The following is a 48,500-nucleotide window of genomic DNA, read 5'->3' on the forward strand; positions in this document are numbered from 1 at the left end:
GATGTGCTGCGGGTCGATCTGCTCGGCTTCGAGCTGGAGCTGCAGCAGGTCGAGCAGCCGGCCGGCGGCGTAGGCGTCGTTGGCCCGCTGCATGAGGGCGGTCTTGCGCTCGCGCTCGGCCGGGTCGCCCTCGCGGTCGGGGTGCAGGGCGCTGGCGAGTTTGCGGTAGACCTCGCGCACCGACCGGCCGGCCTGCTGCGCCGCTTCCTGCTCGCGGCGCTCGCGGGCGCCGGGCTTGTTGCCGCCGCGGCCGCCGCGCGCGGCGTGGTGCGCCGCACGCTGCTCCTCGGCGCGGTCGCGGGCCGCGTGCATCTGTGCTTCCACGCGGCGCAGGACGTCTTCGGGCGAGTCGAGGTCCACGTCGTCGCCCAGGTCGAGGCCGAAGGCGTCGCGCGCCACGGCCTTCACCGCTTCGCGGGCGCCGGCTCTGGCGGCGTCGAAGCCTTCGTCGGCATGGCGGTCGTGGATCTCCTTGAGGGCCTGCCGCTCGGCGTCGTCGCCGGTGGCGTCGATCAGGTCTGCGGCGATGTCCGCGATGAGGTCGTGCAGTGCGGCGCGGTCGGCCTTGGACAGGCCCTTGGCGCCGCTGCCTGCGTCGAGCAGGCGCAGCTGTTCGGCGCGCAGGGTGCGCCAGATGCCCAGCAGGGGCTCCAGTTCGCGGGCATGGCGGGCGCGGTAGGCGGGCACGGCCTCCTGCCAGGCGGCGAGCAGGGCGCGCTGCGATTCGATGCGCTTGACGAGGCTGTTGAACTTCTTCTGCGCGGCGCTCAGCGCCGGCATGCCGCCGTCGCCGCCGCTGTCGCCGATGCGCAGGGTCGGGGTGTGTCGGATGGTCATGGGCGCAACGATAGTGCATGGCGTGCGCCGCAGCAGCCGACAATGGCGGCTTCGTCCGCCCATCCCTCTGCGCCGCATGCTGCTGACCGCCATCTACCTCGTCGCCATCGCCGCCGAAGCCGCGTCGGGCGCGCTCATGGGCATGCGCCGGCGCATGGATCTGTTCGGCATCTGCTTCATCGGCACGGTGACGGCGCTGGGCGGCGGCTCGGTGCGCGACATGCTGCTGGGCCACTATCCGCTGGGCTGGGTGGCGCATCCGGAGTACCTGCTGTTCACCGTGGGCGCGGCCATCGCCGCGGCGCTGCTGGCGCGGCATGCGCACCGGCTGCACGGCATCTTCCTGGCGCTCGATGCGCTCGGGCTCGTGGCCTTCACGGTGATCGGCTGCAACGTGGCGGAGTCGGCGAACGCGCCGCTGGCCATCGTGGTGCTGATGGGGCTGGTGACCGGCATCTTCGGCGGGCTGGCGCGCGACGTGCTGTGCAACCAGGTGCCGCTGGTGCTGCGGCGCGATTTCTACGCCTCGGTGTCGCTGCTGACCGGGCTGCTCTACGTGGGTCTGCAGCGCGGCGGCATCGCGCCGGGCCATGCGACGCTGGTGGCGGTGCCGGCCGGCTGCGTGCTGCGGCTGGTGGCGATCCGCTTCCGGCTCGGGCTGCCGGTGTTCGCCCCGCCCGGCGACGCAAAAAAATAGCCCGGATACTCCGGGCTGGATGCTTCTCCAGCGCGCGTGATACGCCCGCTGGCGGAAGTTGGCCTGGGGAGTATGCGCACTACTCGCCGTCGCCTTCAGGCGCAGCGCCGTCGCCGGCTTCGGCCGCCGCCGCGCCGCCACCCGTCAGCAGCGTGCGCGCGGCCTGGCGCACCTGGGCCTTCTCGCCGGCGCTGGCGAACTTGCTGTACTTGTGCAGGATCGGCACCAGCTGGCCGTAGACGCGCGGGTTGCCGGCCAGGCACTCGCGCTGGTGGAGGAAGTCGGGCTCGCCGGTGAAGTTGCCGATCAGTCCGCCGGCCTCGGTCACCAGCAGCGAGCCGGCGGCCACGTCCCAGGGCCACAGGCCGGTCTCGAAGAAGCCGTCGGTGAAGCCCGCGGCCACGTAGGCCAGGTCCAGCGCAGCGGCGCCGGGGCGGCGCAGGCCGGCGGTGCGGGTCATCACGTCGTTCATGATCTGCAGGTACTGGCGCAGGTTGTCGCCCGGGCGGAACGGAAAGCCGGTGGAGATCAGGCTTTCCTTGAGCTGCGTGCGCTTGGAGACGCGGATGCGGCGCTCGTTCACATAGGCGCCGCGGCCCCTGGTGGCGGTGAACAGGTCGTTGCGCGACGGGTCGTAGACGACGGCCTGCTCGACCTTGCCGCGCACCGCGAGCGCGATGCTCACGCAGTAGACCGGAAAGCCGTGGATGAAGTTGGTCGTGCCGTCCAGCGGGTCGATGATCCAGACGAATTCAGAATCCTTGGCGCCGTGCGCGCTGCCGCTCTCTTCGGCCAGGATGCCGTGGCCGGGATAGGCGGTCAGCAGCGTCTCGATGATGGCCTGCTCGGAGGCCTGGTCCACCTCGGTCACGAAGTCGTTGACCTGCTTCTGCGACACGCGCACCGATTCCACGTCGAGCGCCGCGCGGTTGATGATGGCGCCGGCGGCGCGGGCGGCCTTGATGGCCACGTTGAGCATGGGATGCAGGTTGGACGACATGGACTGTGGGGGAAGGGCAGGGAGCGGCGGGGCGCCGGTGCCCGGCGATGCGGGCGCGAAGGGCACGCATTCTACGCCCCGGCCGCGCCCCGGCGGCCGGTCGCAAAGGCAGGACAACGCAAGGGCCGGCGACCGCGCCGCCGGCATTGTGCATGATAATGGTTTCTATTCAGTTTCAAGGGGCGGCGAGGGGCCGTCCTCCGTGTCCGCACGTCCATGCACGCCGACCTCTATACCGAACACCATGGCTGGATCGAATCCTGGCTGCGCCGCCAGATCGGCTGTGCCTGGGCCGCGCAGGACCTTTCGCACGACACCTTCGTGCAGGTGCTGAAGGCGCCGCGGCTGGAGCCCGGCGAACTGCGCGAGCCGCGGGCCTTCCTCGTCACGGTGGCGCGGCGCGTGCTCTACAACCACCGGCGCCGGCGCGACCTGGAACTGGCCTGGCTGGAGGCGCTCGCCGCGTTCGGCGATGCGCTGGCGCCGTCGGCCGAGGAGCGGGCGGCGGTGCTGGAGGCCCTGGCGCGCCTGGACGCGGTGCTGCAGGCGCTGCCGGCGCACGCGCGGCAGGTCTTCGTGCTCAGCCAGGTCGACGGGCTGAGCTACCCGTGCATCGGCAAGGAGCTGGGGCTGTCGGCCGTCACCGTGCGCCGCGCGATGAAGCAGGCGCTGGCCGCGCTGGTGGCCGCGTTCTGAGCGAGGGCCGCCGCCGATGCCGCCGCCAGCCGCCGATGATCCCGTACTCGATGCCGCCGTCGACTGGATGGTGCTGCTGCAGTCCGGCCAGGCCGGCGCCGAGGACCGGGCCCGGCTCGACGCCTGGTGCCGCGCCGATGCGCGCCATGCCCGGGCCTGGGAGCGGGTGCAGGGCGCGCTGCGGCGCAGCCTCGAACCGGTGCAGGCCGGCGCTGCGGCCCAGGCCGCGCGGGCTGCGCTGCTGCGCCCGCCGCGGCGCCGTCGCGTCGTCGGCGGCGCAGTCGCCTTCGCGGGCCTGGCCCTCGGCGCCGGCTGGATGGTGCGCGGCAGTGGCGCCGCCGCGGCGCTCTGGGCCGACCTGCGCACGGGCACCGGCGAGCGCCGCAACCTGCGGCTGGCCGACGGCAGCACGCTGCTGCTCGACGCCCGCTCGGCCGTCGATGTCGACTTCGGCCCCGTGGTGCGCGCCGTGCGGCTGCGCGCGGGCGCGCTGATCGCCGCCGCCGCGGCGGACGCGGCCCGCTCGTTCGTCGTGCAGACGGCCGAGGGCAGCGTGCGGGCGCTCGGCACCCGCTTCCTCGTGCGGCAGGAGGCCGGGCGCAGCGTGGCCCTGGTGCTCGAACACGCGGTGCAGCTGTTCACGGCGGCCGGCGCCCAGCGCCGGCTCGCGGCCTGGGAGCGCGGTGTGCACATCGCACGCCACCAGCCGCTCGGCGAGGTGGTCGACGCGCTGCGGCCCTACTGCGGGGGCTTCATCCGCGTCTCGCCGGCCGCGGCGCGGCTGCGCGTGCTCGGCGCCTTCCCGCTCGACGAGCCCGACCGCGCCATCGAATCGCTGGCGCAGACCCTGCCGATCCGTGTGAAGCGCTACGGGCGCTGGCTGCTCGTGATCGACGCGGCGCAGGAGGGCTGAGGTGGCCCACGACCTGCGCGACCACGCCGGGGGACGGCTCCGTCCGCATACCCCCACCTTTATGGTGTTGTGGCGATTGAATGAAGGGCGTAGCAGAGACATACCCCTGGCCTGTGAGGACGGCTGCCAGGGTTTGATCGCATTTTCCGTTTCGTTGCACATACGGGGAGAAACCCCTGTGTCCAACCCTTCGGAGCATGCCTTCATGGTTTTCCCCCGCACGCCATACAGCCCTTGCGGCCTCGCGGCGCTGGCCGCCGCCACCACCTTGTTCTCCTGCCTGCCGGCCGCCGCGCAGTCCGGTTCTGCCGCGCCGCAGGCGTCACCGCCGCCGCAGGCGCAGGCCCTGTACGACTAGTCGCTGCCCGCCGGCCCGCTGGACGCGACGCTGCTCCAGATCGCCGCACAGAGCGGCGAGGTCGTCTCGGCGCCGTCCGAACTGGTGCAGGGCCTGCCGGCACCTGCGGTCTCGGGCCGGCTCACGGCGCAGCAGGCCGTGCAGGCGGCGGTCGCGGGTCATCCGCTCGAACTCGTGCGCACGGCCAATGGCACGCTGAGCCTGCGGCTCCGCGCTGCGCAGCCCCAGGCCGCGGCCGGCGCGGGCGCGGGCGGCGCCAGCCTGGCCGAGGTGCGGGTCACCGCCGACGCGCAGGTGCAGGCGCTGCCCGAAGCGTATGCCGGCGGCCAGGTGGCCACCGGCGGGCGCGTGGGCCTGCTGGGCAACCGCGACTTCCTGGAAACGCCCTTCAACACCATCAGCTACACGCAGGAGTACATCCAGAACATCCAGGCGCAGGAGATCAGCCGCGTGATCGCGCTGACCGACCCGAGCGTGTTCAACAACGGCTCCACCGGCATGATCTCCGACAGCTTCACGCTGCGCGGCTTCAGCGTCGCCACGGGCGACGTGGGCTTCGGCGGGCTGTACGGCCTCATTCCCTACTGGCGCGTCACGCCTGAACTGGCAGAGCGCATCGAGGTGCTGAAGGGGCCGTCGGCGCTGCTCAACGGCATGCCACCGGGCGGCTCGGTGGGAGGCAGCATCAACCTCGTGCCCAAGCGCGCGGGCGAGGAGCCGCTCGCGCGCGTGACGGGCACCTATGCGAGCGACGCGCAGTTCGGCACCCACGTCGATCTGGGCCGGCGCTTCGGCGAGAAAAAGCAGTTCGGTCTGCGCTTCAACGGCGTTTACCGCGACGGCGACACGGCGGTGGATCACCAGTCCAGAAAGGCCACGCTCGCCGCGCTCGGGCTCGACTGGCGCACCGAGCGCGTGCGCATCTCCGCCGACCTCTACACCAGCGAGGATCACGTGGACGGGTTGAACCGCGGCGTGAGCCTGGCGTCGGGCCTGTCCGTGCCCCGCGCGCCCAAAGCCACCACGCTGCTGGCACCCGACTGGACTTTCAGCAACACCAAGGACGACGCCGTGGTGCTGCGCGGCGAGGTGGATATCACCCGCGCTGTGACCGCCTACGCCAGCGCGGGCCACGGTAAGACCGATTTCGACGCGCTCGCCAGTTCCACCTACACGGTCATCAACGCGGCAGGCGACTACCGCAACAACTTCTCGCACCAGCGCCTCGCCATCGACAAGGATTCCGCCGAAGCGGGCCTGCGCGCCAAGTTCCGCACGGGCGGAGTCGGCCACGAACTGGCGCTGACCGGCACCTACTACCACCACGACTACCTGTTCGGCTTCAAGACCAGCATCCTTTCGTCGGACTGGGTCACCAACATCTACAGCCCGGCGTGGGGCGCGGCCGTCGACCGCAGCTACAGCAGCGCATCCATTCCCAAGACGGCCGAACTGCGCACCACGAGCTACGGCATCGCCGATACGCTCTCGTTCGCGCAGAACCGCGCGCAACTGACGGTCGGCCTGCGTCGCCAGAACGTGACGAGCGACACCTGGAGCAACGGCGCGCGCACGGCCCGCTACGAGGCCAGCGCCACCACGCCCGCCGTGGCGCTGCTGGTGAAGGCGACTAACGCGGTCTCGGTCTACGGCAATTACATCGAGGGTCTGAGCCAGGGCTCCACCGCGCCGACCAGCGCCGCCAACGCGGGCGAGGTGTTCGCGCCCTACAAGACCAAGCAGAAGGAAATCGGCGTGAAGTACGACCACGGCGACTTCGCGGGCACGCTGGCGCTCTACCAGATCCAACGCCCGAGTTCCTACACCGATCCGACGAGCAACGTCTTTTCCTTCGGCGGCGAGCAGCGCAACCGGGGCGTGGAGTTCGGCTTCTTCGGCGAGCCCGTGCGCGGCACGCGGCTGCTCGGCGGCATCGCGTGGACCGAAGCCAGGCTCACCAAGACGCAAGGCGGCGTGAACCAGGGCCGCTACGCCACGGGTTTCCCCGAATGGCAAGGCAAACTCGGCGTGGAGTGGGACGTGCCCGCGGTGCAAGGTTTCACCCTCACGGCCAACGCCGTGGCGCTCTCCAGGCAATACATCAACGCCGACAACTCGCTGTGGGTACCGGGCCGCACGGTCTATGACCTGGGCGCGCGCTACGCAACCCGCGTGGCGAGCCGCCCGGTCACGTTGCGTGCGGCGGTGCAGAACGTGGCGAACAAGGCGTACTGGGCCAGCACGCTCACCAGCGGCCTGGGCGCGCCGCGCACGGTGATGCTGTCGGCGTCGGTGGATTTTTGAGCACGCCTGTTTTCTTTTCCTTTCATCAACCCAGGAGTCCATCCGTGAAAGCATCCTTCCGTCTCCTTGCCCTCGCCGCCGCGCTCGCCGCGTCGGCCGCCCAGGCCCACCAGATCTGGCTGGAGCAGCCCGCCGCGGGCCAGAACCCGGTGATCCGCTTCGGCGAGTTCGGCGAGAACCTGCGCGAGGCCTCGCCCGGCCTGCTCGACCGCTTCGGCCAGCCCACGGCCACGCTGCTGTCGTCCCGGGGCGAATCGCCGCTGGCCGTGACCAAGACCGCCGACGGCTTCCGGCTGGCCGGCAGGCCGGCGGCCGGCGAGAGCATCGTGGCCGAGGACGCGGCCTTCCCGCTGCGCAAGTTCAAGCAGGGCGACAAGGAGGTGACGAGCTGGTACCGTCCGGCCGCGCGCTTCGCCACGCGCCTGGACGCACAGCAGCCCCGGCTGGACTTCGACATCACGCCCACGGGCAAGCAGGGCGAATTCAGGGTCACATTCAAGGGCCAGCCGCTGCCCAAGGCCAAGGTGCAGGTCCTGGTGCAGTCCGGCTGGGCCAAGGAAGAGCATGCCGACGAGCAGGGCCTGGTGCACTTCGACCTGCCGTGGAAGGGCCAGTACGTGATCGAGGCCAGCCACATCGACCGCACGCCCGGCGAGCGCCAGGGTTCCAACGGTGCCGAGAAGTACGACGGCGTGAACTACGTGACCACGCTGACCTTCGTGAAGACCGGCGGCGCCGCGGCCATCGCCGCCGGCCCGGCGGCCAAGCCCAACCAATGACGGCCGCGCTGGCCCGGGCGCTGGGCGCGGCGCCCCTGGTCTCGCGCATCGTGGCCGCCGTGCTCGGCGGCTATGCGCTGGCCGCGCTCGCCAGCGTGGCCGCGGTGGCGCTGCCGATCGACCGCGCGCAGGCGGTGCTCGCCGGCATGCTCGCGAGCTTCGCCGTGTACGCGGGCGCGGTGGTCTGGGTGTTCGCCGTGCGCAGCGCGCGGCGCGCCTGGGCCGGCCTGCTGGTGGCCGCGCTGGTGCTGCTGGCGCCGGCGTGGTGGGTCTGGAGCGGAGGTGTGGCATGACGACGACGGACGAGACGGCCCCGAAGCAGAAAGCCCCGGCCAAGGCGCCGGGCATCCGGCAGACCATGTCGGACCTGCACACCTGGGCCGGCCTGCTGCTCGGCTGGCTGCTCTATGCGATGTTCCTCACCGGCACGGTGAGCTACTTCAAGGACGAGATCACGCAGTGGATGCGGCCGGAGCTGCCGCACCAGAGCGAGCGGCCCGACCCGGCGCAGGTGGCCGCGCGGGTGGCGGCCACGCTCGCGCGCATCGCGCCCGACAGCCCGCAGTGGAGCATCGGCCTGCCGTCGCAGCGCAGCACGGCGGCCTCGGCGTTCTGGCGCAGCCCCAAGGTGCCGGGGCGCCGCGGCTTCGAGACCGGCTACTTCAACCCCGCCACCGGCGAGCGGCTGGAGCAGGGCGCACGCGAGACGGTGGGCGGGGAGTTCTTCTACCGCTTCCACTTCAACTTCTACTACATGCCCGTGCTGTGGGGGCGCTGGCTGGCGGGCCTGTGCGCCATGTTCATGCTGGTGGCCATCGTCAGCGGCGTGATCACGCACAAGAAGATCTTCGCGGACTTCTTCACCTTCCGCTGGGGCAAGGGCCAGCGCTCGTGGCTCGACGCCCACAACGCGCTGTCGGTGTTCGGGCTGCCGTTCCATCTGATGATCACCTACAGCGGGCTGGTGACGCTGATGCTGATGTACATGCCCTGGGGCGGCGACGCGGCTTACAAGTCGCCGCAGGAGCGGCAGGCGCTCAATGCGCAGATGAGCGCCTTCGTGCCGCCCGGCAAGCCGCGCGGCGAGCGTGCCGCGCTGGTGCCGCTCGACGGCCTGGTGCGCCAGGCGCAGGCGCGCTGGGCCGGCGGCAGCGCGGGCCGTGTGCTGGTCAACAACCCGGGCGACGCGGCCGCGCGCGTGATGGTGGTGCGCGGCGAGGAGGCGCGGGTGACGACGAGCCCGCAGTTCCTGGTGTTCGAGGGCGCCACCGGCCGGCTGCTGCAGGCGCAGGACGCGGTGGGCGCGGCGGCCGAAACGCGCGGCGTGCTCTACGCGCTGCACCTGGGCCGCTTCGGCGATCTGCCCACGCGCTGGCTCTACTTCCTCACCAGCCTCGCGGGCACCGCGATGGTGGGCACCGGGCTGGTGATGTGGACGGTCAAACGCCGCAGCAGGCTGCCCGATCCGGCGCGGCCGTACTTCGGCTTCTGGCTGGTGGAGCGGCTCAACATCGCGGCGATCGCGGGCCTGTCGATCGGCATGGCGGCGATGCTCTGGGCCAACCGGCTGCTGCCGCTGGGCTTGGCGCAGCGCGCGGAGTGGGAGATCCACGCCATGTTCATCGCCTGGGGCGCGGCGCTGGTCTGGGCGCTGGCGCGGCCGGCCAGACGCGCCTGGGTGGAACTGCTGTGGGCCGGCGCGGCGGCCATCGGGCTGCTGCCGCTGCTCAACGCGCTGACCACCGAGCGCCACCTGCTCGCCAGCCTGCGCGCGGGCGACGGTGTGTTCGCCGGGCTGGAGCTGACCCTGCTGGCGCTGGCAGCGCTGCATGCGGTGCTGGCGGTGCGGGTGCAGCGCTACCAGCCCAAAGCCAGGCCCGCGCGGCGCGCGGACGCGGCGCAGCCGGCGCTGCAGACGCCGGCCGGGGAGGCTGTGCGATGACCGGCCACGTGGTCTGCCTGCTGCTGTCGCTGCCGGCCTTCGCCTGCCTTGCGCTGGCGATGGAGCGCCACCAGCAGGACGTGCTGGGCCGCGCGCTGGCTCCGGGCGCAACGCGCACGCTGCGCCTGGCCGGCTGGGCGCTGCTGGCCGCCTCGCTGGCCGTGGCGCTGGGGACGCCGGCCGGCGCCACCTGGTCGCTGGGCCTGGTCGCCTGGTTCGGCCACATCGCGGCGGCCGCCGCGGTGGTGCTGCTCGCGCTGGTGGTCAACGCGCGCCGCAAGGCGCGGCCGTCGTAGTGCGGCGGTCCATTCGTTCGTCCGTCCGTGCCGGCCGGTCACAATAACGGGTTTCCCGCCCGCGACGACCGGCCCATGCAGACCCGCTTCATCCTCATCGAGACCAGCCATGCCGGCAACGTGGGCGCCGCGGCGCGGGCCATCCGCACCATGGGTTTCGACGACCTCGTGCTCGTCGCGCCGCGCTGGGACAACGTGCTGCGCCGCGAAGAGACCATCCAGCGCGCCAGCGGCGCGCTCGACGTGCTGCGCCGCGCCCGCATCGTCGCCACGCTCGACGAGGCGCTCGACGGTGTGACCCATCTCTGCGCCACCGCGATGGTGGCGCGCGACTTCGGGCCGCCCACGCGCACGCCGCGCGCGCACTGCGAGGCGCTGGCCGCGGCCGGCGCCGGGCAGCACGTCGCCTTCCTCTTCGGCTCCGAGCGCTACGGCATGCGCAACGAGGATGTCTACCGCTGCCACGCGGCGCTCTCCATTCCCGCCGCGCCGGACTTCGGCTCGCTCAACCTGGGCGCCGCGGTGCAGCTGATCGCCTACGAATGGCGCCAGGCCCTGGGCGGCTTCGCCGATGCGCCGGCACCGCGGGCCGCCGGCGTGCCCGAATCCGCCGCGGCCGACGGCCAGGCGATCGCCGGCATGCTGGAGCACTGGGAACGTTCGCTGGTGCAGATCGGCTTCCTCGACCCGGCTGCGCCCAAGAAGCTGATGCCGCGGCTGCGCCAGCTGTTCAACCGCGCCCGGCCGACCGAGGAAGCAATCCACATTCTGCGCGGCATCGCGCGCGCGATGGCCGAGCCCCGGCCGCCGCGCTGATCACCACCATCCCACCGCAAAGCCTGTGCCCCAATGGACGTGACCCAAGCCCTGCAAGCCCGCCATTCGGTGCGCGCCTTCCTGCCCGACGCCGTCGATGCGGCCACCGTGCGCATGCTGCTGGAAGGCGCCGCCCGCGCCGCCTCGGGCGGCAACCTCCAGCCCTGGCGCGTGGTCGCGCTCGCCGGTCCGGCGCTGGCCGCTGCGCTCGACGCCGTGGCCCGGGCCGAAGGCCAGGACCCGGGCGGCGCCGGCGCCTCGTACCCGCCCAACCTGTGGGAGCCCTACCGCACGCGCCGCTTCGCCAACGGCGAGGACCTGTACCGCAGCATCGGCATCCCGCGCGAGGACAAGCCCGCCCGGCTCGCGCAGCTCTCACGCAATGCCGTGTTCTTCGGCGCGCCGGTCGGCATCTTCGTCTGCGTGGACGAACGCATGGGCCTGGCGCAGTGGCTGGACCTGGGCGCCTACCTGCAGTCGCTGATGCTGCTGGCCGTGGAGCACGGCCTGGGTACCTGCGCCCAGGGCTTCTGGCGCCGCTACGGATCGACGCTCGCCGCGCACCTGGCGTTGCCCGGGCCCTACCGCGTGGCCTTCGGCGTGGCGCTCGGCCGCGAGGACACCGAAGCGCCGGTCAACGCCATGCGGGCCAGCCGCGCGCCGTTCGCCGAATGGGGCGAGCTGCGCGGCTTCTAGCGCCGGGCCGACTTCGGCCGGAACGCCTTGCAGACCGCGTCGTCGGTGACCAGGTACGGCCCGCCGATCAGGTCGATGCAGTAGGGCACGGCCGCGAAGATGCCGGGCACGCGCGGGCTGCCGTCGTCGGCCTTCAATCCTTCCAGCGTCTCGGCGATCGCCTTGGGCTGGCCCGGCAGGTTGATGATGAGGCTCTTGCCGCGCACCACGGCTACCTGGCGCGACAGGATGGACGTGGGCACGAAGGCCAGGCCGATCTGGCGCATCTGCTCGCCGAAGCCCGGCAGCTCCTTGTCCCCCACGGCGACCGTGGCCTCGGGCGTGACGTCGCGCGGCGCCGGGCCGGTGCCGCCGGTGGTGAGGATCAGCGAGCAGCCGGCGTCGGCCAGTTCGACCAGTGCGGCGCTGATCGCGGCCTGCTCGTCGGGAATCAGGCGGGCGTCGAACGTGACCGGGTTGCGCAGCGCGCGGCCCAGCCAGTCGCGCAGCGCGGGCAGGCCCTTGTCCTCGTAGACGCCCGAGGACGCGCGGTCGCTGACCGAGACAATGCCCACGCGTACGGGCTCGAAGGCCGTCTCAGGCATGGCCTTCGTCCCCGATGGCATCCTCGCCGCCCAGGTGCCCGCGCACCAGCTGGAAGATATCGCGGTAGGCGCGGCCGTGGCGCGGGGCCTCGCCCGGCTTCTCGGGTACGGCGTCCTTGCGGGCCTGGCGCACCAGGGCGCGCAGCTGCTGGATGTCGGTGTCCGGATGGTCGGCCAGCCATTGGGCCAGCGCGCCGTCGTCGGCGACCAGGCGCGCACGCCACTGCTCGGCCGTGTGCAGCGCGAGCTTCTCGGTGGCCGAGCCCTTGTGCTGCTCGTCGAGCGCGGCGCGGATGGCCTCGACGGTCTCGGCATCGAGCAGGCGCATGAGCTTGCCGACGTACTGCTGCTGGCGGCGCCGGCCTTCGAAATTCGTGATGCGGTGCAGCTCGTCGAGCGCAATGGTGAGCCGCTCGGGCAGGTCAAGGCGCGCGGCCAGGTCGGCGCGCAACGTGAGCAGGTCTTCGCCGAGCTTCTGCAGCCCGGCGCTCTCGCGCTTGAGGTCGGTCTTGCTCGCGGTGTCGGAGCCCTTGAGCTCGCGCTTGAGCTGTTCGTCGAGTTCGCTGCCTTCGGCGACGAACTTCCCGCGAACGTAATAGCCTTTGGTGATCTTGCGAGACATGGGGGATGGGGTGCAGAGGCAGGGGCGCCGTGGGCGCCGGGCGAATATGATAGCTGCCAGCATGAATACTCCCCGTACCGCCGCCCCCGCCGCCCGCGCGGACCAGCCCCTGCCAGGGTTCAGCTACAGCCGCGCCTTCTTCGAGGAACTGGTCGACGCCGCGATCGCCCACGGCAAGAAGATCGGCGCCACCGACGTGGCCGCCGAGGCCTCCGAAGGCTCGGGCCTGTCGGTCAGCGTGAGGAAGGGCTCGCTCGAGAATGTGGAGCGCAACCGCGACAAGTCGCTCGGCGTGACGGTCTACGTCGGCCAGCGCCGCGGCAACGCGCGCACGTCGGACTTCTCCGCGGCCGCAATCCGCCAGACTGTGCAGGCCGCCTACGACATCGCCCGCTTCACCGCCGAGGACCCGGTGGCCGGCCTGCCCGACGAGGCCGACATCGCCACCGGAGCCGCCCGCGACCTCGACCTGTTCCACCCCTGGCCGATCACGAGCGAGGAAGCCGCGCGCATCGCGCTCGAATGCGAGGCCGCGGCGCTGTCGACCAGCCGGCGCATCGCCAACAGCGAGGGCGCGGGCGTGTCGGCGCAGCAGTCGCATTTCTTCACCGCGCACACGCACGGCTTCCGCGGCGGCTATGCGAGTTCGCGCCACAGCCTGTCGGTCGCGCCGATCGCCAAGCTGCCGGGCCGGGGCGGCGACATGCAGCGCGATGCCTGGTACACCTCGCAGCGTGATGCGCGCGAGCTGGCCGCGCCGGCCGCCGTGGGCCGCTATGCGGCCGAGCGTGCGCTGTCGCGCCTGGGCGCGCGCAAGATCCCGACCACGCAGTGCCCGGTGCTGTTCGAATCGACGCTGGCCGCCGGACTGCTCGGCGCCTACGTGCAGGCCACCAGCGGCGGCGCGCTGTACCGGCGCAGCACCTTCCTGCTCGATGCGCTCGGCAAGCGCATCTTTCCGAAGCACATCGACATCCACGAGGACCCGTTCGTGCCGCGCGGCAAGGGCAGCTCGCCGTTCGACGAGGAAGGCGTGCGCACTGCGGCGCGCAAGGTGGTGTCGGCCGGCAAGGTGCAGGGCTATTTCCTGTCGACCTACTCGGCCCGCAAGCTCGGCCTGCGGACGACCGGCAACGCCGGCGGCTCGCACAACCTGGCGCTGACCTCGCGGCTGACCCGGCCCGGCGACGACCTCGACGCGATGCTCGGGAAGCTCGGCACCGGCCTGTTCGTCATCGAGTTGATGGGCCAGGGCGTGAACTACGTGACCGGCGACTACTCGCGCGGCGCGAGCGGCTTCTGGGTCGAGAACGGCGAGATCGCCTTCCCGGTGCAGGAGATCACCATCGCCGGCAACCTCCGGGTCATGTTCCAGGGCATCGAGGCGGTGGGAGCCGACGCCTACAACTACGGCGCCAAGACGGTCGGCTCGGTGCTGGTCAACCGGATGAAGGTCGCCGGCTCCGGCGGCTGATACCCCAGGGGGGAGGTGGTCAGAGCGGGGAGAATTCGCCCGCTACCGGCCTATACCCCGCCCGTTTTTAAAAACCTTGTCAGGAGCCGCGGTCCGGCCTCTGCGCTCGGTGCTGCTCGTCGTGCTGCTGCTGCTGCGGCGGCGGCGGCCGCTGGGCGCGCTGCTGCTCCTGCTGGGCCCGGAACTGTTCGCGCTGCTGGTGCTGCTGTTCCTGCTGCGCGCGGAACTGCTCCCGCTGCGCCCGCTGCTGGTCCTGCTGGGCCCGCATCTGGTCGCGCTGCTGGCGCTGTTGTTCGAACTGCTGGCGCTGCTGCTCCCGCAATTGCCGCTGCTGTTCGCCCTGCTGGCGCTGCTGTTCGCGGCTCTGCCGTTGCTGCTCGCCCTGGGCGCGGCGCTGGCGTTCGGCCTGCTCGGCGAACTGGCGCTCGCGCACCGCACGGTCGGCCTGCGTGCGTTCCTGCTGGTCGCGCTGCACGCGCCATTCCTGGGCGCGGCGGTCGTTGTCGTGCTGGCGCTGCAGGTCGATGCGCTGCTGCTCCATGCGCTCGCGGGCCTGGCGTTGCGGGTCGCGGTCGCGCTGCTGGGTGTCGAGGAAGCCGCGGCGCTCCGGCTGCTGCTGCCAGCGGGCCGGCTGCGGACCGCGGTCCTCGTGCCAGGCCGAGATGGCCTGGGGCTCGCGGGCGAAGCGCGGCTGCGCCTGCGGCGCCGGGCGCGGCCCGTTCCAGCGGTTCACGTTGTCGAGGTACTGGGCGCTGGCGCGCCAGCCGGGCCGCCAGGCCTCTCCGGGCGCCAGCGGATACCAGCGCTCGGCCGGGCGGCCGGCGCCGTTGCCGCGCGGCCCCGGGGCCACGCTGCCGATGAAGCCGGCCAGCGCCGGCGCATAGGCCGGTCGGGCCACGCGCGGCCCGGGCACCCAGCCCCAGCGGCTGCCGACCTGGGTCCAGCGGCCGTAGTGGAACGGCGCGAAGCCCCAGGGCGCGTCGTCCACCCAGGTCCAGCCCCAAGGGTCGATCCAGCGCCATTGGCCGTAGCGGTAGGGCGCCCAGTCGGCGATGGTCACGCGCGGGAACCAGATGTTGCCGTAGGTCGGGTCGGACGACCAGTCGCCGTACGCGTCGAGCTGCTGGTAGCCGATGATCTCGGGCGAGACGTAGCGGCCCGAGATCGACTGGGCTTCGGCTCGGTCGCGGGCGTCGGCCCACTGGTCGAAGCCGTCGCGCACCGCCGGCCCGCGCTGCTGCACCGCCAGGCCGCGCGCGGTATAGACGGCCTGCTGGCCGGCCGCGAGCGGCTGGGCCTGGCCGCCGTCGCCGTAGACGGTGCCTGAGCCTTCGAGCAGCGCGACGCGGGTGGTGCCGCTGGCCGGATCGACAGCGAAGCGGTAGTCGCCGGGCTGGGCGGCGACGAAGGCGAGGTTGGGCGTGCCGACCTCGTAGCGCTCGCCGGGATAGATGGCGCGGATGCGCAGCGCGAGCGCGCCTTCGGTGAGTTGGAGGCGGGTGGTGCGGTCGTCCAGTGCGTCCAGCCCCAGGCGCGCGGGGCCTTGCAGCCGGATGGCGGTCGAGCCGCTGTGCAGTTCGGCCCGGGCGCCGGGCGCGGCGCTGAACTGGTCGCCGGTGGTGAGCGGCCGGTTGAACTCGGCGCGCAGCCATTCGGTGCCGCCGGCCGGCGCGTAGCCGGCGTCGCCCTCCAGGTGGCTCAGCCGGGCGACCCGGCCCGGCGGCTCGGCGGCCGACGCCGCGGTAGCGCCGAGGCCCAGCCCGAGGACGAGCGCCAGCAGGGCGGGCCAGTGGCGGGGCGAAAGAATGCTTCTTCGGCGGTGGGGCAGCAGGCGCATGGCGGTCTCCTGGTTCGGCGGCACGTTCGGCGTTCTCTCCCTGTCGTAACGCGCGAACCCGCCGGAAAGTCCCACCATCCTGGCCCGGCGGACGGACCAGTTTGCAACCAACTGCTGCCGCGGCGCCGGGTCAGCCGGCCAGCGCGGCCTTCACGGCGGCCGACACCTGGCCCATGTCGGCCTTGCCGGCCAGGCGGGCCTTGGCCGCGCCCATGACCTTGCCCATGTCGCCGGGGCCGGCGGCGCCGAGTTCGGCCACGATGGCGTGCACTTCGGCGGCAATGGCGTCGGCATCCAGGCGCTCGGGCAGGTAGACGGCGAGCACGGCGGCCTCGGCCTTCTCCTTGTCGGCCAGGTCGGTGCGGCCGGCCTGCTCGAAGGCGGCGACCGAGTCCTTGCGCTGCTTGAGGAGCCTGTCGATCACGGCGACGACGGCGGCGGCGTCGAGTTCGATGCGTTCGTCCACTTCCTTCTGCTTGAGCGCGGCCAGCAGCAGGCGGATGGTGCCCAGGCGCTCGCTGTCCTTGGCGCGCATGGCGCTCTTCATGTCGTCGGTGATACGGCCCTTGAGCTGGGACATGTCGGTTCTCCGTGATGAATGCAGAAAAAGGAAGGCAGAAACAACAAACCCGCGCCAGGCGTCCCGGGCGCGGGTTGCTGCGTCGGCTCCCGAGAGGGGCGGCCAGGCGCGGTATCAGTACAGCTTCTTGGGGAGCTGCTGGCTGCGCACGCGCTTGTAGTGGCGCTTGACGGCGGCTGCCTTCTTGCGCTTGCGCTCGGCCGTGGGCTTCTCGTAGAACTCACGGGCACGCAGGTCGGTCAGCAGGCCGAGCTTTTCGATGGTGCGCTTGAAGCGGCGCAGGGCCACGTCGAAAGGCTCGTTTTCTTTTACGCGAATGGTCGTCATGACGGTTTGGATGTTTCCCAATATGGTGCAGACCCACCACCCACGGGAAGATCGGGCCCCTGGGGTGCGGTGCTTGCGCAGTCTGCGGTGTTCCCCGGCTTGTAGTGTGATCAGGCCGCCGGGGGTTTGCCAGCAAAGCCGGACATTATAGCCGGTCGCCCGGGCCCGGCAAGCCGAGGCCGGCGCCCGCCGGGACAGCCGACTAACGATATGCAGCAATCGCAGTTCACGCGGGCGGGCAAGTTTGCGACAGTCCGGCTCCAGCGCGACACATCAGCTGTTGCCCCCGACACATAACGACAACCTGCCGCTTTCGCACCATGTTCCGCCGCTCCCGCCGCCTCGCCACCCTGTCGCTGATCGCCGCCGCCACCCTTGGCGCCACGGGCGTGCAGGCCCAGGACAAGACCACCATCAAGGTCGGCATCTCGGTGGGCAGCGCCGAGAAGATCTGGGAGGTGGTCAAGCCGGTCGCCGCCAAAAACGGCCTGACCGTCCAGCTCGTCACCTTCAACGACTACCAGCTGCCCAACGCGGCGCTGAACGCCGGCGACATCGACGCCAACGCCTTCCAGCACAAGCCCTTTCTCGACGGGCAGATCAAGGCACGCGGCTTCGACATCGTGCCCGTCGGCCTGACCGTCACCGCGCCGCTGGGCATCTATTCGAAGAAATACAAGTCGCTCGACGCGCTGCCCGAAGGCGCCTCGGTCGGTATCCAGAACGACCCGTCCAACGGCAACCGCGCGCTGCTGCTGTTGCAGAGCTACAAGCTCATCACGCTCAAGCCCGAGGCCGTGAAGAACAACAACGCGACGCCGCTTGACGTCGTGGCCAACCCCCGGAGGATCAAGCTCGTGCCGCTCGACGCGGCGCTGCTGCCGCGTTCGCTGGACGATCTCGACGCAGCATCGATCAACAACGACTACGCGGAGAAATCGGGCTTGTCGTTCGTGCGCGATGCGATCGCCAAGGAAGCGCCCGACGGCCCTTATGCGAACCTGATTGCCGTGAAGACCGCGAGCAAGGACAAGCCCTGGGTGAAGAAGCTGGTAGCGGCCTACCAGTCGCCCGAGGTCAAGGCTTACATCGAGAAGGAGTTCAAGGGGAGCCTGATCCCCGCCTTCTGATGGACACGTTTGGTTGAGGTGAGATGCGGTCCGGCCCTGCCGGACTTTTCGGGCGGTGGAAAGTGCGAACTTTCCCCGCCTGTTTTTATTTCCGAGTCTACTTTCCGAGTGCGTCGGCCATCGCCTGCGCACAGGCGTGGCCGCTGGACCAGGCCCACTGGAAATTGTAGCCGCCGAGCCAGCCGGTCACGTCCACCACCTCGCCGATGAAGTGCAGGCCGGGCTGGCGCCTGGCCTCCAGCGTCTGCGACGACAGCTCCTTGGTGTCCACGCCGCCCAGCGTGACCTCGGCCTTGCGGTAGCCCTCGGTGCCCACGGGCGTGATCTCCCAGCGGGCGATGCGCTCGGCCAGCTGGGCCAGCGCCTTGTCGGCCGCTTCATTGACCGGCCGCTGCCAGGCCGGGTTCTGCTGCACCCAGGCGTCGGCCAGGCGCTGCGGCACCCACGCGGCGAGCGTGTTGGCCACGAGGCGCTGCGACGTGGACTTGGCACGGGCGAGTTCGCCGGTCAGGTCGATGCCCGGCGCCAAGTTCAGCCGCAGCGGCTGGCCGGGCTTCCAGAAGCTGGAGATCTGCAGCACCGCCGGGCCCGACAGGCCGCGGTGGATGAACAGCAGGTCTTCCGAGAAGCGCATGCGCGCCTTGCCGCTGCCGGTCTCGATCTCCACCGGCAGCGCCAGACCGGCCAGGCCGCCGTAGAGCGTCCACGCGGCGCCGTCGAAGGTCATCGGCACGAGGCCCGGCTGGCGCTCGACCAGCTTCAGGCCGAACTGCGCGGCGATCCGGTAGCCGAAGTCGGTCGCGCCGATCGCGGGGATCGACAGGCCGCCGGTCGCGATGACGAGGCGGGGCGCACGCACCGTGCCGCGGTCGGTGGCGATCTCGTAGCCCGTGCCGTCCGAATAGCGCACCGCCTGTACCGCGCAGGGCTGCCAGCGCGAAACGTTGCCGGCCGCGCATTCGGCCAGCAGCATGGCGATGAGGTCCTCGGCCGAGCGGTCGCAGAACAACTGGCCCTTGTGCTTCTCGTGGAAGGCGATGCCGTGGCGATGCACCAGCGCGATGAAGTCGCGCGCGCCGTAGCGGGCCAGCGCGCTGCGGCAGAACGCCGGGTTGGCGCCGGTGAACTGGGCAGGGGTCGCGTCGCGGTTGGTGAAGTTGCAGCGGCCGCCGCCGGAGATGCGCACCTTCTCGGCCACCTTGGCCGCATGGTCGATCACCAGCACCCGCAGGCCGCGCTGGCCGGCCACGCCGGCGCAGAACAGGCCGGCCGCGCCGGCGCCGATGATCACGGCGTCGAAAGTCGTTGTGGGGTCTTCCTGCATGGAGCGGGAGAATAGCGGCTGTGCCACCGCCCCCCGATTCCCCAGTGCCCAGGCTGCGGCGCATCGCCCACCTCGACATGGACGCGTTCTTCGCGTCGGTCGAGCTGCTGCGCTATCCGCAGCTGCGCGGCCTGCCGGTGGTGATCGGCGGAGGCCGGCGCAAGGCGGACGATGCGCTCTCGGCCGGTGCCTCGGTGCCGCTCGACGCCTTCGCGCGCCTGGGCGACTACGTGGGCCGCGGCGTCATCACCACGGCGACCTATCCGGCGCGGGTGTTCGGCATCGGCTCGGCCATGGGGATGATGAAGGCCGCCCGGCTGTGCCCGCAGGCGCTGGTGCTGCCGGCGGACTTCGAGCGGTACCGCGATTTCTCGCGCCGCTTCAAGGAGGTGATCCGCGACATCGCGCCGGTCATGGAGGACCGCGGCATCGACGAGGTCTACATCGACTTCACCGACGTGCCCGGCGGCCAGCGCGAGGGCGGCCGGACGCTGGCGCGGCTGATCCAGAAGAGTATCTTCGACGCCACGGGGCTCACCTGCTCGATCGGCGTGGCGCCCAACAAGCTGATCGCCAAGCTGGCGAGCGAATTCCAGAAGCCCAACGGCATCTCCATCGTCTACGAGGACGACCTGGAGCGGCTGATCTGGCCGCTGCCGGCGCGCAAGGTCAACGGCATCGGCCCCAAGGCCGACGCCAAGCTTGAACGCCTGGGCCTGCGCACTGTGGGCGACATCGCGCGGCAGGACCGGGCCTGGCTGGAGCGCACCTTCGGCCGCGCCAACGGCGCCTGGATGCATGCGATGTCGCACGGGCAGGACGACCGGCCGGTGGTGACCGAGAGCACGCCGGTGTCGATGAGCCGCGAGACGACCTTCGAGCGCGACCTGCATGCGGTGGACGACCGTGCCGAACTCGGCGCCGTGTTCACCCGCCTGTGCGAGCGCGTGGCCGAGGATCTGCAGCGCAAGGGCTATGTCGGCCGCACCATCGGCATCAAGCTGCGCTACGACGACTTCAAGACTGCCACGCGCGACCAGACCATCGCCGAGGCGACGGCCGACGCGGCCACGATCCGCCGCGTGGCCGGCCAGTGCCTGAAGCGCGTGCCGCTGGAGCGGCGGTTGCGGCTGCTGGGCGTGCGCGTGGGCGCGCTGCTGCGGCTGGGGCCGGACGGCCGGCCGCTCGCGGAGGACGGGCCGGCCGAGCCGCCGCGCGAACTGCAGCTGTTCTAGCCGTGGGGTATAGGGCTGTAGCGGGCGAGGGTCGGGCGCTGCAAGTCTATCGACTGGGGAGTATCAGGGCTTGTGCAGCCGCTCGACCGCGTTGCGCAGCGTCTCGTCCTTCTTCGCGAAGCAGAAGCGCACGATGCGCTGGTCGAAGCCGTCGCCGTAGAACGGCGCGAGTGGGATGCCGGCCACGCCGATCTCCGTCGCGAGGAAGCGGCAGAACGCGTCCTCGCCGAGGTCGCTCACGGCCGAATAGTCCACGCACTGGAAGTAGCTGCCCTCGCTCGGCAGCAGCCGCAGCCGGCTGCCGGTCAGGCCGTCGCGGAACAGGTCGCGCTTGGCCTGGTAGAAGGCCGGCAGGCCCTGCCAGGGCGCCGGGTCGCGCAGGTAGTCGGCAATGCCGTGCTGCGCCGGCGAGTTCACGGTGAACACGTTGAACTGGTGCACCTTGCGGAACTCGGCCGTCAGCGGCGCCGGCGCGGCCACCGAGCCGACCTTCCAGCCGGTGACGTGGAAGGTCTTGCCGAAGCTCGACACGACGAAAGCGCGCGCCGCTAGGCCCGCAAAGCGGGCCACGCCCAGGTGCTCGGCGCCGTCGAACACCATGTGCTCGTAGACCTCGTCGCTGATGACGAAGACGCCGGTGGGTGCCAGCAGCTCCTGTAGGCGCAGCAGATCCTCGCGCGTCCAGACGGTCGCGCTCGGGTTGTGCGGCGTGTTGAGAATCAGGGCGCGGGTGCGCGGCGACAGGGCCGCGGCGATGCGGTCGAAGTCGGGGCGGCAGGTGCCGGGCACGAGCGGCACGCGCACCGCGGTGGCGCCCGCCAGCTCGATGTTGGGCACGTAGCTGTCGTAGCACGGGTCGAGCACGATGACCTCGTCGCCCGGGTGCACGATGGCCAGGATCGCGGTCAGGATGCCCTGTGTGGCGCCGGCGGTGATGGTGATCTCGTCGGCCGGGCTGTAGCGGCGGCCGTGCACCGCTTCGATCTTGGCTGCGACCGCCTCGCGCAACGCCGGGATGCCGGGCATCGGCGGATACTGGTTGTGGCCCTGCTCCATCGCGCGGGCGACGGCGCCGACGAGCGCCGGGTCGCAGGCGAAATCGGGAAAGCCCTGGCCCAGGTTGATCGCGCCGTGCTCGGCCGCGAGTTGCGACATCACCGCGAAGATGGTTGTGCCCACGGCGGGCAGGCGCGACTGCAGTGCCGGTGTTTCAGAGTTCGTAGTCATTCACGTGTCCTGTCATGGCGCGGCCGATCAGGTCGCGCGTGAGCCGGTCGCTCAGCAGCTCGGCGAACTTGTAGACGAAGTTGCGCAGGTAGGCGCCGCGCTTGAAGGCCACGCGCGCCACGTTCACACTGATCAGGTGGCCCAGCGGGCGGGCGACCAGGTCGGCGTTGGTGTCGTCGCGCACCGCCATCTCGGCCACGATACCCACGCCCAGGCCCAGGCGCACGTAGGTCTTGATCACGTCGGAGTCGATGGCCTCCAGCGCGATGCGCGGCGAGAGCTTGCGCTGCGCGAAGGCATTGTCGATGCGCGTGCGTCCGGTGAACGTGGGGTGGTAGGTGATGATCGGCTCGTGGGCCAGGTCTTCGAGCGTGAACTTCTCCTTGGCCGCCAGCGGATGGTTCTGCGGCACGACCAGCGCGTGCTGCCATTCGTAGCAGGGCAGGGTGACGATCTCGTTGTAGTTCGACAGCGACTCGGTGGCGATGCCGATCTCGGCCACCTCGTCGATGATCATGCGCGCCACCTGGTCGGGCGTGCCCTGGTGCAGGCTGACGTTGACCTTGGGATAGGCCTCGCGCAGCCGCGCCACCGGCACCGGCAGCACGTAGCGCGCCTGGGTGTGGGTGGTGGCGATCGAGAGCGTGCCGCTGTCCTGCGCGCTGAACTGCTCGCCGATGCGCTTCAAGTTGCCGATCTCGCGCATGATGAGCTCGATGCTCTGGAGCACGTGCAGGCCCGGCTCGGTGATGCGCTTGAGGCGCTTGCCGTGCCGCGCGAAGATCTCGACGCCGAGTTCTTCCTCCAGCTCGATGATCGCCTTGGACACACCGGGCTGGGAGGTATGCAGCGCCTTGGCCGCCTCGGTCAGGTTGAGGTTGCGGCGCGCGGCTTCCTGGACGAAGCGGAACTGGTGCAGGTTCATAACGAATTGCAGCTAAAGGTTGATTTCATTATGCCGCATAAGCTTATGAAAAGACCTGGAAGTTCTATGGCGAAGGCGGTCCGCCGCGGGCCACTTCGGCCAGCAGGGCGATGACCCGCGGGTCTTCGCCCACGGCCGGCGCGACCTCGATCGCCAGGCCGGGGTGGGCAGCGCGCAGGCCGTCCACCAGCGCCGGCAGGTCCTCGCGCGCGTGGCGGCCCATGCCGAGGAAGAGGGGAACGATGCGCAGCCGCCCGACGCCCGATGCCGCCAGGTCGGCCACGGCCGCGGGCAGACTCGGCGCGGTCAGTTCCAGGTAGGCGCAGCGCACGGCTGCCTCCGGCACGTCGGCTGCGATGCGCGCGCGCACCGCCTCGAACGGCGCGGCCCAGGCCGGGTCGCGCGAGCCGTGCCCGAACAGCACGATGCCCTGGCGCACGGCGTGCCTGGTCATCGCCGCAGCACCAGCCAGCCGAAGGCGCCCAGCGACAGCAGCGAATAGATGATGCCCGGCGCCCCGGCCGCGAGCCACGGCGACAGGTTCTGCAGGTTGCCGATGTAGCCGAACACGTTGTTGAGCAGGAAGAAGCTGATGCCGGCCATCACGCCGCCGAACACATAGGTGGTGATGCCGCCCGAGCGGAAGTGCAGGTAGGCGAAGGGCAGGGCCAGCACCACCATCACCAGGCAGGAGAGCGGATAGAACACCTTGCGCCAGAACGCGATCTCGTAGCGCTGCGCGCTCTGTCCGTTGGCGCCCAGGTGGCGGATGTACTGGAACAGGTCGATCGTGCTCATGCGCTCGGGCTTGAGCAGCGCGGCCGAGACCATCTCGGCGCTGATGCGGGTGGGCCAGGTGAATTCGGGCACCCGGGTGTGCTCCACGCGCGGGCGCTCGCCGGGCCGGGCGCTGTCGGTGCCTTCATGGAACAGGCTGCGCTGGGCGTCGGCCAGCAGCCAGGATTCGCCGTCGGGCGCCACGCGGGCCGTGGGCGCCATCGTGAAGCTGTGCAGGAAGCCACGGGTGTCGAACTCGAAGATGCGCACATTGCGCATGCCGCCGTCGGCCGAGAGCGAGCCGACGTTGACCATGTAGTTCTCCGGCCCCTGGCGTTCCTTCATCCAGGCGCCGCTGGTGCCCAGGGTGATGCGGCCCTGGTAGCGGGCCTTGAGCAGGGCGGCGGCCCGATCGCTGGCCGGCGCCAGGTAGTCGCCCACCGCGAAGGTCAGCACCACGAAGGCCGCACCCAGCATCAACAGCGTGCGCAGGGCCCGCCACGGGCCCAGGCCGCTGGTGCGCAGGATGGTGTATTCGGAACTCTGCGCCAGCCGCGCCATCACGAAGATGGTGCCGATCAGCACCGTGATCGGCAGCAGTTCGTAGAGGTGGCTCGGCAGCGACAGCGTGACGAAGCCCAGGGCCTGGGTCAGCTGGTACTGCCCGCCGAGCCAGCGCAGCTCGTCGACGAAGTCGAAGAAGAAGAACAGCGCGAGGAAGCCCAGCGTGACGAAGCCGACGGCCGTGAGCACCTCGGCGTAGAGGTAGCGGCGGATCGTCTTCATGCCGCGGCGCTCCGGCGGCCGCGCAGCACCGCGCGCGGCGAGAACGACCAGTTGAAGTGCCGCTTGGCCAGCACCAGCAGCCCCAGCGCCAGCACGCCGCCGTGCAGCACCGCCATGTAGATGCCGAAGTGGACCCGGCCGTTGCCGATCCAGCTGCGGCCCAGGTTCATGAAGTTGTAGTACACGACGAAGGCGAACAGCGCGAGCATCAGGTTGCCGCTGCGCCCGGCGCGCGGGTTCACCGAAGTGACGGCCAAGCCCAGCACCACGAAGTTGAGCGCCGCGAAGGCCAGGCCGAAGCGCCAGGCCAGCTCGCTGCGGTAGGCGGGAAGGGGCTCGGCCATCAGCTCCTGGGTGGAGCGGGTGTTGAGCGGCGCCTCGTCGTCGTTCGAGGCCACACCGGTGCTCACGCGCGTGCCGTATTCGGCGAACTCGCTGACCTTCAGCCGCGGCTTGCCCTCCTGCGTGCTGCTCTCCAGCCGTTGGCCGTGGGAGAGCAGCGCGAAGCGGTCGCCGTCGATGACCTTGAGCCGCGCGCTGCGCGCCGAGGTCACGGCCTGGTTGCCGTGGTCGTTGGCGGCGATGAAGACGTTGCTGCCGGCGTCGGACTCGGCCGCTTCCTTGTCGATGAAGAACACACGCGTGCCGCTGGCCGATTCCTGGAACTGGCCCGGCGCGATGCGGTCCACGTCGCCGCGGTTTTCGTAGCGCTGCTTCATGTCCTGGATCTGCTGGTTGGCCCAGGGCCACACCAGCAGCGCCAGCACCGCGATGGCGACCATCACCGGTGCGGCGAAGCGCAGCAGCGGCGCCAGCAGCGCGCCGATGCCGCGGCCGCTGGCGAACCAGATCACCATTTCGCTGTCGCGGTACATGCGCGAGAGCGTGCCGACGATGGCGACGAAGAGGCTCAAGGCGAGGATGGTGGGCAGCTGCCCGAGTACGGTGTAACCCATGACCATGAGCACGTCCGACGGGCTGACGCTGCCCTTGGAGGCCTGGCCCAGCGTGCGGATCAGCATCATCGTCATGACGACGGTGGCCAGCACCACGAGCGTCGCGCCGAAGCTGCGGCCCAACTCTTTGCGGATGGACGAATGGAATAACATTGCTTGCGACCGCCTGTCCAGGTTCGGGTAGAACACGAACCCTCTGCAACAGGCCCTGGAAAAGAACGACGATTATGAACTTCGAACTCAAGACCCTCGGACTCGACGGCGTGGCCGCGGACAAGAGCGACGCGCTCATCGTGCTGGTGCCGCAGGACCTGAAGGCCGGCCGCGACGGCCTGGGCCAATTGATCGGCCAGGCCGCCAAGTCCGGCGATTTCGAGGCCAAGCCCGGCCGCATCCTTTCGCTGTACCGCACGCCGGGCGCCGGCGCGGTGCGCACGGTGCTGGCCGGTGTAGGCGAGGGTGGGCCGCGCCATGTGCGCCAGGCCGTCGGCGCCGCGGTCGCCTCGGTCAAGTCCGCCGGCGTCAAGCGCATCACCGTGGTGTTCGCCGGTGCCGCACCCGCGCCGGGCGTGGCCGCCGCGGTGCAGGCATTGGCCGATGCCAGCTACGTCTACACCACGACCAAGACGAAGGCCGAGCCGCGCGCGCTGGCCCGCGCCGTGATCGGTGTGCCGGATGCCGCCGCCGTGCGCACTGCCTTCGCCGAGGCGGTGGCCGCCGTCGCCGGCATCGAATTCGCCAAGGAATGGGCCAACCGCCCGGCCAACCATGCCACGCCCGCGCTGCTGGCCCAGGCCGCCAAGTCGCTCGCCCGGTTCGCCCGCGTGAAGGTCGAGGTGCTGGGCCCGCGCGAGGTCGAGCGCCTGGGCATGGGCGCCTTCGCGGCCGTGGCCCAGGGCTCGGAGGAGCCGCTGCGCTTCATCGTGCTGCGCTACGACGGCGCCGCGCGCGCCGAGGCGCCGGTGGTGCTGGTAGGCAAGGGTATCACCTTCGACACCGGCGGCATCTCGATCAAGCCGGCCGCCGAGATGGACGAGATGAAGTTCGACATGGGTGGCGCGGCCGGTGTGCTGGGCACCTTCCGCGCCCTGGCCGAACTGCAGCCCCGGCTCAACGTGGTCGGCCTGATCCCGGCTACCGAGAACATGCCCGACGGCCGCGCCGTCAAGCCGGGCGATGTGGTCACCTCGCTGTCGGGCCAGACCATCGAGATCCTCAATACCGACGCCGAAGGCCGGCTCGTGCTCAGCGACGCGCTGACCTATGCCGAGCGCTTCAAGCCGCGCGCGGTGATCGACATCGCCACGCTGACCGGCGCCTGCGTGATCGCGCTCGGCAATGTGAGGAGCGGCCTGTTCTCGCCTGACGACGCGCTCGCCGATGCGCTGCTGGCCGCGGGCGAGGCCGCGCAGGATCCTGCGTGGCGCCTGCCGCTCGACGACGACTATGCCGAGGGGCTCAAGTCCAACTTCGCCGACGTGGCCAACGTGGCCGGCCGCGCGGGCGGCTCGATCACCGCGGCCAAGTTCCTCCAGCGCTTCGCTGCAGCCTATCCGTGGGCGCACCTGGACATCGCCGGAACGGCCTGGCGGGGCGGCGCGGCCAAGGGCTCGACCGGTCGGCCGGTCGGCCTGCTGCTGCGCTACCTGCTCGACCAGGTGGGCACGGCCGCACCGGCCGCCGCAGCCAAGGCGCCTGCGCGCAAGGCACCGGCGCGCGCCGGCTCCCGCGTGCGCCCTGGCCGCTGACGGACGCCTGCCGTGACCGAGATCGCCTTCCACTTCAACGCGCCGGACAAGCTGGCCTACGTCTGCCGCCTGCTGCGCAAGGCGGTGGGCAGCGGCGCGCGCGTCGTGGTCACGGCCGCGCCGCCGCTGCTCGACGGCCTGGACAGCGCGCTGTGGTCCATCACTCCGCAGGACTTCATCGCCCACTGCCGCGCGGCCGACAGCGATGCGGTCATGCTGCGCGCCTCGCCTGTGGTGCTGGCCGAATCGGCCGATGCGCAGTTGCCCGAGGCCGGCGTGCTGGTCAACCTGGGTGCGGGCGTGCCCGAGGGCTTCTCCCGCTTCGGGCGGTTGATCGAGGTGGTGGGGCGGGGCGAGGCCGACCGCCAGCAGGCGCGCCAGCGCTGGCGCCACTATGCCGAGCGCGGCTACCACATCGTGCGCCATGACCTGGTGCTCAAGCCCGCCTGATTCCCGATCCATGGCCCAGCCGCCCCGCATACCGCCGCGCTTCGTACCCACGCTGACCGAAGTGGTGCGCGGGCCGGCGTCCGGGCTCCCGCCGGCGGTGCAGCCGGAGCCCGCGGCCGCCGTGCCGGCTGCGGTGGTGCTGCCGGACTTCGACGGGCTGGAGGAGCAGATCGTCCACCGGGTGATGCAGCGCATCGACGTCTCGCTGGACCAGCGGCTGCGCGCGGCGATCGCCGCCGTGGTGCAGGAGCAGACGCGCAGCATCGTGCCGCGCCTGCGCGAGGAGATCGAAGCGGTCTTGCGGCAGTCGGTCTACGAAGCGGTGGCCGACGAACTGGACGCGTTCCAGCGGCCCCCGCGCTGATTCGCCGGCCTTGCTTTCGCCATGGACGAGCGAGCCTGCGCGCAGCGGGCCGGCTGGCCGTCCGGGACTGCGCTACCCCCCCCGCATGTTCCCTGATGTGGGATCCGAAGGTCTGCATCTCCGAGCTGGCCAGGAGCACTACGAGGGCGTCACCACGACGATCGCCTTCAAGCCCAACGGCGAACTCAAGAACGCCGCCATCACGCTCTACGCCTACCGCGATGGCGTGCGCACGCTGCTGAACTGAACGCGGGGACGCGACGGCTCCGCCCGCGGGCATGCGGCGGGCGAAGAAAAGCGCATATCGCACACTGCTTTCGTTCGTTGGCCGCACTGGCGCCTGCGCCTATATTTTCGTTGGGGGCCGGTCGGCTCCCGCCACTTTCCATTGATCCGAACCTTGGCCCGCCCTGCGCGGGCCTCTTTTTTTGTCGCCGGGCCGCCCCAAGACAAAAAATCCCTTCGGGGGATCGGCAAGCGCGCAGCGTTTGACCGAGGGGCCTTTTCGCTTTGCCTGTCGGACTGGATCAACTGCGGTCGGTGTCCTCACCGCGCCGCGCGCGGTCGGCAGCGGGCTTGGCCGGCTCGCTGCGGCCCAGGACCGACGGCGTGCCGTCAAGCTTGTTCTCGCGCATGTACTGGTCCATGTCCTTCCAGCCGGCGAAGACCAGCGCTTTCGGCGCCTTCGGATTGAGGGTGAAGCAGTCTTCGATGCCGCGCAGTGCATGACGGCAGGCGCCGCCGATGGCCTTGGCTTCGGCCTCGCGCTGCACCACGCGCGGGTCCGGTCCCAGCCCCGGGATCGGAATGTCGCAGCCTGCGAGCAGCAGCGACGGCAGCAGGGCGGTGGCGAGGAGCGGTCGGACGGGCATGGCCGGGTGGTTCAGGGTACGGGAACGAAGCGTTCCGTTCTTTTTATCGGCAGTTTCCCATCGTCATTGAGCCGTGGATAGCAAAAAGGCCCCGGAGTGCCGGGGCCTTGCTTCCTTTGGGAGAGCCGCCTGCGCTATGTCAGTCGCGCTCGCCGCCGAAGATGCCCAACAGCGCCAGCAGGCTCTGGAAGACGTTGTAGAGGTCGAGGTAGAGCGCCAGTGTGGCCGAGATGTAGTTGGTCTCACCGCCGTCGATGATCTGCTTGAGGTCGTAGAGCATATAGACGCTGAAGATGCCGATGGCCGCGACCGACAGGGCCAGCATGCCGGCGGTGGAGCCGACGAAGACGTTGATGATGCCGCCCACGAGCAGAACGACCACGCCGACGAACAGCCACTTGCCCAGGCCGGACAGGTCACGCTTGAGCACGCTGGCCAGGCTGGCCATCACGAAGAACACGCCAGCCGTGCCGCCGAAGGCCGTCATCACCAGTTCCGGGCCGTTCCTGAAGCCCAGCACCATCGCGATCAGGCGCGAGAGCATCAGGCCCATGAAGAAGGTGAAGCCCAGCAGCACCAGCACGCCGGCGGCCGAGTGCTTGGTCTTCTCGATCGCGAACATGAAGGCGAACGCGCCGCCCAGGAACACGATCAGGCCCAGCCCGCCGGTCAGCGACCGGGTGATGCCGGTGGCCACGCCGAGCCAGGCGCCCAGCACGGTGGGCAGCAGGCTCAGGGCCAGCAGCCAGTAGGTGTTGCGCAGCACGCGCTGGCGCTGTTGGTGCGAGACCTCGTAGCCGTAGGCGGAGGCCGAAGGGGGGAGGGCGGGTATCTGGTTGCTCATGCTCGTCGCTCCTGAACAGTGGGGCACCCGCAGGACTACGGGTCTGGGCAAATTCTAGGGTGGGTGCGCAAGCGGCCCGGCGCAAGACCTTGGCCGGACACGGGTATTCGGCTGGCACGCCGGATGGTCAGCTGCGGCCGGGTTCCCCTGCTTTCGGCCAGCTTGGTTTTACCTAAACCTTCTTTGGAGGAATGGCCGGCGCCGCTATGCTCGACGCCGATTCCCGTTGTGCTTCATTCAACTTTTCCAACCAGCAGACAGCAACCATGACCACCACCAAGCTCGTTCTCGAATCCGCCGACGTCAAGAAGATCGCGGCCGCCGCCGAAGCCGAAGCCCTGGCCAACAACTGGGCCGTGACCATCGCCATCGTCGATGACGGCGGCCATCTGCTGTCGCTGCAACGCCTGGACGGCGCACCGGCCCTGTCGGCGCACATCGCACCCGCCAAGGCCAACACGGCTGCACTGGGCCGCCGCGAGACCAAGGCCTACGAAGACATCATCAACAACGGGCGCACCGCCTTCCTGACGGCGCCGACGGTCCACGGCCTGCTCGAGGGCGGCGTACCGATCGTGCACAACGGCCACGTCATCGGCGCCGTGGGCGTGAGTGGCGTGAAGTCCAGTGAAGACGCACAGATCGCGCGTGCCGGCATCGCCGCATTGGACCTGTAAGGGCGGGGGTATAGTCTGGAGGCGGTCGAGAATTACAGGCTTTCAGGGTGTACTCCCCCCGTAAATGAGAACGCCGGCAATTGCCGGCGTTCTCGTGGAGGCATGGACGCCGCAGCGCTCAGTGCTTCGGCTCGGTGATGAAGCCGATCTTCTTCACACCGGCCTGCTGGGCCGCGGCCATGGCCTGGGCCACGCGCTCATAGCGCACGTCCTTGTCGCCGCGGATGTGAAGTTCGGGCTGCGGCTCCTTGGCGGCCTCGGCGCGCAGGCGGCTTTCGAGTTCCGCGTCGTCGACCTTGGTCTCGTTCCAGAAGTACGAGCCGTCGGCGGTCACGCTCAGGCGCACCGTCTCAGGCTTGATGTCTTCTGCCTTGTTGGTCGCGCGCGGCAGGTCCACGTTGACCGCATGCTTCATCACCGGCACGGTGATGATGAACACGATGAGGAGCACCAGCATGACGTCCACCAGGGGCGTCATGTTGATCTCGTTCATCGCGTCGTCCGCTTCGTCCTGGGTACCGAAGGCCATGATGCTCAGGCGCCTTTCTTGAGTGCGACGACGGTGGGTTGGCCGCCGGCGTGGACGCGCGCGCCGGTCACGAAGTAGGCGTGCAGGTCATGGGCGAAGCTGTTGAGCTTGCCGAGGATGGACTTGTTGCCGCGTACCAGGGCGTTGTAGCCCAGCACCGCAGGGATGGCAACGGCCAAGCCCAGCGCGGTCATGATCAGCGCCTCGCCGATCGGTCCGGCGACCTTGTCGATGGTGGCCTGGCCGGCCGTGCCGATCGACAGCAGCGCGTGGTAGATGCCCCAGACGGTACCGAACAGGCCGACGAACGGCGCAGTGGAGCCGACCGATGCCAGGACGGCCAGGCCCGATTGAAGGCGTGCGGTGAACTCGTCGATGGTATTGCGCAGGCTGCGGGTGATCCAGTCGCTCACGTCCAGCGAATCGTGCAGATGCGCCTTGGTGTTGCGGTGGTGGGCGGTCGCCTCGCGGCCTTCCAGGGCCAGCGCCAGGAAGGGATTCGCCGGATCCTTGCCGAGCTTGCCCAGGCCGGTGGCGAAGTCTTCGCTGTGCCAGAAGTTGTCGGAATGGCGCGCGAACTTCTTGAACTTCACGATGTCCAGCGCCTTGACGATGATCACGATCCAGGACGCGAGCGACATGCCGAGCAGCAGTACCGCGACAGCCTTGGTGACGAAGTCGCCCTGCGTCCAGACGTGCGAGAGGCCGAATTGAGAATCCATGGTTTCTAAACTCCGGAAAAGGTGTGGTTATTCGAGGTTGAATCGGATCGGCAGGTTGTATGACATCGTCTCGACCACGCCATTGCGCTTGCCCGGAACGAATCGCCACTTCTGCACGGCGTTGGCGGCGGCTTGATCGAGCCGCTCGAAGCCGCTGGACTGTTTGACCTCGACCTTGAGCGGCAGGCCTTCGGTACTGATCTGCACGCGCAGCAGAACGACGCCCTGCTCGCCCAGTCGTTTGCTGATCGCCGGGTAAGGCGGTAGCGGATTCTTCAGGTAGTCGGCGTCGCTCGACGGCAACTGCACCGCGGGGGGGGCAGGCGGGGCCGGAGGTGCGGGCGGCGGCGCAGGCGGGGACGGCGGCGCGACCGGAGCGGCGATCGGCGGTGCGGGCGGCTGCGGCTCGATGGCACCGACCGGCGCGTTGGGCGCCGGCGTCGGATCGGCGATCGCCAGCGGACGCGGGGCTGGCGGCGGGGCCTTGATCACCTGGCGCTTGGGCGGTGTGGGCGGTGCCGGCGCGGGCGGAGGCGTTGGGGCGACCTTGGGCTGGGGAGGTTCAATGAACTCGCTCAACACGCTGGCCGGAACGACCACCTCGACGGCGCGGCGCAGCAGGCCGGCCTGCATCGCCCAGAGAATGGCGACGTGGCAAACCACCACGCCACCGGTGATGATGGCATTGCGGCTGATGCCAGGGGGAGACGCGAAGCGTTGGGACACGGCAATATCGAAAGCGACAGGTTCACACGCACCCGTCAATGCGCAAGGCAACAGCGGCGCGCAGGCTTACCTGCGCAGCGCCCAGAGGGCCAAGCCGAGCACCAGGATCAGGCTGCCAGCGAGTGCAGCGGCGTATTCCATGCGCGGCTCTCGGCGATGGCAGGGGCCAACTGGATGGCTTGGACAGGCGTGCCGCAGTTCACGGCCGCCGTCGGACGCAGCGCGCTGCACTGCGCAACGACGTCACGGGCGCAGGTTTCACACTGGCCGCACTGGGTTGCCACCCCCAACTCGAATTGGATCTCGTCGAAGCTCATTCCTGCACGTGCATGGCGTGCGATCTCACGGTCGGAGACCCGGTGGCAGAGGCAGACAATCATGACAAACGACGGACAGGACAGGCGGCTGGGATGCAGCATTATAAATACGAATTTTTCGTATTTGTAAGATATTTCGGTTCCCCTCCCGTCAAAAAGGCCGGCACCGTTTTCGCCATGAAAAAAGCCGGCCTCCCGGCCGGCTGCCGCCTGGGTCTTTCGCAGACCCGGGATCGGGTGCCGTCTCAGCTGACGTGCTTGCCGATCAGGCCAGGCAGCTCGAACATCGTGGCCTGGGCCTTGCCGAAGACCTCCTTGAGCTTGGCGTCGGCATTGACGAGGCGGCGGTTGGCCTTGTCCTGGAGGTCGTGCTCCTTGATGTACGTCCACAGCTTGCTGACGATCTCGGTGCGCGGCAGCGGCGTAGAGCCGACAACAGCGGCCAGCGCGGGACTGGGCGTCAGAGGCTTGAGGAAGGCGGCATGGGGCGTGCGTTTCTTCGCCGGTGCCTTGTCTGCTGCGGCAGTCTTGCCGGCAGCAGCTTTCTTTGCAGTTGCCATGATCGTTTTCCTTCTGAAAGTGGAGAGTTCACCAGCAGAGGATGGGCATCCACTGGCGCAGAGGGATGCTACTGGAGAAAAAACGGCTTTCCAAGCGAATTGGCCCCAATCGGCGCCGCACTTCGCTCTTCGACGCTCATCGGCAACATCGTACACACGCCCGGCGCAGGCTATGGCGCGCGGCGGCGCATCGGCACAGTGGCCAGCGGAATGCTGGCCAGCGCGATGGCAAATGCCAGCAGTTGCAGCCGCGACAGCGATTCGCCGAGTACCAGCACACCGACCAAGGTGGCGGAAATCGGCAGCAGCACCGTGAAGATGCCGCTCTGCGACGCCGGCACGCTGCGCAGGCCGGTCATCCAGAGCCACACCGTCCAGATGCTGGCCGCCAGCGCATAGAAGAGCAGCAGCGGCCAGATGGACGGCGGCACAGCGGAAAAGTCGAAGCCGATCGCCGTGTACAACCCCAGCGGCGTCATGAGCACGAAGCCCCATAGATTGATCAGGGCCGAAATCCGCCGCGGAGCCAGCGCCCCGGCGAGTTGCTTGCCGATGACTGCATAGGCGGCCTCGCACAACACGGCGGCAACGATAAGAAGATTGCCCAGCCATGCGTGAAACTGGCCGGAGGCCGCGGCCGCCTCCGCGCTGGCCGGCTGCTGCACCACGGAAAGCAGGCCGATTCCCGTCACAGCGCAGCCCGCGGACAACCAAGTGCGCAGCGTCACCCGCTCCCGCAGCATGGCCCAACTCAGCAAGGCCACGGCCGCAGGGATGGCCGACATGACCACGCCCGCAGCAACCGCTCCTGCCAGTTTCACGCCATACAGCATGCAGATGGAAAACAGGAAGTTGCCGAACAGCGACTCCACGAACAGCAGCCAGCGGATGCGGCGCGGCATGGGCGACTCCTCGACCGGCTTGCGCGCCCAGCCGGCCATCGCTACGGCTGCAATACCGAAGCGCATCCAGCCAAGCAGAAAGACGGGTAGAGCGTTGGCCAGTGGCTTGGACAGGGCCACGTAGCAGCCGACGAGCGCCATACTGAGTGCGAGGCATCCGTAAGCAGCGACGCGGGAAGGAGAAGAACTCAAGATTGGATGTCTATCGAAGATGGCACACCTGCGCCGCGGCGTGTATTTTGTATCGCGCAAAACGCTTTTCGTATGAAGAAAAGACTAGGACATCTCGATCTTGGAAATTTTCTGGCATGGAAGATTTTAATTCGCATTGCGAAATTATATGAATAAGTGATTGATTTTAAAAAGAATAATTTATCTCTTTTATAAGACACAAGAGCTAAATATGGTCTTCTATAAGACTTAAATTTTTGGTCATGGAGGCGCTGCTTTTCAGCGCCGCCGGCTGCAACTTTCAACCTCATGGAATGCACATGACCGATACGACCAAGCCCCTGACCCGTGATCAACAGATCGCAGCCCTGCAACGCGAATGGGTCGAAGATTCCCGCTGGAAGGGCGTCAAGCGCAACTACAGCGCTGCCGATGTCGTGCGCCTGCGCGGCAGCCTGCAAGCGGAATACACGCTGGCCAAGCGCGGTGCAGAGAACCTGTGGAAGAAGCTCAACGGCGGTGCACGCAAGGGCTATGTGAACGCTTTCGGTGCCATCACCGCGGGCCAGGCCTACCAGCAGGCCAAGGCCGGGCTCGAAGCCGTGTACCTGTCGGGCTGGCAGGTTGCCGCAGACGGCAATACGTCCGAGACCATGTATCCCGACCAGTCGCTCTATGCCTACGACTCGGTGCCGACCATGGTGCGCCGCATCAACAACACCTTCAAGCGTGCCGACGAGATCCAATGGTCGCGCGGCATCCACCCGGGCGAAGAAGGTTACATCGACTACTTCCTGCCGATCGTGGCAGACGGCGAAGCCGGCTTCGGCGGCGTGCTCAACGCTTTCGAGCTGACCAAGAACCTCATCACCGCCGGTGCCGCTGGCGTGCACTTCGAAGACCAGTTGGCCGCTGTGAAGAAGTGCGGCCACATGGGTGGCAAGGTGCTGGTGCCCACGCAGGAAGCCATCGAGAAGCTGACGGCCGCGCGCTTCGCCGCCGACGTGCTCGGCACCCCGACGATCGTGCTGGCCCGCACCGACGCCGAAGCGGCCAACCTGCTGACCTCGGACCACGATGCTAACGACCGCCCCTTTCTCACCGGCGAGCGCACGCAGGAAGGCTTCTACCGCGTGAAGAATGGCCCGGAGCAGGCCATCAGCCGCGGCGTGGCCTACGCGCCCTATGCCGACCTGGTGTGGTGCGAAACCGGCACGCCCGACCTGGGCTTCGCCCGCGAATTCGCCCAGGCCGTGCATGCTTCGTCGCCGGGCAAACTGCTGTCGTACAACTGCTCGCCTTCGTTCAACTGGAAGAAAAACCTCGACGACAAGACCATCGCCCAATTCCAGGAGGAACTCTCGGAACTGGGCTACAAGTACCAGTTCATCACCCTGGCCGGCATCCACCTCAACTGGTACAACACTTTCCAGTTCGCCCATGCGTATGCTCGCGGCGAAGGCATGAAGCACTACGTGGAGCAGGTGCAGGAGCCGGAATTCGCTGCACGCGAGAAGGGATACACCTTCGTGTCGCATCAGCAGGAAGTGGGCGCGGGCTACTTCGACGACGTGACCACGGTGATCCAGGGCGGCTCGTCGTCGGTGAAGGCCTTGACAGGCTCGACCGAGGAGGAGCAGTTCCACTGATGGATTTTTTGTGACTCAGGGCGCTCAAAAGGCGCCTTGTATGGGAAGTTGACGGCCATCCTTCGGGATGGTCTTTTGTGTCGGGTGCTCAGGTGTGCGGGCGGCGAAGGCGTGAACTGATAAAATGCGTTGCTACATCCACCTGCAAGAGCGAGAAAGGCATCCTGGTTATGACACCGCGAACTACGTCCGAGACGTCCACCGGCCTGTAAGGAGCCGTCGTTCGCGCACATAGCAACTCGCTATCCTCTTGCCACGAAGCGCGGACTTGTCCGCGCTTTTTTGTTGGCGCCTCTGTTCTGTTCTCTTCTTGCAGCACCTTCCATTCCATGATCCACATCACTCTTCCTGACGGTTCGCGCCGCGAGTACCCGGCCCCGTTGAGCGTTGCCGCCATCGCCCAGTCCATCGGCGCCGGCCTGGCCAAGGTCACTGTGGCCGGCAAGGTCGACGGCAAGCTGGTCGATGCCAGCGACGTGGTCGACCACGACGCCCGCGTGCAGATCGTCACGCCGAAGAATTCGGAGGGGGTGGAGATCATTCGCCACTCCTGCGCCCACCTGGTCGGCCATGCGGTCAAGCAGCTGTACCCCACGGCGCGCATGGTCATCGGACCGGTGATCGATGAGGGCTTCTACTACGACATCGCCTACGAACGCCCGTTCACGCCCGAAGACATCGCTGCGATCGAACAGCGCATGCGCGAGCTGATCGCGCAGGACTACGACGTGGTCAAGAAGGTCACGCCGCGCGCGGACGTGATCCGCGTGTTCCAGGAACGGGGAGAGGATTACAAGCTGCGCCTCATCGACGACATGCCCGATGAGACGGCAATGGGCTTGTACTATCACCAGGAGTATGTGGACATGTGCCGCGGCCCGCACGTGCCCAACACGCGCTTTCTCAAGGCTTTCAAGCTGACGCGGGTGTCGGGCGCCTACTGGCGCGGCGATGCCAGGAACGAGCAGCTCCAGCGCATCTACGGCACGGCCTGGGCCGACAAAAAGGATCTCGACGCCTACATCCAGCGCATCGAGGAGGCCGAGAAGCGCGACCACCGCAAGCTCGGCCGCGAACTCGACCTGTTTCACATCGACGAGCATTCGCCGGGCACGGTGTTCTGGCATCCCAAGGGCTGGTCGGTGTGGCAGACGGTGGAGCAGTACATGCGCCAGATCTACCGCGACAACGGCTACCTGGAGGTCAAGGGTCCGCAGATCCTCGACAAGAGCCTGTGGGAGAAGACCGGCCACTGGGACAAGTACCGCGAGAACATGTTCACGACAGAGTCGGAAAAGCGCGAATACGCGCTCAAGCCGATGAACTGCCCGGGCCACATCCTGATCTTCAAGCAGGGCATCAAGAGCTACCGCGACCTGCCGTTGCGCTACGGCGAGTTTGGCCAGTGCCACCGCAACGAGCCGAGTGGCGGCCTGCACGGCATCATGCGCGTGCGCGCCTTCACGCAGGACGACGGACACATCTTCTGCACCGAGGACATGATCCAGGCAGAGGTGACGGTTTTCACCACGCTGCTGCAAAAGGTCTACCAAGACTTCGGCTTCACCAAGATCCTCTACAAGCTGTCGACGCGACCCGAAAAGCGCATCGGCTCCGACGAAAGTTGGGACCGGGCCGAGCAGGCACTGGCCGACGGCCTGCGCGCTTCGGGCGTCGATTTCGAATACCTGCCGGGGGAAGGAGCCTTCTACGGTCCGAAGATCGAATACACGCTGCGCGACGCCATCGGGCGCCAGTGGCAATGCGGTACGATCCAGGTCGACCCGAACCTGCCCGAGCGCCTGGATGCCGACTTCGTGGGGGAAGATGGCGCACGCCACCGCCCGATCATGCTGCACCGCGCGATCGTCGGCAGTCTGGAGCGATTCATCGGCATCCTGATTGAACAGCACGCCGGGGCGCTGCCGACATGGCTCGCCCCGGTGCAGGTCTCGGTGCTCAACATTACCGGTTCCCAGGCCGACTACGCAAGGGATGTTGCCAAAAGGCTGCAAAATCAAGGGCTTAGGGTCGAGATCGATCTGGCGAACGAGAAGATTACGTATAAAATACGCAAGCACTCGTTGCAAAAGCTTCCATATATCCTGGTCGTGGGTGACAAGGAGAAGGAGGCTGGCGCCGTCGCGGTGCGTGCCCGAGGCAACAAGGACCTCGGCGTGATGTCCCTCGATGCATTCGCCCAAACGATCGCCGGAGACATCGCCTCCAAGGCGTAATCCGTTCTACGGTAGCGCCCCGAGCCGCATGCAGCTTCCGGCAAGCGCTACCTTTTTTGTAGCATTACTGATCAAGGATTCGCACCATCGCTACTGATTTTCGTGACCGCCGTCAGCGGGAAGAGCGCAAGCACCGCCTGAATCGTGAAATCATGGCGCCCGAAGTTCGTCTTTCGGGCCCTGAGAACGAACCGTTGGGAATCGTCAGCTTGGCTGAAGCCTTGCGGATGGCTGGTGAACTGGATGTCGATCTGGTTGAGATTGCCGCGACTGCCAATCCGCCTGTGTGCCGGTTGATGGACTACGGCAAGTTCAAATACCAGGAACAGAAGAAGGCTGCCGAGGCCAAGTCGAAGCAGAAGGTCATCGAGGTCAAGGAAGTCAAGTTCCGCCCCGGTACCGATGACGGCGATTACAACATCAAGCTGCGCAACATCCGCCGGTTCCTTGAGGACGGAGACAAGTGCAAGATCACGCTGCGCTTCCGCGGTCGGGAAATCACCCATCAGGAACTCGGTCTCGCCTTGCTGCAGCGCATTCGGGACGACCTGGGTGACACGATCACCGTCGAGCAGTTCCCGAAGCTTGAAGGCCGCCAGATGATCATGATGATCGCCCCTGGCCGCCGCAAGCCTGCTGCGAAGACGGCTGCTGAAACGGCTGCCTGACCAGGAAGCCAGAGAGACAGGGATTTGCCCGGCGTCAGCCGGGCGATGTATCGGCAGGCTTGCTTGTCGGTGCCGGCGGTGGATTGCCACCGCCACGAAAAGTGGCTCGGGGCCAACAAGTCCGTGGAAGGTTCACGGCGCCTCACGAGCACAAACGAAGGAGCATTAAATGCCCAAGATGAAGACCAAGAGTAGCGCGAAGAAGCGTTTTCGCGTCCGTCCGGGTGGTACGGTCAAGCGTGGCCAAGCTTTCAAGCGCCACATCCTGACCAAAAAGACCACCCAGAACAAACGCCACCTGCGCGGCGCCGTCAGCGTGCACGAGACCAACCTGGGTCACATCGCGCAGATGCTGCCGTTCGCCGGCCTTTGATCAACGGACAACAAGGAGTACTTCCATGCCTCGCGTCAAACGTGGTGTAACTGCACGCGCTCGTCACAAGAAGGTCCTGGCACTCGCCAAGGGTTTCCGCGGTCGCCGCGGCAATGTCTTCCGCATCGCCAAGCAGGCGGTGCTGAAGGCCGGCCAATACGCATACCGCGACCGCCGTGCCAAGAAGCGTGTATTCCGCCGTCTGTGGATCGCACGTATCAACGCCGCAGCGCGTGAACTGGGCCTGACGTACAGCCAGTTCGCCAACGGCCTCAAGAAGGCCTCGATAGAAATCGACCGCAAGGTGCTGGCGGATATCGCCGTACACGACAAGGCCGCCTTCGGCAGCATCGTGGAGCAGGTCAAGGCCAAACTGGCTGCTTGATTTTCCGCAGTGCCGCCGCACTCGTTCCATTTTTAGATCGGGCGTGAACGCGAAGGCGAAGCGCAGACAGTACGAACGTACGGCAAGCGACGCCGACAAAGTACTCGTTCGATATGGATGGAACTGGGCGCGGCGGCACAGCTGCAGAGCAAACAGGGGCTAGGGCTTGTAAAGGCGCTAGCCCCTTGTCTTTGGAACAAGAGAAGCTATGAACGAGTTGGATGCGCTGGTCACCGAGGCCCAGCAGAGTTTTGCCCAGGCGGCCACGCCGGCCGATCTTGAGAATGCCAAGGCGCAGTTCCTCGGCAAATCGGGGCGCATCACCGAATGGATGAAGGGCCTGGCTGCGCTGAGCGTCGAGGAGAAGAAGTCGCGCGGTGCGGCGATCAACGCGGCCAAACAGGTGATCGAAGCCGCGCTGACGGCGCGCCGCCAGACGTTGGCTGAGGCCGAACTGCAACAGCAGCTGCAGGCCGAGGCGCTCGACGTGACCCTGCCGGGCCGGCGCCGCGGCCAGGGCGGTCTGCACCCCGTGTCGCTGACGCTGGAGCGCATCGAGTTGATCTTTGGCTCCATGGGATTCGAGGTGGCCGACGGTCCCGAGATCGAATCCGACTGGTTCAACTTTACCGCCCTCAACACGCCGCAAGACCATCCGGCGCGGTCGATGCACGACACCTTCTACGTGGAGTCGCCTGCCGGTGCCACGCCCAACCTGCTGCGCACTCACACCAGCCCGATGCAGATCCGGCACGCGGTGCAGCAGGTCAAGAAGTACCGCACCGCGCTCGATGCCGGCCAGCCCATTCCCGAGATCCGCGTGATCGCGCCGGGACGTACCTATCGGGTCGACAGCGATGCGACCCATTCGCCGATGTTCCACCAGTGCGAGGGCCTGTGGATCGGCGAGAGCGTCAGCTTCAAGGACCTGAAATTCATCTTCACCGCGTTCTGTCGCACCTTCTTCGAAAGCGATGACTTGGTGCTGCGGTTCCGGCCGAGCTTCTTCCCCTTCACCGAGCCCAGCGCCGAGATCGACATCCAGTTCCAGCGCGGCCCGCTCGCCGGCCGGTGGCTCGAAGTGGCTGGTTCGGGCCAAGTGCATCCGAACGTGGTGCGCAACATGGGGCTCGACCCGGAGAAGTACATCGGCTTCGCCTTCGGCATGGGGCCGGACCGCCTGACCATGCTGCGCTACGGCGTGAACGACCTGCGGCTGTTCTTCGACGGCGACATCCGCTTCCTTTCGCAGTTCCAGTGACCCGCAGGTTGCTGGTCGTCGTTCCTTTCGAAGATCTCTGAGTCATGCAATTCCCTGAATCCTGGTTGCGCGCGTTCTGTAACCCCTCTCTCACGACGAACGAACTGGCCGACGTGCTCACCATGGCCGGTCTGGAGGTGGAAGAACTGCGGCCGGTCGCGCCGCCGTTCAGCCGCGTCGTGGTCGGCGAGATCCGGGAGATCGTGCAGCATCCGAATGCCGACCGCCTGCGGGTCTGCCAAGTCGATGTCGGCGGCGAAGCGCTGCTCAACATCGTTTGCGGCGCGCCCAATGCGCGCGTGGGCATCAAGGTGCCATGCGCCCTGGTCGGCGCCGAACTGCCGCCGGCGGAAGCCGGCGGCAAGCCATTCGCCATCAAGCTGGGCACGCTGCGCGGCGTGGAAAGCGTCGGCATGCTGTGCTCCGCGAGCAAACTGGGCCTATCGAGCGACCATTCCGGCCTGCTCGAACTCGATGCCGCGGCGCCGCCGGGCCAGGACATCCGCGAGCATTTGCGCCTGGACGACACGCTCTTCACCCTCAAGCTCACGCCCAACCTAGCGCATGCGCTCAGCGTGTACGGCGTGGCGCGCGAAGTCTCGGCGCTGACCGGCGCTCCGCTCAAGCAGCCCTCCTTCCCTGCGGTGTCGCCGGTCCACGACCAGCGCGTGGGTGTGGCTCTGTCGGCGCCCGACCTGTGCGCGCGCTTCTCCGGCCGCGTCGTGCGCAACGTGAATCCGCGGGCAAAGACGCCGGTCTGGATGGTCGAGCGGCTGGCGCGTTGCGGGCAGCGCAGCGTGTCGGCCCTGGTGGACATCTCGAACTATGTGATGTTCGAGTATGGCCGTCCGACCCATATCTTCGACCTCGACAAGATCCATGGTGGCCTGCAGGTGCGCTGGGCCCGATCGGGCGAATCGCTCAAGCTGCTCAATGGCAACACGGTCGAGCTGGACGAGAAAGTCGGCGTCATTGCCGATGACCAGCAGGTCGAGTCGCTGGCCGGCATCATGGGCGGCGACTCCACCGCTGTGGGAGACGACACGCGCAACGTCTATGTCGAGGCCGCCTTCTGGTGGCCCAAGGCCGTGGCCGGCCGCTCGCGCCGCTACAACTTCTCCACCGATGCCGGACATCGCTTCGAACGCGGCGTCGACCCGAGCCTGACGGTGGAGCATCTAGAATACATCACCCGCCTGCTCATCGAAATCTGCGGCGGCGAACCGGGCCCGGTGGACGATGTCCAGGCCAGCGTGCCCGAGCCCAAGCCGGTCACGGTGCGCGTCTCGCGCGCGGCCAAGGTCATCGGCATGCCGCTGGCCGTCGACCAAGTGGTCGAGGTACTCGTGCGGCTCGGCCTGCCGACGACGAGCGAAGGCGATGTCGTGACCGTGACGCCGCCGCCGTACCGTTTCGATTTGACGATCGAGGAAGACCTCATCGAGGAGATCGCGCGCATCATCGGCTACGAAGCGCTACCGGCCACGCCGCCGCTGGCCCCGATCACGCCCAAGCTGCGCCGCGAGTCGCAGCGCAGCAACCATGCAGTGCGGCGCGCGCTGGCCAGCCTGGGCTACCAGGAAACGATCTATTTCAGCTTTGTGGAAGAGCGCTGGGAGCGCGAACTGGCTGGCAATGCCGATCCGATCCGTCTGCTCAACCCCATCGCCAGCCAGCTGAGCGTCATGCGCTCGTCGCTGATCGGCTCACTGCTGCAGGTGCTGAAATTCAACCTTGACCGCAGGGCCGTGCGCCTGCGCATGTTCGAAATCGGCCGTGTGTTCCTGCGCAACCCGGGCGTGGTGGATTCCGATACGACGGTCGCCGGCTTCGAGCAGCCTTCGCGTGTCGCGGGCATCGCCTATGGTTCCAACGATGTCCTGCAATGGGGCAGCAAGGAGCGGCCGGTCGATTTCTTCGACCTCAAGGGCGACGTCGAGGCGCTGCTGGCGCCGGACGAGGTCACGGCCGAGCCTGCGGAGCATCCGGCGCTGCACCCGGGCCGTAGCGCGCGCGTGGTGGTCCATGGCAAGGCGATCGGCTTCGTTGGCGAGCTGCATCCGCGCTGGCGCCAGGCCTACGACCTGCCGCTGGCGCCGGTGCTGTTCGAGCTGGACCTCGACGGCGTGCTGGAGCGCACGGTACCAGTGGCTGTGCCGGTGTCGAAGTTCCAGCCGGTCGAGCGCGACCTGGCGCTGGTCGTGCGCGAGCAGGTGGGCTTTGCCGAGGTCGCGCAGGCTGCGCACGCGGCGGCGCACGGCAATCTGCTGCGCAACATCACGCTGTTCGACGTCTATCGGCCGAAGGCGGACGGAGCTGCCTCTGCCGCGGCCGCTGTGCAGCCGGGTGAGAAGAGCCTGGCGCTGCGCCTGACGCTGGCGGCCGACGACGGATCGCTGACCGACGAGCAGATCGAGGCCGCCGTGCAGGGCGTGCTGCAGGCCGTGGTCGGCAAGACGCGTGCGCGGCTGCGCGCGTGACGGAGGCGATGATGGTGGATGAGTCGCCGTTGATGGAACTGGCGGTCGAAAGCCTGGAGACGCCGGCGCTGACCAAGGCGCAGCTGGCCGAACTGCTGTTCGAGCACATCGGCCTGAACAAGCGCGAGTCCAAGGACATGGTCGATGCCTTCTTCGACCTGATCGCGGGGCGCCTGATCGAGGGGCACGACGTCAAGATTTCGGGCTTCGGCAATTTTCAGATCCGCACCAAGGCGCCGCGGCCGGGCCGCAACCCGCGGACCGGCGAGTTGATCCCGATCCGGGCCCGGCGCGTCGTCACCTTCCATGCGAGCAGCAAGCTCAAGGAGCAGATCCAGGGCGAGCCGCCTGACGCCTGAGAACCGGCGAGGTACTGCCGAGAGCTTGGCAGAACCGTCGGGAGCCGTTACGCTTTTCGCCCCTGCCTGCCTTGCAGTATCGATACATGGGAACACCGCTTCCGTCCATCCCCGCCAAGCGGTACTTCACCATCGGAGAGGTCGGTGAACTCTGCGGCGTGAAGCCGCACGTGCTGCGCTACTGGGAGCAGGAGTTCACCCAACTGCGCCCGGTCAAGCGGCGCGGCAACCGACGGTACTACCAGCACCATGAGGTGCTGATGATCCGCCGGATCCGCGATCTGCTGTACGACCAGGGTTTCACGATCAGCGGCGCCCGCAACAGGCTGTTGGAAACAGAGGATGCCGAAGGCGCAGAGCTATCGCTGCCTGTCGCTTTGGCTGGTGCGCCGGATGGGGCGGCGTTCCCGGCCGCCAGTACGCCGGCCGCTGTCGTCCTGCCGGTCGAACGCGACGCACTGGCCTGGCTGCGCGGCGAGCTGGCTGAAATCCGGGCGCTGCTTGCGTCCGAGGTCTGATCTTTACGTTGTATAATTTAAAGCCTGTCGGCGTGTAGCGCAGCCTGGTAGCGCACTTGCATGGGGTGCAAGGGGTCGCGAGTTCGAATCCCGCCACGCCGACCATTTTTTTGACCGCAAAAAGCCGCGTCCCTCACAGGGATGCGGCTTTTTGCATTGGGTCCACCGTTGGCTTATTCGGAAACCAAAATATTCAAAGAATAATATATTTGTTCGTGTTTTAAGGGCCGGTTCGGACAATGCCGGATCGATCGTTCCATCCTTCCTTGTTCACAGGAGTAACCATGACCACTTTGAGAATCGGCGACACCGCCCCCGATTTCACGCAGGATTCCAGCCAGGGGCCGATCCATTTCTACGAGTGGGCCGGAGATTCCTGGGTGATTCTGTTCTCCCATCCGGCCGACTTCACGCCGGTCTGCACCACTGAACTTGGCCGCACTGCGGCACTGTCGTCCGAATTTGCCAAGCGCGGCGTCAAGCCGATCGCGATCAGCGTCGATCCGGCCGACAAGCACAAGCAGTGGATCGATGACATCAACGAGACGCAGTCCACGACGGTCGACTTCCCGATCCTGGCCGACCCGGACCGGAAGATCGCCGCCCTGTACGACCTGATCCATCCCAATGCGTCGACCACGGCCACGGTGCGCAGCGTCTACTGGATCGACCCCAGCAAGAAGATCCGTGCCACGCTGACCTATCCGGCGAGCACCGGCCGCAACTTCGACGAAATCGTGCGCGTGATCGATTCGCTCCAGCTCACCGACAACCACAAGGTCGCTACGCCGGCCGACTGGAAGGACGGCGACGACGTCGTCATTCTGCCGAGCCTGCAGGATCCGGCCGAGATCGCCCAGCGCTTCCCCAAAGGCTACAAGGCCGTCAAGCCCTACCTGCGCCTGACGCCGCAGCCGAACAAGTAAAAACCTCCTTTCCCGAAGGCGCGCCGCCGTCAGATGCCGCAGCAGGCTGTTCCCATCATCATTGTTCCGGGCTGGCGCGATTCCGGGCCGGGGCACTGGCAGAGCCTGTGGGCGCAACGGCTGCCCAACGCCCACCGCGTCGAGCAGGACGACTGGATCACGCCGACGCGCCCGGCCTGGGTGGCTGCGCTCGGCAAGCTGATCCTGTCGTTCGACCAGCCGGTCGTGGTCGCGGCCCACAGCCTCGGCTGCATCGCGACGGTACACCTACCGCCCGAAGCCGTGGCCCGCGTGAGCGGTGCACTGCTGGTCGCGCCCGCAGACCCGGAGCGCCGCGCCGTCCTCAACGACTTCGCTCCCGTGCCCTATGCCCGGCTGCCGTACCGCAGCGTGCTGGTGGCCAGCAGCAACGACCCGTTCTGCCCGATCAGGCTGGCCGGTGCCTATGCGCGGGCCTGGGGCAGCGAGTTCGTGCGCCTGCAGGAGGCGGGACACATCAACATCGAATCCGGCCACGGCGAATGGCCGCTCGGCCTGGCGCTGCTGCAATCGCTGATCGGCGATCCGCTCACGTCGCCTTTGGCCAGCGCATCCCAACCTGCCGCCGCAGAGATGGCGGACGATCCATCATGAAAAACAAGTTCAAGACACTCGTAGCCCTGGTTTCCCTCGTTGCCGCTGGCGCGGCCTCCGCGCAGTCTTCGCTGCTCAACGCCTCGTACGACGTGGCCCGCGAGTTCTACAAGGACTACAACGCGGCTTTCATCGCCCATTACAAGAAGACCACCGGCAAGGATGTCAAGGTCGACCAGTCGCATGGCGGCTCCAGCGCGCAGGCGCGTGCCGTGGCCGACGGCCTCGACGCCGACGTGGTGACCTTCAACACGACGACGGACATCGACTTCCTCGCCAACGCCGGCGTGGTTGCCAAGGACTGGAGCAAGCGCTTCCCCGACAACGCGTCTCCCACGCTGTCCACCTCGATTTTCCTGGTGCGCAACGGCAACCCGAAGAACATCAAGGACTGGGACGACCTGATCAAGCCGGGCGTGCAGGTCGTGGTCGTCAACCCCAAGACCGGCGGCAACGGCCGCTATGCCTATCTGGCTGCCTGGGGCTACGTCAAGAAGAAGGGCGGCACGGATGCGCAGGCGGCCGAGTTCGTCGGCAAGCTGTTCAAGAACGTGCCGGTGCTCGGCAAGGGCGGCCGCGATGCGACCACCATCTTCCTACAGCGCAACATCGGCGACGTGCTGATCACCTTCGAGTCCGAAGTGATCTCGATCGACCGCGAGTTCGGCGCCGGCAAGGTCGATGCGGTCTACCCGTCGATCAGCATCCAGGCCGAGAATCCGGTCGCCGTGGTGGAGCGCACCGTGGCCAAGAAGGGCACGGGCGAACTGGCCAAGGCCTACCTTGACTACCTGTATTCCGAGGAAGGCCAGGAGATCGCCGCCAGGCACGCGCTGCGTCCGCGCTCGCAGGCCGTCCTGAAGAAGCATGCCGCCCAGTTCAAGCCGATCCCGCTGTTCTCGGTGCAGGAACTGTTCGGCAGCCTGGCCGAAGCGCAGAAGGTGCACTTCAACGACGGCGGCCAGTTCGACAAGATCTACACGTCAGGGAAGTAACCTACCATGAGCTCCGCTGTTTCCGCCGCGCCGGGCGCGGCGGCCGGGCTGCCTTCGCCTCGGCGCAAGCCGCGGCGCGTGCTGCCCGGCTTCAATCTCACGCTCGGCTACACGATCTTCTACCTTAGCCTGATCGTGCTGCTGCCCTTTGTGGCGCTGTTCGTCAAGACGTTCTCGCTTACCTGGGAGCAGTTCTGGGCGGCGGTGACCGGAGCCCGCGTCCTCGCGTCCTACCGCCTCACCTTCGGCGCGTCCTTCCTGGCGGCCGTGGTCAACGCGGTGTTCGGACTGCTGATCGCCTGGGTATTGGTGCGTTACCGTTTCCCCGGCAAGAAGATCATCGATGCATTGGTGGACCTGCCGTTCGCGCTGCCCACTGCCGTGGCCGGCATCTCGCTGACCGCGCTGCTCGCGGGCAACGGCTGGGTCGGCCAGTACCTGGAGCCGCTGGGCATCAAGCTCGCCTTCACGCCAGCGGGCGTGGTGATCGCGCTGATCTTCATCGGCCTGCCGTTCGTCGTGCGCACGGTGCAGCCGGTGCTGGAGGATTCCGAGAAGGAACTCGAAGAGGCCGCGACCAGCCTGGGCGCGACCCGGCTGCAGATTTTCTTCAAGGTGATCCTGCCCGCGATCACGCCGGCACTGCTGACCGGCTTCGCGCTGGCCTTCGCCCGCGCCATCGGTGAATACGGCTCGGTGATCTTCATCGCCGGCAACATGCCGATGATCTCGGAGATCACGCCGCTGATCATCATCGGCAAGCTCGAGCAGTACGACTACGCCGGCGCCACCGCCGTGGCCGTGGTCATGCTCGTCATCTCGTTCGTGCTGCTGCTGGTCATCAACGGCCTGCAGGCCTGGCAGCGCAAGCGCACCTCCGGAGCCAACGCATGAGCCCCCGCCCGGCCGTTGCGCAGTGGGCTCGCATCGCAATGCAAAGCATGAAGGGTTTCAAATGAGCGGCGCAGACACCCGTACCATCCGCCGCGCCAAGGCGGGCACCACCGAGGCGGCCTGGGTCCGTTGGGTGCTGATCGCGCTGGCGCTGGCCTTCCTGCTGCTGTTCCTCGTGCTGCCGCTGGCGGCCGTGTTCACCGAGGCGCTGCGCAAGGGGTTCGGCGCCTTCCAGGCTGCGCTCGCCGAGCCCGACACCTGGAGCGCCATCCGGCTCACGCTGATCACGGCCGCGATCAGCGTGCCGCTCAACCTGGTGTTCGGCGTGGCGGCGGCGTGGGCCATCGCCAAGTACGAGTTCCGCGGCAAGGCCTTCCTGACGACGCTGGTGGACCTGCCGTTCTCGGTGTCGCCGGTGGTGGCCGGCCTGATGTACGTGCTGCTGTTCGGCGCGCATGGCTGGATCGGCCCCTGGCTGATCGACCATGACGTGCGCATCGTCTTCGCCATTCCCGGTATCGTGCTGGCCACGGTGTTCGTGACCTTCCCATTCATCGCGCGCGAGCTGATCCCGCTGATGCAGGCGCAGGGCAGCGACGAGGAGCAGGCCGCGATCGTGCTCGGTGCCACCGGCTGGCAGACCTTCCGGCACGTGACGCTGCCCAACATCAAGTGGGGCCTGCTCTATGGCGTGATCCTGTGCAATGCGCGGGCCATGGGCGAATTCGGCGCGGTGTCGGTCGTCTCGGGCCACATCCGCGGCCAGACCAACACCATCCCGCTGCAGGTCGAGATCCTCTACAACGAATACCAGTCGGTCGCCGCGTTTTCGGTGGCCTCGCTGCTGGCCATCCTGGCGCTGGTGACGCTGGTCATCAAGTCGGTCGCCGAGTGGAAGACCGAACGCGACCTCAAGGCGATCGCCGACCTGCCGCCCGAGAATCCGAACCTGCAGCCGTCCGCCGCCTGACCGGCACGAACCTGAATGATCTTGCCCCCGTTTCACGGACACCCCTATAAGCGATTAACTATCGCAATAGGAGGTGGACGATGACCAAGAGCAAGGCAGGCAGAAAGGGGCAGGAGTTCAGCCTGGAGTTCAGGCAGCAGGCACTGTTGCGA

The 48,500-nt window shown here is 68.1% G+C and carries 53 protein-coding genes, 1 tRNA gene and 1 pseudogene (1 of these 55 only partly in view); 34 read left to right on the forward strand and 21 right to left on the reverse strand.

The window, feature by feature from the left end; genetic code table 11:
- Positions 1 to 837, reverse strand: the 5' portion of a protein-coding gene (locus tag GAK38_RS03320) for a molecular chaperone DnaJ (protein ID WP_325341422.1). The gene continues 348 nt to the left of window position 1, outside the view; 837 of the gene's 1,185 nt are visible here — the first part of the coding sequence; the start codon lies at positions 835 to 837; its stop codon lies off the left edge, out of view.
- 82 nt (positions 838 to 919) lie between these two features.
- Between GAK38_RS03320 and GAK38_RS03325 the strand changes: the two genes are divergently transcribed.
- Positions 920 to 1,534, forward strand: coding sequence for a trimeric intracellular cation channel family protein (locus GAK38_RS03325; RefSeq protein WP_325341508.1), 615 nt, complete (start codon positions 920 to 922; stop codon positions 1,532 to 1,534).
- A 79-nt stretch (positions 1,535 to 1,613) separates the two neighbouring features.
- Here the strand turns inward: GAK38_RS03325 and GAK38_RS03330 are convergent, their stop codons facing one another.
- Positions 1,614 to 2,534 carry an inositol monophosphatase family protein gene (locus tag GAK38_RS03330; protein WP_325341424.1) on the reverse strand — a complete coding sequence of 307 codons (921 nt, stop codon included), beginning with the start codon at positions 2,532 to 2,534 and terminating at the stop codon, positions 1,614 to 1,616.
- A 216-nt stretch (positions 2,535 to 2,750) separates the two neighbouring features.
- Here GAK38_RS03330 and GAK38_RS03335 point away from each other — a divergent pair, with 216 nt between their 5' ends.
- From GAK38_RS03335 to GAK38_RS03380, 10 genes are all read left to right on the forward strand, one after another.
- A complete protein-coding gene (locus GAK38_RS03335; protein WP_325341426.1) occupies positions 2,751 to 3,230 on the forward strand; it encodes a sigma-70 family RNA polymerase sigma factor in 480 nt (159 codons plus the stop codon).
- Positions 3,231 to 3,246: 16 nt separating this feature from the next.
- Positions 3,247 to 4,143 (forward strand): FecR domain-containing protein, encoded by an 897-nt coding sequence (locus GAK38_RS03340; protein WP_325341427.1) that lies wholly within the window; start codon positions 3,247 to 3,249, stop codon positions 4,141 to 4,143.
- A gap of 1 nt (position 4,144) precedes the next feature.
- Positions 4,145 to 4,501 carry a hypothetical protein gene (locus tag GAK38_RS03345; RefSeq protein ID WP_325341429.1) on the forward strand — a complete coding sequence of 119 codons (357 nt, stop codon included), beginning with the start codon at positions 4,145 to 4,147 and terminating at the stop codon, positions 4,499 to 4,501.
- 84 nt (positions 4,502 to 4,585) lie between these two features.
- A complete protein-coding gene (locus GAK38_RS03350) occupies positions 4,586 to 6,805 on the forward strand; it encodes a TonB-dependent receptor (RefSeq protein ID WP_325341430.1) in 2,220 nt (739 codons plus the stop codon).
- A 44-nt stretch (positions 6,806 to 6,849) separates the two neighbouring features.
- On the forward strand, positions 6,850 to 7,584 hold the full coding sequence (locus tag GAK38_RS03355; RefSeq protein ID WP_325341432.1) for a DUF4198 domain-containing protein: 735 nt from the start codon (positions 6,850 to 6,852) through the stop codon (positions 7,582 to 7,584).
- Positions 7,581 to 7,877, forward strand: a complete 297-nt coding sequence (locus tag GAK38_RS03360) for a DUF3649 domain-containing protein (RefSeq protein ID WP_325341434.1) — start codon at positions 7,581 to 7,583, stop codon at positions 7,875 to 7,877. The genes GAK38_RS03355 and GAK38_RS03360 overlap by 4 nt, the downstream gene beginning before the upstream one ends.
- Positions 7,874 to 9,526 (forward strand): PepSY-associated TM helix domain-containing protein, encoded by a 1,653-nt coding sequence (locus GAK38_RS03365; RefSeq protein WP_325341436.1) that lies wholly within the window; start codon positions 7,874 to 7,876, stop codon positions 9,524 to 9,526. The genes GAK38_RS03360 and GAK38_RS03365 overlap by 4 nt, the downstream gene beginning before the upstream one ends.
- Entirely contained in the window at positions 9,523 to 9,822 is a 300-nt protein-coding gene (locus tag GAK38_RS03370; protein WP_325341438.1) for a DUF3325 family protein, read from the forward strand. The genes GAK38_RS03365 and GAK38_RS03370 overlap by 4 nt, the downstream gene beginning before the upstream one ends.
- A gap of 75 nt (positions 9,823 to 9,897) precedes the next feature.
- Positions 9,898 to 10,638, forward strand: coding sequence for an RNA methyltransferase (locus GAK38_RS03375; protein ID WP_325341439.1), 741 nt, complete (start codon positions 9,898 to 9,900; stop codon positions 10,636 to 10,638).
- Between the two features lie 33 nt (positions 10,639 to 10,671).
- A complete protein-coding gene (locus tag GAK38_RS03380; protein WP_325341440.1) occupies positions 10,672 to 11,334 on the forward strand; it encodes a nitroreductase in 663 nt (220 codons plus the stop codon).
- Here the strand turns inward: GAK38_RS03380 and mog are convergent.
- On the reverse strand, positions 11,331 to 11,918 hold the full coding sequence (gene mog, locus GAK38_RS03385) for a molybdopterin adenylyltransferase (protein ID WP_325341442.1): 588 nt from the start codon (positions 11,916 to 11,918) through the stop codon (positions 11,331 to 11,333). The genes GAK38_RS03380 and mog overlap by 4 nt on opposite strands.
- Complete coding sequence (yjgA, locus tag GAK38_RS03390) at positions 11,911 to 12,540, reverse strand: ribosome biogenesis factor YjgA (protein ID WP_325341443.1); 630 nt, start codon at positions 12,538 to 12,540, stop codon at positions 11,911 to 11,913. Before yjgA ends, mog begins: the two co-directional genes overlap by 8 nt.
- A gap of 61 nt (positions 12,541 to 12,601) precedes the next feature.
- Between yjgA and pmbA the strand changes: the two genes are divergently transcribed.
- The gene (pmbA, locus tag GAK38_RS03395) at positions 12,602 to 14,014 is read left to right on the forward strand and encodes a metalloprotease PmbA (RefSeq protein WP_325341444.1); all 1,413 of its coding nucleotides are present in this window, start codon (positions 12,602 to 12,604) and stop codon (positions 14,012 to 14,014) included.
- A gap of 79 nt (positions 14,015 to 14,093) precedes the next feature.
- Here the strand turns inward: pmbA and GAK38_RS03400 are convergent, their stop codons facing one another.
- The 3 genes from GAK38_RS03400 to rpsU form a co-directional block, all read right to left on the reverse strand.
- Entirely contained in the window at positions 14,094 to 15,851 is a 1,758-nt protein-coding gene (locus GAK38_RS03400) for a DUF6600 domain-containing protein (protein WP_325341445.1), read from the reverse strand.
- Between the two features lie 130 nt (positions 15,852 to 15,981).
- Positions 15,982 to 16,431 carry a GatB/YqeY domain-containing protein gene (locus GAK38_RS03405; RefSeq protein WP_325341446.1) on the reverse strand — a complete coding sequence of 150 codons (450 nt, stop codon included), beginning with the start codon at positions 16,429 to 16,431 and terminating at the stop codon, positions 15,982 to 15,984.
- 114 nt (positions 16,432 to 16,545) lie between these two features.
- Positions 16,546 to 16,758, reverse strand: a complete 213-nt coding sequence (gene rpsU / locus GAK38_RS03410; RefSeq protein WP_180549300.1) for a 30S ribosomal protein S21 — start codon at positions 16,756 to 16,758, stop codon at positions 16,546 to 16,548.
- Between the two features lie 320 nt (positions 16,759 to 17,078).
- Here rpsU and GAK38_RS03415 point away from each other — a divergent pair, with 320 nt between their 5' ends.
- Positions 17,079 to 17,888: a MetQ/NlpA family ABC transporter substrate-binding protein gene (locus GAK38_RS03415; protein ID WP_325341447.1), complete on the forward strand. Its 810-nt coding sequence runs from the start codon at positions 17,079 to 17,081 to the stop codon at positions 17,886 to 17,888.
- Between the two features lie 97 nt (positions 17,889 to 17,985).
- On the opposite strand, the gene GAK38_RS03420 is transcribed toward GAK38_RS03415, so the two are convergent.
- Positions 17,986 to 19,212, reverse strand: coding sequence for an NAD(P)/FAD-dependent oxidoreductase (locus GAK38_RS03420; protein WP_325341449.1), 1,227 nt, complete (start codon positions 19,210 to 19,212; stop codon positions 17,986 to 17,988).
- A gap of 77 nt (positions 19,213 to 19,289) precedes the next feature.
- Here GAK38_RS03420 and dinB point away from each other — a divergent pair, with 77 nt between their 5' ends.
- Entirely contained in the window at positions 19,290 to 20,447 is a 1,158-nt protein-coding gene (gene dinB / locus GAK38_RS03425) for a DNA polymerase IV (protein WP_325341510.1), read from the forward strand.
- Between the two features lie 63 nt (positions 20,448 to 20,510).
- Here the strand turns inward: dinB and GAK38_RS03430 are convergent, their stop codons facing one another.
- From GAK38_RS03430 to lptF, 5 genes are all read right to left on the reverse strand, one after another.
- Entirely contained in the window at positions 20,511 to 21,674 is a 1,164-nt protein-coding gene (locus tag GAK38_RS03430; RefSeq protein WP_325341450.1) for a pyridoxal phosphate-dependent aminotransferase, read from the reverse strand.
- A complete protein-coding gene (locus GAK38_RS03435; RefSeq protein ID WP_325341452.1) occupies positions 21,658 to 22,599 on the reverse strand; it encodes a CysB family HTH-type transcriptional regulator in 942 nt (313 codons plus the stop codon). The genes GAK38_RS03430 and GAK38_RS03435 overlap by 17 nt, the downstream gene beginning before the upstream one ends.
- A gap of 64 nt (positions 22,600 to 22,663) precedes the next feature.
- Positions 22,664 to 23,053: a sirohydrochlorin chelatase gene (locus tag GAK38_RS03440; protein ID WP_325341453.1), complete on the reverse strand. Its 390-nt coding sequence runs from the start codon at positions 23,051 to 23,053 to the stop codon at positions 22,664 to 22,666.
- The gene (lptG, locus tag GAK38_RS03445) at positions 23,050 to 24,162 is read right to left on the reverse strand and encodes an LPS export ABC transporter permease LptG (RefSeq protein WP_325341455.1); all 1,113 of its coding nucleotides are present in this window, start codon (positions 24,160 to 24,162) and stop codon (positions 23,050 to 23,052) included. The genes GAK38_RS03440 and lptG overlap by 4 nt, the downstream gene beginning before the upstream one ends.
- Positions 24,159 to 25,271 carry an LPS export ABC transporter permease LptF gene (gene lptF / locus GAK38_RS03450; protein WP_325341457.1) on the reverse strand — a complete coding sequence of 371 codons (1,113 nt, stop codon included), beginning with the start codon at positions 25,269 to 25,271 and terminating at the stop codon, positions 24,159 to 24,161. The genes lptG and lptF overlap by 4 nt, the downstream gene beginning before the upstream one ends.
- Before the next feature lie 74 nt (positions 25,272 to 25,345).
- Between lptF and GAK38_RS03455 the strand changes: the two genes are divergently transcribed.
- The 4 genes and pseudogenes from GAK38_RS03455 to GAK38_RS03470 all read left to right on the forward strand — a co-directional run.
- Positions 25,346 to 26,866 carry a leucyl aminopeptidase gene (locus GAK38_RS03455; protein ID WP_325341459.1) on the forward strand — a complete coding sequence of 507 codons (1,521 nt, stop codon included), beginning with the start codon at positions 25,346 to 25,348 and terminating at the stop codon, positions 26,864 to 26,866.
- A gap of 12 nt (positions 26,867 to 26,878) precedes the next feature.
- Positions 26,879 to 27,316, forward strand: coding sequence for a DNA polymerase III subunit chi (locus tag GAK38_RS03460; RefSeq protein ID WP_325341461.1), 438 nt, complete (start codon positions 26,879 to 26,881; stop codon positions 27,314 to 27,316).
- 10 nt (positions 27,317 to 27,326) lie between these two features.
- Positions 27,327 to 27,680, forward strand: coding sequence for a hypothetical protein (locus GAK38_RS03465; RefSeq protein ID WP_325341462.1), 354 nt, complete (start codon positions 27,327 to 27,329; stop codon positions 27,678 to 27,680).
- 98 nt (positions 27,681 to 27,778) lie between these two features.
- Positions 27,779 to 27,927: pseudogene (locus tag GAK38_RS03470) on the forward strand (branched-chain amino acid ABC transporter substrate-binding protein); the annotation flags it as partial.
- A 280-nt stretch (positions 27,928 to 28,207) separates the two neighbouring features.
- On the opposite strand, the gene GAK38_RS03475 reads toward GAK38_RS03470, so the two are convergent.
- Positions 28,208 to 28,552: a hypothetical protein gene (locus GAK38_RS03475; RefSeq protein ID WP_325341463.1), complete on the reverse strand. Its 345-nt coding sequence runs from the start codon at positions 28,550 to 28,552 to the stop codon at positions 28,208 to 28,210.
- A 139-nt stretch (positions 28,553 to 28,691) separates the two neighbouring features.
- Positions 28,692 to 29,396 carry a Bax inhibitor-1 family protein gene (locus GAK38_RS03480; RefSeq protein ID WP_325341465.1) on the reverse strand — a complete coding sequence of 235 codons (705 nt, stop codon included), beginning with the start codon at positions 29,394 to 29,396 and terminating at the stop codon, positions 28,692 to 28,694.
- 266 nt (positions 29,397 to 29,662) lie between these two features.
- Here GAK38_RS03480 and GAK38_RS03485 point away from each other — a divergent pair, with 266 nt between their 5' ends.
- The gene (locus GAK38_RS03485) at positions 29,663 to 30,073 is read left to right on the forward strand and encodes a GlcG/HbpS family heme-binding protein (RefSeq protein ID WP_325341466.1); all 411 of its coding nucleotides are present in this window, start codon (positions 29,663 to 29,665) and stop codon (positions 30,071 to 30,073) included.
- A gap of 118 nt (positions 30,074 to 30,191) precedes the next feature.
- On the opposite strand, the gene GAK38_RS03490 is transcribed toward GAK38_RS03485, so the two are convergent.
- The 6 genes from GAK38_RS03490 to GAK38_RS03515 form a co-directional block, all read right to left on the reverse strand.
- Positions 30,192 to 30,602: an ExbD/TolR family protein gene (locus tag GAK38_RS03490; protein ID WP_325341468.1), complete on the reverse strand. Its 411-nt coding sequence runs from the start codon at positions 30,600 to 30,602 to the stop codon at positions 30,192 to 30,194.
- 5 nt (positions 30,603 to 30,607) lie between these two features.
- Entirely contained in the window at positions 30,608 to 31,324 is a 717-nt protein-coding gene (locus tag GAK38_RS03495) for a MotA/TolQ/ExbB proton channel family protein (protein ID WP_325341469.1), read from the reverse strand.
- Positions 31,325 to 31,351: 27 nt separating this feature from the next.
- Positions 31,352 to 32,056 (reverse strand): energy transducer TonB, encoded by a 705-nt coding sequence (locus GAK38_RS03500; protein WP_325341512.1) that lies wholly within the window; start codon positions 32,054 to 32,056, stop codon positions 31,352 to 31,354.
- A 101-nt stretch (positions 32,057 to 32,157) separates the two neighbouring features.
- A complete protein-coding gene (locus GAK38_RS03505; RefSeq protein ID WP_325341514.1) occupies positions 32,158 to 32,430 on the reverse strand; it encodes a (2Fe-2S)-binding protein in 273 nt (90 codons plus the stop codon).
- Between the two features lie 182 nt (positions 32,431 to 32,612).
- The gene (locus GAK38_RS03510; RefSeq protein ID WP_325341471.1) at positions 32,613 to 32,927 is read right to left on the reverse strand and encodes an SWIB/MDM2 domain-containing protein; all 315 of its coding nucleotides are present in this window, start codon (positions 32,925 to 32,927) and stop codon (positions 32,613 to 32,615) included.
- A gap of 170 nt (positions 32,928 to 33,097) precedes the next feature.
- Positions 33,098 to 33,970, reverse strand: a complete 873-nt coding sequence (locus GAK38_RS03515) for a DMT family transporter (protein WP_325341473.1) — start codon at positions 33,968 to 33,970, stop codon at positions 33,098 to 33,100.
- 350 nt (positions 33,971 to 34,320) lie between these two features.
- Here GAK38_RS03515 and aceA point away from each other — a divergent pair, with 350 nt between their 5' ends.
- From aceA to cysW, 15 genes are all read left to right on the forward strand, one after another.
- Positions 34,321 to 35,649 (forward strand): isocitrate lyase, encoded by a 1,329-nt coding sequence (gene aceA, locus GAK38_RS03520; protein WP_325341474.1) that lies wholly within the window; start codon positions 34,321 to 34,323, stop codon positions 35,647 to 35,649.
- A 329-nt stretch (positions 35,650 to 35,978) separates the two neighbouring features.
- Positions 35,979 to 37,886 carry a threonine--tRNA ligase gene (thrS, locus tag GAK38_RS03525; RefSeq protein WP_325341476.1) on the forward strand — a complete coding sequence of 636 codons (1,908 nt, stop codon included), beginning with the start codon at positions 35,979 to 35,981 and terminating at the stop codon, positions 37,884 to 37,886.
- A gap of 77 nt (positions 37,887 to 37,963) precedes the next feature.
- Entirely contained in the window at positions 37,964 to 38,554 is a 591-nt protein-coding gene (gene infC / locus GAK38_RS03530) for a translation initiation factor IF-3 (RefSeq protein ID WP_325341515.1), read from the forward strand.
- Between the two features lie 169 nt (positions 38,555 to 38,723).
- Positions 38,724 to 38,927: a 50S ribosomal protein L35 gene (gene rpmI / locus GAK38_RS03535; RefSeq protein WP_325341478.1), complete on the forward strand. Its 204-nt coding sequence runs from the start codon at positions 38,724 to 38,726 to the stop codon at positions 38,925 to 38,927.
- A 25-nt stretch (positions 38,928 to 38,952) separates the two neighbouring features.
- A complete protein-coding gene (gene rplT / locus GAK38_RS03540) occupies positions 38,953 to 39,312 on the forward strand; it encodes a 50S ribosomal protein L20 (RefSeq protein ID WP_325341480.1) in 360 nt (119 codons plus the stop codon).
- A 208-nt stretch (positions 39,313 to 39,520) separates the two neighbouring features.
- On the forward strand, positions 39,521 to 40,573 hold the full coding sequence (gene pheS, locus GAK38_RS03545; RefSeq protein ID WP_325341482.1) for a phenylalanine--tRNA ligase subunit alpha: 1,053 nt from the start codon (positions 39,521 to 39,523) through the stop codon (positions 40,571 to 40,573).
- A gap of 44 nt (positions 40,574 to 40,617) precedes the next feature.
- On the forward strand, positions 40,618 to 43,053 hold the full coding sequence (gene pheT, locus GAK38_RS03550) for a phenylalanine--tRNA ligase subunit beta (protein ID WP_325341484.1): 2,436 nt from the start codon (positions 40,618 to 40,620) through the stop codon (positions 43,051 to 43,053).
- A 32-nt stretch (positions 43,054 to 43,085) separates the two neighbouring features.
- Complete coding sequence (locus GAK38_RS03555) at positions 43,086 to 43,412, forward strand: integration host factor subunit alpha (RefSeq protein WP_325341517.1); 327 nt, start codon at positions 43,086 to 43,088, stop codon at positions 43,410 to 43,412.
- 86 nt (positions 43,413 to 43,498) lie between these two features.
- Positions 43,499 to 43,930, forward strand: coding sequence for a MerR family transcriptional regulator (locus GAK38_RS03560; protein WP_325341486.1), 432 nt, complete (start codon positions 43,499 to 43,501; stop codon positions 43,928 to 43,930).
- A 28-nt stretch (positions 43,931 to 43,958) separates the two neighbouring features.
- A tRNA-Pro gene (locus GAK38_RS03565) sits at positions 43,959 to 44,035 on the forward strand.
- A 179-nt stretch (positions 44,036 to 44,214) separates the two neighbouring features.
- A complete protein-coding gene (locus tag GAK38_RS03570; RefSeq protein ID WP_325341488.1) occupies positions 44,215 to 44,856 on the forward strand; it encodes a peroxiredoxin in 642 nt (213 codons plus the stop codon).
- 33 nt (positions 44,857 to 44,889) lie between these two features.
- Positions 44,890 to 45,489 carry an RBBP9/YdeN family alpha/beta hydrolase gene (locus tag GAK38_RS03575; protein WP_325341490.1) on the forward strand — a complete coding sequence of 200 codons (600 nt, stop codon included), beginning with the start codon at positions 44,890 to 44,892 and terminating at the stop codon, positions 45,487 to 45,489.
- Complete coding sequence (locus GAK38_RS03580; RefSeq protein WP_325341492.1) at positions 45,486 to 46,484, forward strand: sulfate ABC transporter substrate-binding protein; 999 nt, start codon at positions 45,486 to 45,488, stop codon at positions 46,482 to 46,484. The genes GAK38_RS03575 and GAK38_RS03580 overlap by 4 nt, the downstream gene beginning before the upstream one ends.
- Before the next feature lie 6 nt (positions 46,485 to 46,490).
- Positions 46,491 to 47,378 (forward strand): sulfate ABC transporter permease subunit CysT, encoded by an 888-nt coding sequence (gene cysT / locus GAK38_RS03585; protein ID WP_325341494.1) that lies wholly within the window; start codon positions 46,491 to 46,493, stop codon positions 47,376 to 47,378.
- Between the two features lie 61 nt (positions 47,379 to 47,439).
- Positions 47,440 to 48,348: a sulfate ABC transporter permease subunit CysW gene (gene cysW, locus GAK38_RS03590; protein WP_325341496.1), complete on the forward strand. Its 909-nt coding sequence runs from the start codon at positions 47,440 to 47,442 to the stop codon at positions 48,346 to 48,348.
- Positions 48,349 to 48,500: the final 152 nt, after the last annotated feature.

Source organism: Xylophilus sp. (assembly GCA_009914555.1).
GTDB lineage: Bacteria > Pseudomonadota > Gammaproteobacteria > Burkholderiales > Burkholderiaceae_C > WNDY01.

What these genes read in the sequence shown, in the direction of transcription:
- GAK38_RS03490 (WP_325341468.1), bottom strand. Translation starts at nt 30,602, where the DNA reads ATGGCCTTCGGTACCCAGGACGAAGCGGACGACGCGATGAACGAGATC.
- yjgA (WP_325341443.1), bottom strand. Translation starts at nt 12,540, where the DNA reads ATGTCTCGCAAGATCACCAAAGGCTATTACGTTCGCGGGAAGTTCGTC.
- GAK38_RS03575 (WP_325341490.1), top strand. Translation starts at nt 44,890, where the DNA reads ATGCCGCAGCAGGCTGTTCCCATCATCATTGTTCCGGGCTGGCGCGAT.
- GAK38_RS03570 (WP_325341488.1), top strand. Translation starts at nt 44,215, where the DNA reads ATGACCACTTTGAGAATCGGCGACACCGCCCCCGATTTCACGCAGGAT.
- GAK38_RS03360 (WP_325341434.1), top strand. Translation starts at nt 7,581, where the DNA reads ATGACGGCCGCGCTGGCCCGGGCGCTGGGCGCGGCGCCCCTGGTCTCG.
- GAK38_RS03480 (WP_325341465.1), bottom strand. Translation starts at nt 29,396, where the DNA reads ATGAGCAACCAGATACCCGCCCTCCCCCCTTCGGCCTCCGCCTACGGC.
- GAK38_RS03400 (WP_325341445.1), bottom strand. Translation starts at nt 15,851, where the DNA reads ATGCGCCTGCTGCCCCACCGCCGAAGAAGCATTCTTTCGCCCCGCCAC.
- rpsU (WP_180549300.1), bottom strand. Translation starts at nt 16,758, where the DNA reads ATGACGACCATTCGCGTAAAAGAAAACGAGCCTTTCGACGTGGCCCTG.
- aceA (WP_325341474.1), top strand. Translation starts at nt 34,321, where the DNA reads ATGACCGATACGACCAAGCCCCTGACCCGTGATCAACAGATCGCAGCC.
- GAK38_RS03475 (WP_325341463.1), bottom strand. Translation starts at nt 28,552, where the DNA reads ATGCCCGTCCGACCGCTCCTCGCCACCGCCCTGCTGCCGTCGCTGCTG.
- rplT (WP_325341480.1), top strand. Translation starts at nt 38,953, where the DNA reads ATGCCTCGCGTCAAACGTGGTGTAACTGCACGCGCTCGTCACAAGAAG.
- GAK38_RS03485 (WP_325341466.1), top strand. Translation starts at nt 29,663, where the DNA reads ATGACCACCACCAAGCTCGTTCTCGAATCCGCCGACGTCAAGAAGATC.
- cysW (WP_325341496.1), top strand. Translation starts at nt 47,440, where the DNA reads ATGAGCGGCGCAGACACCCGTACCATCCGCCGCGCCAAGGCGGGCACC.
- GAK38_RS03330 (WP_325341424.1), bottom strand. Translation starts at nt 2,534, where the DNA reads ATGTCGTCCAACCTGCATCCCATGCTCAACGTGGCCATCAAGGCCGCC.
- pheS (WP_325341482.1), top strand. Translation starts at nt 39,521, where the DNA reads ATGAACGAGTTGGATGCGCTGGTCACCGAGGCCCAGCAGAGTTTTGCC.
- pheT (WP_325341484.1), top strand. Translation starts at nt 40,618, where the DNA reads ATGCAATTCCCTGAATCCTGGTTGCGCGCGTTCTGTAACCCCTCTCTC.
- GAK38_RS03515 (WP_325341473.1), bottom strand. Translation starts at nt 33,970, where the DNA reads ATGGCGCTCGTCGGCTGCTACGTGGCCCTGTCCAAGCCACTGGCCAAC.
- thrS (WP_325341476.1), top strand. Translation starts at nt 35,979, where the DNA reads ATGATCCACATCACTCTTCCTGACGGTTCGCGCCGCGAGTACCCGGCC.
- GAK38_RS03465 (WP_325341462.1), top strand. Translation starts at nt 27,327, where the DNA reads ATGGCCCAGCCGCCCCGCATACCGCCGCGCTTCGTACCCACGCTGACC.
- GAK38_RS03435 (WP_325341452.1), bottom strand. Translation starts at nt 22,599, where the DNA reads ATGAACCTGCACCAGTTCCGCTTCGTCCAGGAAGCCGCGCGCCGCAAC.
- GAK38_RS03505 (WP_325341514.1), bottom strand. Translation starts at nt 32,430, where the DNA reads ATGATTGTCTGCCTCTGCCACCGGGTCTCCGACCGTGAGATCGCACGC.
- rpmI (WP_325341478.1), top strand. Translation starts at nt 38,724, where the DNA reads ATGCCCAAGATGAAGACCAAGAGTAGCGCGAAGAAGCGTTTTCGCGTC.
- GAK38_RS03380 (WP_325341440.1), top strand. Translation starts at nt 10,672, where the DNA reads ATGGACGTGACCCAAGCCCTGCAAGCCCGCCATTCGGTGCGCGCCTTC.
- GAK38_RS03440 (WP_325341453.1), bottom strand. Translation starts at nt 23,053, where the DNA reads ATGACCAGGCACGCCGTGCGCCAGGGCATCGTGCTGTTCGGGCACGGC.
- GAK38_RS03405 (WP_325341446.1), bottom strand. Translation starts at nt 16,431, where the DNA reads ATGTCCCAGCTCAAGGGCCGTATCACCGACGACATGAAGAGCGCCATG.
- lptF (WP_325341457.1), bottom strand. Translation starts at nt 25,271, where the DNA reads ATGTTATTCCATTCGTCCATCCGCAAAGAGTTGGGCCGCAGCTTCGGC.
- dinB (WP_325341510.1), top strand. Translation starts at nt 19,290, where the DNA reads ATGGACGCGTTCTTCGCGTCGGTCGAGCTGCTGCGCTATCCGCAGCTG.
- GAK38_RS03340 (WP_325341427.1), top strand. Translation starts at nt 3,247, where the DNA reads ATGCCGCCGCCAGCCGCCGATGATCCCGTACTCGATGCCGCCGTCGAC.
- GAK38_RS03370 (WP_325341438.1), top strand. Translation starts at nt 9,523, where the DNA reads ATGACCGGCCACGTGGTCTGCCTGCTGCTGTCGCTGCCGGCCTTCGCC.
- cysT (WP_325341494.1), top strand. Translation starts at nt 46,491, where the DNA reads ATGAGCTCCGCTGTTTCCGCCGCGCCGGGCGCGGCGGCCGGGCTGCCT.
- GAK38_RS03365 (WP_325341436.1), top strand. Translation starts at nt 7,874, where the DNA reads ATGACGACGACGGACGAGACGGCCCCGAAGCAGAAAGCCCCGGCCAAG.
- GAK38_RS03455 (WP_325341459.1), top strand. Translation starts at nt 25,346, where the DNA reads ATGAACTTCGAACTCAAGACCCTCGGACTCGACGGCGTGGCCGCGGAC.
- GAK38_RS03375 (WP_325341439.1), top strand. Translation starts at nt 9,898, where the DNA reads ATGCAGACCCGCTTCATCCTCATCGAGACCAGCCATGCCGGCAACGTG.
- GAK38_RS03510 (WP_325341471.1), bottom strand. Translation starts at nt 32,927, where the DNA reads ATGGCAACTGCAAAGAAAGCTGCTGCCGGCAAGACTGCCGCAGCAGAC.
- GAK38_RS03495 (WP_325341469.1), bottom strand. Translation starts at nt 31,324, where the DNA reads ATGGATTCTCAATTCGGCCTCTCGCACGTCTGGACGCAGGGCGACTTC.
- GAK38_RS03560 (WP_325341486.1), top strand. Translation starts at nt 43,499, where the DNA reads ATGGGAACACCGCTTCCGTCCATCCCCGCCAAGCGGTACTTCACCATC.
- mog (WP_325341442.1), bottom strand. Translation starts at nt 11,918, where the DNA reads ATGCCTGAGACGGCCTTCGAGCCCGTACGCGTGGGCATTGTCTCGGTC.
- GAK38_RS03555 (WP_325341517.1), top strand. Translation starts at nt 43,086, where the DNA reads ATGGAACTGGCGGTCGAAAGCCTGGAGACGCCGGCGCTGACCAAGGCG.
- GAK38_RS03580 (WP_325341492.1), top strand. Translation starts at nt 45,486, where the DNA reads ATGAAAAACAAGTTCAAGACACTCGTAGCCCTGGTTTCCCTCGTTGCC.
- GAK38_RS03415 (WP_325341447.1), top strand. Translation starts at nt 17,079, where the DNA reads ATGTTCCGCCGCTCCCGCCGCCTCGCCACCCTGTCGCTGATCGCCGCC.
- lptG (WP_325341455.1), bottom strand. Translation starts at nt 24,162, where the DNA reads ATGAAGACGATCCGCCGCTACCTCTACGCCGAGGTGCTCACGGCCGTC.
- GAK38_RS03420 (WP_325341449.1), bottom strand. Translation starts at nt 19,212, where the DNA reads ATGCAGGAAGACCCCACAACGACTTTCGACGCCGTGATCATCGGCGCC.
- GAK38_RS03335 (WP_325341426.1), top strand. Translation starts at nt 2,751, where the DNA reads ATGCACGCCGACCTCTATACCGAACACCATGGCTGGATCGAATCCTGG.
- pmbA (WP_325341444.1), top strand. Translation starts at nt 12,602, where the DNA reads ATGAATACTCCCCGTACCGCCGCCCCCGCCGCCCGCGCGGACCAGCCC.
- GAK38_RS03430 (WP_325341450.1), bottom strand. Translation starts at nt 21,674, where the DNA reads ATGACTACGAACTCTGAAACACCGGCACTGCAGTCGCGCCTGCCCGCC.